The organism is Brevibacillus sp. MS2.2, from assembly GCF_013284345.1.
Classification (GTDB): domain Bacteria; phylum Bacillota; class Bacilli; order Brevibacillales; family Brevibacillaceae; genus Brevibacillus; species Brevibacillus brevis_C.
This window is the reverse complement of the sequence record NZ_JABSUZ010000034.1, coordinates 1-57671: the sequence shown is the minus strand read 5'-3', so window position 1 is coordinate 57671 and position 57671 is coordinate 1. Positions and strand designations below refer to the sequence as shown.

At 46.4% G+C, this 57671-nt stretch carries 59 protein-coding genes, 2 tRNA genes and 1 riboswitch (1 of these 62 running past the window's edge); of the genes, 42 read left to right on the top strand and 19 right to left on the bottom strand.

Going from position 1 to position 57671, the window contains the following annotated elements; all coding sequences use genetic code 11:
• A protein-coding gene (locus HP568_RS23975) for a hypothetical protein (protein WP_173630433.1) crosses the window boundary here: on the top strand, window positions 1-94 show its final stretch. Its footprint begins 602 nt before the window's first position; the window shows 94 of its 696 coding nt (coding positions 603-696); its start codon lies off the left edge, out of view; its stop codon occupies window positions 92-94.
• A 186-nt stretch (window positions 95-280) separates the two neighbouring features.
• On the top strand, window positions 281-520 hold the full coding sequence (locus tag HP568_RS23970) for a DUF7660 family protein (RefSeq protein ID WP_056493578.1): 240 nt from the start codon (window positions 281-283) through the stop codon (window positions 518-520).
• A 24-nt stretch (window positions 521-544) separates the two neighbouring features.
• Here the strand turns inward: HP568_RS23970 and HP568_RS23965 are convergent, their stop codons facing one another.
• Window positions 545-799, bottom strand: coding sequence for a hypothetical protein (locus tag HP568_RS23965; protein ID WP_048034233.1), 255 nt, complete (start codon window positions 797-799; stop codon window positions 545-547).
• Between the two features lie 358 nt (window positions 800-1157).
• On the opposite strand from HP568_RS23965, the gene HP568_RS23960 reads away from it, so the two are divergent.
• The 6 genes from HP568_RS23960 to HP568_RS23935 all read left to right on the top strand — a co-directional run bounded on the left by HP568_RS23960 (window position 1158) and on the right by HP568_RS23935 (window position 4215).
• A complete protein-coding gene (locus tag HP568_RS23960) occupies window positions 1158-1409 on the top strand; it encodes a pentapeptide repeat-containing protein (RefSeq protein WP_254551472.1) in 252 nt (83 codons plus the stop codon).
• 16 nt (window positions 1410-1425) lie between these two features.
• Complete coding sequence (locus HP568_RS23955) at window positions 1426-1716, top strand: hypothetical protein (RefSeq protein ID WP_173630432.1); 291 nt, start codon at window positions 1426-1428, stop codon at window positions 1714-1716.
• Between the two features lie 55 nt (window positions 1717-1771).
• Window positions 1772-2155: a hypothetical protein gene (locus HP568_RS23950; protein ID WP_254551470.1), complete on the top strand. Its 384-nt coding sequence runs from the start codon at window positions 1772-1774 to the stop codon at window positions 2153-2155.
• A gap of 39 nt (window positions 2156-2194) precedes the next feature.
• The gene (locus HP568_RS23945) at window positions 2195-2470 is read left to right on the top strand and encodes a hypothetical protein (protein ID WP_048034230.1); all 276 of its coding nucleotides are present in this window, start codon (window positions 2195-2197) and stop codon (window positions 2468-2470) included.
• A gap of 143 nt (window positions 2471-2613) precedes the next feature.
• Complete coding sequence (locus HP568_RS23940) at window positions 2614-3432, top strand: alpha/beta fold hydrolase (protein WP_254551468.1); 819 nt, start codon at window positions 2614-2616, stop codon at window positions 3430-3432.
• A gap of 144 nt (window positions 3433-3576) precedes the next feature.
• The gene (locus tag HP568_RS23935) at window positions 3577-4215 is read left to right on the top strand and encodes an immunity protein Imm33 domain-containing protein (protein ID WP_048034228.1); all 639 of its coding nucleotides are present in this window, start codon (window positions 3577-3579) and stop codon (window positions 4213-4215) included.
• Here HP568_RS23935 and nfi read toward each other — a convergent pair.
• Window positions 4212-4898: a deoxyribonuclease V gene (gene nfi, locus HP568_RS23930; protein ID WP_173630431.1), complete on the bottom strand. Its 687-nt coding sequence runs from the start codon at window positions 4896-4898 to the stop codon at window positions 4212-4214. The genes HP568_RS23935 and nfi overlap by 4 nt on opposite strands.
• Window positions 4899-5065: 167 nt before the next feature.
• Here nfi and rbsK point away from each other — a divergent pair, with 167 nt between their 5' ends.
• The 5 genes from rbsK (at window position 5066) to HP568_RS23905 (ending at window position 10560) form a co-directional block, all read left to right on the top strand.
• Window positions 5066-5968, top strand: a complete 903-nt coding sequence (rbsK, locus tag HP568_RS23925) for a ribokinase (RefSeq protein ID WP_048035927.1) — start codon at window positions 5066-5068, stop codon at window positions 5966-5968.
• 9 nt (window positions 5969-5977) lie between these two features.
• Complete coding sequence (locus tag HP568_RS23920; protein ID WP_217366743.1) at window positions 5978-6340, top strand: cupin domain-containing protein; 363 nt, start codon at window positions 5978-5980, stop codon at window positions 6338-6340.
• Window positions 6341-6488: 148 nt separating this feature from the next.
• Window positions 6489-7085 (top strand): TetR/AcrR family transcriptional regulator, encoded by a 597-nt coding sequence (locus HP568_RS23915; RefSeq protein ID WP_048034225.1) that lies wholly within the window; start codon window positions 6489-6491, stop codon window positions 7083-7085.
• A gap of 64 nt (window positions 7086-7149) precedes the next feature.
• Window positions 7150-8289: an MFS transporter gene (locus HP568_RS23910; RefSeq protein ID WP_173630429.1), complete on the top strand. Its 1140-nt coding sequence runs from the start codon at window positions 7150-7152 to the stop codon at window positions 8287-8289.
• Window positions 8290-8421: 132 nt separating this feature from the next.
• Window positions 8422-10560 carry an ATP-dependent Clp protease ATP-binding subunit gene (locus HP568_RS23905; RefSeq protein WP_173630428.1) on the top strand — a complete coding sequence of 713 codons (2139 nt, stop codon included), beginning with the start codon at window positions 8422-8424 and terminating at the stop codon, window positions 10558-10560.
• Window positions 10561-10615: 55 nt separating this feature from the next.
• Here HP568_RS23905 and HP568_RS23900 read toward each other — a convergent pair whose 3' ends face one another.
• Both HP568_RS23900 and HP568_RS23895 read right to left on the bottom strand, forming a co-directional pair.
• Window positions 10616-11239: a YqaA family protein gene (locus HP568_RS23900; RefSeq protein ID WP_048034222.1), complete on the bottom strand. Its 624-nt coding sequence runs from the start codon at window positions 11237-11239 to the stop codon at window positions 10616-10618.
• A 401-nt stretch (window positions 11240-11640) separates the two neighbouring features.
• Window positions 11641-12990, bottom strand: coding sequence for an aminotransferase-like domain-containing protein (locus HP568_RS23895; protein WP_173630436.1), 1350 nt, complete (start codon window positions 12988-12990; stop codon window positions 11641-11643).
• A gap of 135 nt (window positions 12991-13125) precedes the next feature.
• On the opposite strand from HP568_RS23895, the gene HP568_RS23890 reads away from it, so the two are divergent.
• The 19 genes from HP568_RS23890 to HP568_RS23800 all read left to right on the top strand — a co-directional run bounded on the left by HP568_RS23890 (window position 13126) and on the right by HP568_RS23800 (window position 33194).
• Complete coding sequence (locus HP568_RS23890) at window positions 13126-14076, top strand: DMT family transporter (protein ID WP_056489827.1); 951 nt, start codon at window positions 13126-13128, stop codon at window positions 14074-14076.
• A gap of 153 nt (window positions 14077-14229) precedes the next feature.
• Entirely contained in the window at window positions 14230-15216 is a 987-nt protein-coding gene (locus tag HP568_RS23885) for an ABC transporter ATP-binding protein (RefSeq protein ID WP_016743157.1), read from the top strand.
• 44 nt (window positions 15217-15260) lie between these two features.
• Window positions 15261-16064 carry an ABC transporter permease gene (locus HP568_RS23880; protein ID WP_048035925.1) on the top strand — a complete coding sequence of 268 codons (804 nt, stop codon included), beginning with the start codon at window positions 15261-15263 and terminating at the stop codon, window positions 16062-16064.
• A complete protein-coding gene (locus HP568_RS23875; RefSeq protein ID WP_048034220.1) occupies window positions 16061-16858 on the top strand; it encodes an ABC transporter permease in 798 nt (265 codons plus the stop codon). Before HP568_RS23880 ends, HP568_RS23875 begins: the two co-directional genes overlap by 4 nt.
• 61 nt (window positions 16859-16919) lie before the next feature.
• A complete protein-coding gene (locus tag HP568_RS23870) occupies window positions 16920-17975 on the top strand; it encodes an ABC transporter substrate-binding protein (RefSeq protein ID WP_048034219.1) in 1056 nt (351 codons plus the stop codon).
• A 149-nt stretch (window positions 17976-18124) separates the two neighbouring features.
• On the top strand, window positions 18125-19597 hold the full coding sequence (locus HP568_RS23865; RefSeq protein ID WP_173630427.1) for a spore germination protein: 1473 nt from the start codon (window positions 18125-18127) through the stop codon (window positions 19595-19597).
• Window positions 19598-19614: 17 nt separating this feature from the next.
• The gene (locus tag HP568_RS23860) at window positions 19615-20718 is read left to right on the top strand and encodes a GerAB/ArcD/ProY family transporter (RefSeq protein ID WP_053079615.1); all 1104 of its coding nucleotides are present in this window, start codon (window positions 19615-19617) and stop codon (window positions 20716-20718) included.
• On the top strand, window positions 20715-21818 hold the full coding sequence (locus HP568_RS23855) for a Ger(x)C family spore germination protein (RefSeq protein WP_048034217.1): 1104 nt from the start codon (window positions 20715-20717) through the stop codon (window positions 21816-21818). Before HP568_RS23860 ends, HP568_RS23855 begins: the two co-directional genes overlap by 4 nt.
• 66 nt (window positions 21819-21884) lie before the next feature.
• Window positions 21885-22718, top strand: coding sequence for an alpha/beta fold hydrolase (locus HP568_RS23850; protein ID WP_173630426.1), 834 nt, complete (start codon window positions 21885-21887; stop codon window positions 22716-22718).
• A gap of 152 nt (window positions 22719-22870) precedes the next feature.
• Window positions 22871-24157, top strand: a complete 1287-nt coding sequence (locus HP568_RS23845; RefSeq protein ID WP_173630425.1) for a copper resistance CopC/CopD family protein — start codon at window positions 22871-22873, stop codon at window positions 24155-24157.
• A gap of 15 nt (window positions 24158-24172) precedes the next feature.
• Window positions 24173-24796: a YcnI family copper-binding membrane protein gene (locus tag HP568_RS23840; RefSeq protein WP_047071547.1), complete on the top strand. Its 624-nt coding sequence runs from the start codon at window positions 24173-24175 to the stop codon at window positions 24794-24796.
• Between the two features lie 277 nt (window positions 24797-25073).
• Window positions 25074-26315, top strand: a complete 1242-nt coding sequence (locus HP568_RS23835) for an MFS transporter (RefSeq protein WP_173630435.1) — start codon at window positions 25074-25076, stop codon at window positions 26313-26315.
• Between the two features lie 140 nt (window positions 26316-26455).
• Complete coding sequence (locus tag HP568_RS23830) at window positions 26456-26935, top strand: DUF4265 domain-containing protein (protein WP_048035923.1); 480 nt, start codon at window positions 26456-26458, stop codon at window positions 26933-26935.
• A gap of 141 nt (window positions 26936-27076) precedes the next feature.
• Window positions 27077-27298, top strand: a complete 222-nt coding sequence (locus HP568_RS23825; protein ID WP_048034213.1) for a WYL domain-containing protein — start codon at window positions 27077-27079, stop codon at window positions 27296-27298.
• 99 nt (window positions 27299-27397) lie between these two features.
• Window positions 27398-27667, top strand: coding sequence for a hypothetical protein (locus HP568_RS23820; protein ID WP_048034212.1), 270 nt, complete (start codon window positions 27398-27400; stop codon window positions 27665-27667).
• Between the two features lie 243 nt (window positions 27668-27910).
• The gene (rsgA, locus tag HP568_RS23815; RefSeq protein WP_173630424.1) at window positions 27911-28996 is read left to right on the top strand and encodes a ribosome small subunit-dependent GTPase A; all 1086 of its coding nucleotides are present in this window, start codon (window positions 27911-27913) and stop codon (window positions 28994-28996) included.
• A gap of 132 nt (window positions 28997-29128) precedes the next feature.
• Window positions 29129-29230: riboswitch (purine riboswitch) on the top strand.
• Between the two features lie 233 nt (window positions 29231-29463).
• A complete protein-coding gene (locus HP568_RS23810) occupies window positions 29464-30054 on the top strand; it encodes a xanthine phosphoribosyltransferase (RefSeq protein ID WP_048034211.1) in 591 nt (196 codons plus the stop codon).
• A 32-nt stretch (window positions 30055-30086) separates the two neighbouring features.
• Window positions 30087-31397 carry a nucleobase:cation symporter-2 family protein gene (locus tag HP568_RS23805; protein WP_173630423.1) on the top strand — a complete coding sequence of 437 codons (1311 nt, stop codon included), beginning with the start codon at window positions 30087-30089 and terminating at the stop codon, window positions 31395-31397.
• Between the two features lie 687 nt (window positions 31398-32084).
• Window positions 32085-33194 carry a chymotrypsin family serine protease gene (locus tag HP568_RS23800; protein ID WP_173630422.1) on the top strand — a complete coding sequence of 370 codons (1110 nt, stop codon included), beginning with the start codon at window positions 32085-32087 and terminating at the stop codon, window positions 33192-33194.
• 5 nt (window positions 33195-33199) lie between these two features.
• Here HP568_RS23800 and HP568_RS23795 read toward each other — a convergent pair whose 3' ends face one another.
• The 3 genes from HP568_RS23795 to HP568_RS23785 form a co-directional block, all read right to left on the bottom strand.
• On the bottom strand, window positions 33200-34921 hold the full coding sequence (locus tag HP568_RS23795; RefSeq protein WP_173630421.1) for a protoglobin domain-containing protein: 1722 nt from the start codon (window positions 34919-34921) through the stop codon (window positions 33200-33202).
• Between the two features lie 154 nt (window positions 34922-35075).
• Window positions 35076-35501, bottom strand: coding sequence for a metallothiol transferase FosB (gene fosB / locus HP568_RS23790; RefSeq protein ID WP_173630420.1), 426 nt, complete (start codon window positions 35499-35501; stop codon window positions 35076-35078).
• 98 nt (window positions 35502-35599) lie between these two features.
• On the bottom strand, window positions 35600-35824 hold the full coding sequence (locus HP568_RS23785) for a hypothetical protein (protein ID WP_048034206.1): 225 nt from the start codon (window positions 35822-35824) through the stop codon (window positions 35600-35602).
• A gap of 134 nt (window positions 35825-35958) precedes the next feature.
• Between HP568_RS23785 and HP568_RS23780 the strand changes: the two genes are divergently transcribed.
• The 3 genes from HP568_RS23780 (at window position 35959) to HP568_RS23770 (ending at window position 36758) form a co-directional block, all read left to right on the top strand.
• Window positions 35959-36465 (top strand): hypothetical protein, encoded by a 507-nt coding sequence (locus tag HP568_RS23780; protein WP_048034205.1) that lies wholly within the window; start codon window positions 35959-35961, stop codon window positions 36463-36465.
• A gap of 116 nt (window positions 36466-36581) precedes the next feature.
• Window positions 36582-36658: transfer RNA gene (locus tag HP568_RS23775), tRNA-Pro, on the top strand.
• 17 nt (window positions 36659-36675) lie between these two features.
• Window positions 36676-36758: transfer RNA gene (locus HP568_RS23770), tRNA-Leu, on the top strand.
• A gap of 152 nt (window positions 36759-36910) precedes the next feature.
• Here the strand turns inward: HP568_RS23770 and HP568_RS23765 are convergent.
• Window positions 36911-37795: a carboxylesterase gene (locus HP568_RS23765; protein ID WP_173630419.1), complete on the bottom strand. Its 885-nt coding sequence runs from the start codon at window positions 37793-37795 to the stop codon at window positions 36911-36913.
• A 283-nt stretch (window positions 37796-38078) separates the two neighbouring features.
• Between HP568_RS23765 and HP568_RS23760 the strand changes: the two genes are divergently transcribed.
• Entirely contained in the window at window positions 38079-38603 is a 525-nt protein-coding gene (locus tag HP568_RS23760; RefSeq protein ID WP_173630418.1) for a type 1 glutamine amidotransferase domain-containing protein, read from the top strand.
• 85 nt (window positions 38604-38688) lie between these two features.
• Entirely contained in the window at window positions 38689-40656 is a 1968-nt protein-coding gene (locus HP568_RS23755) for a hypothetical protein (RefSeq protein WP_173630417.1), read from the top strand.
• 221 nt (window positions 40657-40877) lie between these two features.
• Here the strand turns inward: HP568_RS23755 and HP568_RS23750 are convergent, their stop codons facing one another.
• From HP568_RS23750 to HP568_RS23740, 3 genes are read right to left on the bottom strand one after another with little or no spacing between them, the layout of a single operon-like run.
• On the bottom strand, window positions 40878-42110 hold the full coding sequence (locus HP568_RS23750) for a Ger(x)C family spore germination protein (RefSeq protein WP_048034202.1): 1233 nt from the start codon (window positions 42108-42110) through the stop codon (window positions 40878-40880).
• Window positions 42103-43209: a GerAB/ArcD/ProY family transporter gene (locus HP568_RS23745; RefSeq protein WP_173630416.1), complete on the bottom strand. Its 1107-nt coding sequence runs from the start codon at window positions 43207-43209 to the stop codon at window positions 42103-42105. Before HP568_RS23745 ends, HP568_RS23750 begins: the two co-directional genes overlap by 8 nt.
• Window positions 43210-44784 carry a spore germination protein gene (locus tag HP568_RS23740; RefSeq protein WP_173630415.1) on the bottom strand — a complete coding sequence of 525 codons (1575 nt, stop codon included), beginning with the start codon at window positions 44782-44784 and terminating at the stop codon, window positions 43210-43212. It lies immediately after the preceding gene.
• A gap of 333 nt (window positions 44785-45117) precedes the next feature.
• Between HP568_RS23740 and HP568_RS23735 the strand changes: the two genes are divergently transcribed.
• A complete protein-coding gene (locus HP568_RS23735; RefSeq protein WP_254551464.1) occupies window positions 45118-46812 on the top strand; it encodes a dynamin family protein in 1695 nt (564 codons plus the stop codon).
• Window positions 46813-46817: 5 nt separating this feature from the next.
• Window positions 46818-48785, top strand: a complete 1968-nt coding sequence (locus HP568_RS23730) for a dynamin family protein (protein ID WP_173630414.1) — start codon at window positions 46818-46820, stop codon at window positions 48783-48785.
• Between the two features lie 106 nt (window positions 48786-48891).
• Here HP568_RS23730 and HP568_RS23725 read toward each other — a convergent pair whose 3' ends face one another.
• Together HP568_RS23725 and HP568_RS23720 are read right to left on the bottom strand one after the other, a co-directional pair.
• Window positions 48892-49755 (bottom strand): hypothetical protein, encoded by an 864-nt coding sequence (locus HP568_RS23725; RefSeq protein ID WP_173630413.1) that lies wholly within the window; start codon window positions 49753-49755, stop codon window positions 48892-48894.
• A gap of 89 nt (window positions 49756-49844) precedes the next feature.
• Window positions 49845-50909, bottom strand: a complete 1065-nt coding sequence (locus HP568_RS23720) for a hypothetical protein (RefSeq protein ID WP_173630412.1) — start codon at window positions 50907-50909, stop codon at window positions 49845-49847.
• A 155-nt stretch (window positions 50910-51064) separates the two neighbouring features.
• On the opposite strand from HP568_RS23720, the gene HP568_RS23715 reads away from it, so the two are divergent.
• Window positions 51065-51211, top strand: a complete 147-nt coding sequence (locus tag HP568_RS23715; protein WP_173630411.1) for a hypothetical protein — start codon at window positions 51065-51067, stop codon at window positions 51209-51211.
• 74 nt (window positions 51212-51285) lie between these two features.
• Here HP568_RS23715 and HP568_RS23710 read toward each other — a convergent pair whose 3' ends face one another.
• The gene (locus HP568_RS23710) at window positions 51286-51855 is read right to left on the bottom strand and encodes a GNAT family N-acetyltransferase (protein ID WP_173630410.1); all 570 of its coding nucleotides are present in this window, start codon (window positions 51853-51855) and stop codon (window positions 51286-51288) included.
• Between the two features lie 114 nt (window positions 51856-51969).
• Here HP568_RS23710 and pdxR point away from each other — a divergent pair, with 114 nt between their 5' ends.
• The gene (gene pdxR / locus HP568_RS23705; protein WP_173630409.1) at window positions 51970-53391 is read left to right on the top strand and encodes a MocR-like pyridoxine biosynthesis transcription factor PdxR; all 1422 of its coding nucleotides are present in this window, start codon (window positions 51970-51972) and stop codon (window positions 53389-53391) included.
• On the opposite strand, the gene HP568_RS23700 is transcribed toward pdxR, so the two are convergent.
• The 3 genes from HP568_RS23700 to HP568_RS23690 all read right to left on the bottom strand — a co-directional run bounded on the left by HP568_RS23700 (window position 53386) and on the right by HP568_RS23690 (window position 55903).
• Complete coding sequence (locus HP568_RS23700) at window positions 53386-53631, bottom strand: DUF3951 domain-containing protein (RefSeq protein ID WP_173630408.1); 246 nt, start codon at window positions 53629-53631, stop codon at window positions 53386-53388. The two genes, pdxR and HP568_RS23700, sit on opposite strands and share 6 nt — an antisense overlap.
• Window positions 53632-53772: 141 nt before the next feature.
• The gene (gene putP, locus HP568_RS23695) at window positions 53773-55236 is read right to left on the bottom strand and encodes a sodium/proline symporter PutP (protein WP_173630407.1); all 1464 of its coding nucleotides are present in this window, start codon (window positions 55234-55236) and stop codon (window positions 53773-53775) included.
• A gap of 187 nt (window positions 55237-55423) precedes the next feature.
• Entirely contained in the window at window positions 55424-55903 is a 480-nt protein-coding gene (locus HP568_RS23690) for an outer membrane protein assembly factor BamD (protein WP_048034193.1), read from the bottom strand.
• A 124-nt stretch (window positions 55904-56027) separates the two neighbouring features.
• On the opposite strand from HP568_RS23690, the gene HP568_RS23685 reads away from it, so the two are divergent.
• Window positions 56028-56234, top strand: coding sequence for a cold-shock protein (locus HP568_RS23685; RefSeq protein ID WP_048034192.1), 207 nt, complete (start codon window positions 56028-56030; stop codon window positions 56232-56234).
• 116 nt (window positions 56235-56350) lie between these two features.
• On the opposite strand, the gene HP568_RS23680 is transcribed toward HP568_RS23685, so the two are convergent.
• On the bottom strand, window positions 56351-56551 hold the full coding sequence (locus HP568_RS23680; RefSeq protein ID WP_007728714.1) for a hypothetical protein: 201 nt from the start codon (window positions 56549-56551) through the stop codon (window positions 56351-56353).
• Window positions 56552-56668: 117 nt separating this feature from the next.
• A partial coding sequence (locus tag HP568_RS23675; RefSeq protein WP_173630406.1) for an aminotransferase-like domain-containing protein occupies window positions 56669-57671 on the bottom strand: 1003 nt, incomplete at its 5' end.

Below are 57671 nucleotides of genomic sequence, written 5' to 3'. Positions count from 1 at the left end.
CTTGCAAGAGGCTGCTGATCTGTTGAAAGAACTGATCGAGGTACAAAGCGAGATTTTGGAGCAAAAGCAAGCGATTTCCGAGATTATTCAATAAGGAACGTCTACGAGAATAGTGACAGCCCGAATCCTGTTATTTACTAGACAGATGTTCCCTCTCACATAAGAGACAGAAAGTCCGTTGCACGCTAGCGGGCTTTTTTCATTCCCCAATTCGTCAAATTCCTTTGGAACAACTATATTAAAATAGAAGATAAAGACATAGGGGGAGGATGAGTTTCGCATGGATATTCTAGAGAGAGCGGGTACAGTTGAGAGTAGGGAGGATATGGTTCAATTCATTTCTCATTTGATTAAGGATTATCAGCAAAATAAAAAAGAGTGGGCGAATATGTCCCTGGAAGAGTTCCTGAGTGGGATGGAGTCATGGATTGAAGATTGTGATAATATGTTAGCTGATCTTGAAGATGTAGACTGGAATTTGTTTGCTACCATTTTAATTGCAGGAAGCCGTTATGAGTAAATAGGAAAGGCCCTTGAACCAAATTCAAGGGCCTTTGACGATATAAGGGTTATCAATTTCTTCCCCGAGATTATCCAAATCTCGCGTAATATTGATGGTAATTAAGTATCTCGACTTGCCTTTATGCTTTCCCAGATCGACAACTTGATGTACCTCGATTACATCGTTTTCATACTCTTTATGAGAGTAGCACATTTCATCTAGCGTGGATGTAAGGTCTGTGTTGTCCCAATTCGCTATTTCCAATTCTACATATAATTGATTTTTCTTTATGTTCACCTAGCTTCTCTCCCTTGTTTGATTTCTATTAATTCCTTTATCATCTTATAAATGGTAACCGAAGTGCAAATAGCAGGAATAGTCGAGGCGAAAAAGCCCCTCTCCTTGCCTCAAAATCATATCATCCAGGACTAACGACCCATTCACAAAATCCCAAATAATACCGATTGTAAGATTGTGTATAAAATAATGGTCTTATTTGGAAAGGTGAATCCATTCACAAGGACAATGCGCGGGCCAAGCTGGACATGGATGATCAGCAGGATCAGAGCACGGCATATAGGTTCTCTTACTCCTATTTCAACGCACTGATTTCAGCCATTCGCTTCTTTGTGATGCCGATTTTCGTCATGCTGACTTGAGCGGAGCTATCTTCTCTTATGCCGAGGGACAAGGAGTTAGTGCGGACGAGCTGCATCGTGTACCGGGCTTACTCGGTGTCCAATTTGCATATGCTGATTTGGAAGGAGCGGATTTTCGCCATTCTCGTCTGTATCATGCGAATTTTCATGGAGCGAATATGCGAAATGCCGTTTTTTTCGAGAAGGACGGTGAACGCTTTGCATTGAGTGTAGTACAGAGGCAGCAGATTGAGTGGAAAACGGAATAAAGGAGGCGGGATTGACATGCGCGATTATTATTTGTTAGCAGATGATTGTCGAAATGCTCAAAAGGTCGTACCATCGGGTCTGGGGCTGCAAAAGGAAAACGCCTTCGAGCAACTCCCGCCGATATCCGTTCTCGAGGTTCATTTGAATGGAACGGTAAAGAGACTTGTATTAGATACCGATAAGATAAAGGCACATCAATTCTTTAAAGTTCAAGGTATCTTGGAGCCGTATATCGTGGGGAGTCTGGAAGGATGCAGAGTTGCTTGCAGCGAATTTATCATCCCGATCGAGGACAAAACCTACTAGCAAATCTTGTTCGCGACCTCGGTAAACGGGCGGACACTACTCGGGAGCTTTCATTTTGAGTCTGAGGAATGCTCGTGTGGCAGCCTTTGGCCCAAGCGTTGATTCGCACGCTGCGGGTAGAGAAGATTTGATCATGACAGAACAAGGAGGTTTCCAATTGGAACAGCAGCAACATCAACAGCAATGGCAAGTGAACGTGCCTGAAAACGAGCGGGTTATGTCGGTCAAGGAATGGATGATTACTTTTTTAATTATGATGGTGCCCGTGGTCAATCTCGTGATGTATTTTGTTTGGGCATTTGGCAGTGAAGGCAATCTAAACAGAAAGAACTGGGCCAAAGCGAACTTGCTGATCATAGGTGTTTGCATCGGTTTGTACTTGAGTGTCTTCTTTTTGATTCTGATCTTGGCATTCATTGGAGCAGCGGTTGAACAATAGCGAGAACGGTGGATTGGCAAAAAACATGGAGGGTGTAGAATGGATCACCAAACGTATGTGGAAGGAAGCGTAGCGGAAAACGAAAAGGTCATGACGATGAAAGATTGGATACTCGTCTCGTTGTTCATGATGATTCCGATCGCGAATATTGTTTTGTTATTTGTCTGGGCTTTTGGTTCAGACGGGAATCTGAATCGTAAAAACTGGTCAAAAGCTACCTTGTTGTTAATGGCCATTCTTTTGGGTTTATACTTCGTCTTTGGTACGATAATCGCCATTATCACGTTTATTTTACTCGCCATGGAAGGGCAATAAGGGACGATGCTAGTACGTCGATCAGGCATATTCCAACTCGAATTACCGAGGAGGAATATGCCTTGTTTTTTATACCAGCTTTGCTTTTTTGACGTGCTTTTTCCTCCGTACAAGAATCATTCCCAAAAAATAGAAACCCTCATTTGTTCATCACGTATTACTACAGTGAAATCCAGACCTTACAAGTGAGGTGTCGTACATTGGCAATAGAGATATCGAAAGTAAGTACTTCAAGAGGGAAGATCCAATATCATTGGAGCGGAAACGGCCAACCCAATATCGTTCTCATTAACGGTGGCTCAGGACCGATAGAAGGCTGGATGAAAATACAACCGGATCTTTCAGAGACGTCATCTGTCTTTTCCTATAATCGTCTTGGTGTTTCGGGTAGTGATAAGCCGCAAGAACCCCAAGACGGACTCACGATTGTAGAAACGTTACGGGAGGCATTAACGTTAGTAGGTTTTGAACCCCCATTTTTGCTAGTCGGACATTCATTAGGGGGATTATATGCAAATTTATATGCCCGGTGTTACCCCGACGAAGTAGCTGGCGTTGTCTTTTTAGAATCCAGCCATCCGAAAGATATCGGCCTTGAGAAATATCAAGGTAAGGTAGTCAAAACCATTAACAAAATACTCTCCATGTTTGATTCCTGGTCTCCCCATAAACCATTCAATGAAGTTCATTTTGTCAAAAAAACAGTGGAACAAATCCATGCTATCGATTCTTTTCCCGACATCCCTGTTTATGTGATTACAGGTGGAAAAGAAAATCGTATGATGCCAGAAGAAGTACGCAAAAAACGAATCGAGCATCAGTTGGAACTGCTTTCATTATCAAGCACCAGCAAACATATCCTCGCTAAAAACAGTGGACATTTTCCTCAATTTACCGAGCCCGGAGTCGTCATTGATACGATCAAAGACTGTGTCGAACAAATCCAACAAAAAACGTTGTAGCCCACCTGCCAAGCCGAGCTTTGCTACTCATTCATCAGCCAGTTATTACCTATTCCTTGTAGTAAAAGTGTAACGGAGCTTTTCCTCTATTCGTGATATCCTGAAGATAGCAGCAATTCCAATCACACAGAAAGGAAGAGGTCCATGTCAGATGAGAAAGAGTCCCGACTCTGCCAACGCTCCAAACAGATTCATAACCGCACGTTTGTCGTGACCTGCAAAGAGTTTTTGGTGAAGCAAGCAGACTTTCTGTTGGACGTATTCTCCGATGTTGAAGGCGAGATTGGTCCTATCAAGAACGGTGCGAAAATTCAGGTAGGCTGGACCATTCTTATGGTTTTCGAACGGGATGGGTATATGGAGATCGTCGCACCCAACTACGACACGAATCCTTTTTCCGAAACAACTTCTGACCTGTCTGTGTCCTTGGTCGTGCAAATGGCGCAAAACAACTGTTTAAAAACAGTGCGAGCAGAAGGGGAAGCTGCTTTGTTCCAAGATAAAATTGTGGTGGCCAAAGGTGCATTTGAACAAGACCATGTCTATTTGCAGCGTGCAGAAGATGTTCGAAAAGGTGACTCCGGGTGGTATCTTGGGCCTGTGGAGGGTGAAGTAGATAGTGACCAGCTAGAGTCATACTACGTTTACCAACTGCTAAAGCTACGTCCGTCTCTCTTGCAAGCATTGGCTTTGCCACGAGGCTACATTGTCGTTTTCCAAGGAGAGCAGATCGAAGCAGTCTTGGACGAGCACGATGAAAATGTATGGCCGACACTTCATTAGCGGCCGCTATTTAACTCCGCCAATACTTTATTCACGAGCTGATCCGCTTGCCGCGTCGTTTCGGGCAAACGATATTTGGGAGAGAGCTTGGTGATCCATGCGCATGCAGTTGGCAAAGAAATTCCGTGTCCGATCGAGACGAATATCGGTTTGATATTCGGTTGTGTGCGCAAGACTCCACCGATGATTTCAGCCTGATCGATCAAAGGGGAATACGCACCTCTTTCCTGTGCGGGTTCTTCGTGTTCACCGAGCAGTCTCGTTTTTCCACAGCCAATGGTGGGAATGTCAAACAGGACGCCCAAATGACTGGCTAGTCCGAATCTTCGCGGGTGAGCGATTCCTTGCCCATCGCAGACGACGAGCTGCGGGGTTGTTTTTAGCTCCTTGAATGCACTCACCAACGGCGGCAGCTCTCGAAAAGAAAACAATCCGGGAATATACGGGAATTCGACGGTGTCTTGAATGACGACAGACTCGACGACTTGCAGGGAAGTGGCGTCGAGGATGACGACACCAGCGACTAACAAATCGGACTCGGCATGATAGGCGACATCGACTCCGGCGATAAAGCGTACGTCCGCTAGTTGATCTTCTTTTTTTACTTGCTGGGCTAGTTGTCGCTGCAAGTTGATGGCGTCTTGCTCATCAATGTTCCAAGGATGGTGGATAATCGGCTCCATCTGTTTACCTCCGGATGATAGAAGATTTGTTCATTATAACCAATGGAAGCATTGCGATCCAAGTCTTAGGAACAATCTTGAGAAAATACGTTGACTTCTCGGATGAAAAGCACTATTTTGTAACCGACCGAATGATCATGTTCGGGAAGGAACGAGGAGGGTTCGTCGTGAAAATCGCAGTAGTAGGAAGCATCAATATGGATCTTGTAACCCATGTACATCATTTGCCCAAAGCAGGAGAAACGATCGCAAGCCATCACTTCGAGCTGATCCCGGGAGGAAAGGGAGCGAATCAGGCAGTAGCCGCGTCTCGCCTGGGTGCACATGTCTCCATGATTGGAATGGTAGGAGAAGATGAGAATGGCCGGGTCATGCTGGGAGGGCTAACGGATGCGCACGTTCACATAGAGGGGATCAAATGCTCGGGTACGACAGGCATGGCTTTTATCAATGTAAGTGATGATGGGGAAAATAACATCGTGCTCGTTCCGGGTGCGAATGGGCTCGTCAGCACCGAGCATCTTGCAGACAATCTGTCTATTTTAAAGGAAAGCGACGTCGTATTACTCCAACTGGAAATCCCGATGCACGTCGTGGAATATACAGTCAAAGAGGCTGCCCGACTCGGTAAACTGGTCATTTTAAATCCGGCACCGGCACGTGAGCTATCCAGTGAGCTATTAACCCATGTACATACCTTAACCCCAAATGAAACAGAGCTTTCTATTCTCACAGGAATGCCTGTATCTACGATAGACGAAGTACATACAGCAGCCAAAAAGCTATTGTCTGCTGGACCAAAGCGCGTCATCGTGACATTGGGGGAAAAGGGGGCTCTGTTAGTAACCGCCGATGAGGCGACCCATATCCCGGCTTTCCGCGTAGAGCCAGTGGATACAACTGCGGCAGGCGATTCCTTTACAGCAGCTTTTGCCGTTGGAATCACACAAGGAATGACAGAAACAGAAGCGGCCACTTTTGCCAGCAAAGTAGCAGCGATTGTCGTTACAAGGAACGGTGCTCAACCATCCCTGCCTACTTTCGATGAAGTACAAGCATACTCTTTTTAATGGGGGAGAATGATGGAGAAGGTCAATGTAGCTGAAAAGTTTGCGTTATTCCATGAGTATTGGAATCCCAAAATTGCAGGCGAAATCAATGACTCCTATGTAAAGCTGGCGAAATTGAAAGGTGAGTTTGTCTGGCATCAGCATGAAAATGAGGATGAGATGTTTTACGTTGTGAAAGGGAAGCTGCTTATTAAATTTCGCGATAAAGATGTTTGGGTAAACGAAGGCGAATTTCTCATTGTTCCAAAAGGTGTAGAGCATATGCCAGTTGCAGAGGAAGAGGTTCATGTATTATTGCTTGAACCAAAGACGACGCTCAATACTGGAGATCAAGTAAACGAAAAAACAGTAACAGATTTAGAGAGGATATAATCAAAGATCAAGCCTGTTTTGAGAGATGATTTTCAAAATGGGCTTTTTCTATAGGCATGGTTTACAGTTGCAGATATTTCATTTGTTGACCGAACGGTACATAATATGTAAGATTTCCATAACAGTTGGAAACGAAAGGAGGATTCCGTTGAGTAAACGTGGCAGACCTCGTGATTTTGATTACACGTCCATCGTAGATGTGGCCATGAAAACGTTTTGGTCAAAAGGCTACAATGGTTGTTCTACGCATGATTTATGCAGTGATACTGGACTAGGGAAAGGTAGCTTGTACAATACGTTTGGCAGCAAACAGGACCTTTATCTAGCGGTGGTGGAACACTATCACGATACTGGGATTCAAGAACAGCGGGCATTATTGGAAAGCCCGGGTTCCGTGAAAGAACGGTTGCAAAACTTTTTAGCTTGGGCATTGGTGGAAGACTTTGAATCAACGAATCCAAAGGGATGTTTGCTGATCAATGCGGGATTGGAACGGGCAAAAGACGATCCCAAGATTGAAGAAATCGTCTCCAGACATGTTGAACTTTTGAAGCAAACGATGGAACAAGTGATGGAAGAAGGCTTGCGAACGGGCGAAATCGCCAAAAAACGATCTGCTGTGGATTTGGCTAGCCTATTTTTAAGTAGTTACTATGGCTTCCGTGTGTTGAATACATCCACACAAAATCGGGCATTGGCTGAACAAATCATGAATGGCACCATGGAATCTATCTTCGGCGCGTAAAGCGCTCTTTTTTTGAGTGATTTTTGTACCGAGTGTTACAATAATAAGTGAGGAGTGTTTCTTCATGCCGTCGATGATTTATTTGTTAGCGGTAGCGATTTTTGCGATGACGACTTCTGAATTTATGGTGGCTGGGATGATGAATGAGCTTGCCGATGATTTCGATGTGACGATCCCCTCCATCGGGTATTTCATTACAGCGTATGCAGGAGCAATGGTGATAGGGGGGCCCATCCTAACAGCAACTCTCTTGCACATTCGCCGAAAACAAGCGCTGCTTTCTTTGGTTGCCGTCTTCTTCCTTGGCCAATCGTTGGGAGCATTGGCTTGGGATTACGAGTCAATGATGCTTGCGCGAATCCTAACGGGTATTGCTTCATCCGCAGCGTTTGGCATCTCCGTCAGTATTTCAGCCAGCCTGGTTCCCTCTCATTCACGGGGAAAGGCCGCTTCGATTGTTTTGGCTGGCCTAATGATAGCTACTGTCATCGGACTTCCTCTGACAACCGTGATTGCACAATTTTTCGGCTGGAGAATGAGCTTTTGGGCTGTTGCCGTTGTCGTATTGCTATCAGGGATCTTGATTCAATGGTTGCTCCCTTCCTCTGCACAAAAAGACCAGATAAACGTAGCGGATGAGCTTGGCAGTTTTCATAATCCGCATCTTTGGGCCGCGTATGCAACGAGTATGCTGATCATTGGCGGTACCTTCGCAGCGTTTAGTTATTTTACTCCGATTCTTACGGATGTAACGGCATTTTCGGATGCGAGTATCCCGTATTTGCTTGCCTTTTATGGGATCGCGACGGTGATCGGAAATATTGTGATTGGCAGACTTGCTGATCGTTTTACCATGCGAATCCTTGTAACGGGATTAAGCATACTCTTAGCGGCATTGGTTCTGTTTGCCGTAGGAGCCGAAAATAAATGGATCGCTGTGCTTTCCATTGTTCTGATTGGATTGACGGGTGTAGCGATGAATCCGGCCATGATCGCACGAGTTATGAATACAGCAGGCAGTGGGACGATGGTAAACACTGTTCATACTTCCTTTATTACATTGGGTGTTGCGATTGGGTCTTCCTTAGGTGGGATCGGGATCAGCAGTGGCTACGGGCTTGTATCACCATTGTGGGTAGGTGCTTGTTTAGCTGGTATAGGGTTACTTTCGATCGTTCCCTATCTGCGAAAGGGCAAAGTGTAAAAAACCATACAATCCCTCTTGAAAGTCAAAGAAGGTCAAACTATAATAAAGTCATCGAAGGTCAGGAAAGGTCAAAGATCAAAAATCGAAGACCTTCTGAATTCCAAAACAACGCTTTTGGGGGGATTGAATATGCATTGTGAAATCTGCAAACAACGAGAAGCAACTGTGACTGTTCATATACGCTTACAAAATCAGCAACAGAAATACGATCTGTGCAAAGACTGCCAGACAAAGCTGACCAACAAAATGGGAGTGGGCATGGGCTTTAGTCCTTTCTCCTCCTTCTCTGGACTGGATGAGTTCCTGCAAGGCTTTGCTCAAGGCTCGATGAACCCGGGCAAATCTTCCAGCCAACCGCAGCCACAAGCACCAGAGCGTGGTGGAGGCATCCTCGATGACCTGGGTCGTAATCTAAACGATGCGGCACGTGCCGGACTGATTGACCCTGTGATTGGACGCGAACAGGAAATTGAGCGTGTCATTGAGATTTTGAACCGACGCAACAAAAACAATCCAGTTCTGATCGGAGAGCCAGGAGTCGGGAAGACGGCGATTGCGGAAGGCCTCGCCCTGCGTATTACGGAAGGGCAAGTACCGACCAAGCTGAAAAACAAGCAGGTGTATATTTTAGATGTCGCCTCTCTGGTTGCAGGGACGGGAATTCGCGGACAGTTCGAGGAAAAAATGAAGCAAGTGATTGCCGAGCTGCAAAAACGCAAAAATGTCATCCTGTTTGTGGATGAGATTCATCTCTTGGTGGGAGCAGGCTCTGCGGAGGGATCCATGGATGCAGGGAACATTCTGAAGCCTGCGCTAGCTCGCGGTGAGTTGCAACTGGTTGGGGCAACAACGTTAAAAGAGTATCGCGTGATTGAAAAAGACGCTGCTCTGGAGCGCCGCCTGCAGCCAGTTATGGTCAAGGAACCAACCGTAGAACAAGCCATCGAGATTTTAAAAGGATTGCGTCCGAAATACGAAGCATTCCATCAAGTTGCTTACTCGGATGATGTCATTCGTGCCTCCGTGGAATACTCCCATCGTTACATCCAGGATCGATTCTTGCCTGACAAGGCGATTGATCTCATGGATGAAGTGGGCTCTCGCTTGAACCTGAGATCCTCCGCGGTTGATACGGCAGAGCTGCATGAGCGGCTGGCACAAATCAATCAGGAGAAAAAGGAAGCGACGGAGCAAGAAGCATACGAACGAGCTGCCCGTCTGAGAGACGAGGAAGCGGGTATTTTAGAGAAGCTGGATCAAATCGAGGGCAAGGAGCAACGCGTTCAGGTTGACGTCACGGACATCCAAGCCTTGATCGAGCAAAAGACTGGGATTCCGGTTACCAAGCTGCAAAGTGATGAGCAGATGAAAATGAAAAACCTGGCCGCTCATTTGGAAGCAAAAGTCATTGGTCAATCCGAGGCAGTCACTCAAGTAGCGAAGGCGATTCGACGCAGTCGGGCAGGTCTGAAACCGAAAAACAGACCGATCGCTTCCTTCCTGTTCGTCGGTCCAACTGGCGTAGGGAAGACAGAGCTGTCCAAAGCATTGGCAGAGGAGCTGTTTGGGACCCGTGATTCCATGATCCGCCTCGATATGAGCGAGTACATGGAGAAGCACTCGGTATCCAAATTGATCGGTTCTCCTCCTGGCTACGTCGGTCATGAAGAAGCAGGTCAGCTAACAGAGCGCGTACGCCGCAACCCGTACAGCATTATCCTGCTGGATGAGATCGAAAAAGCACACCCGGACGTGATGCACATGTTCCTGCAAATTCTGGAGGATGGTCGTCTGACAGACAGTCAGGGTCGTACGGTGAATTTTAAAGAGACGGTCATCATTGCTACGAGCAATTCAGGTGTGAGCGAGCGAAAAATCTCTGTCGGCTTTGGAGCAAAAGCGCCCGAGCCTGCTACCGTGCTGGATTCTCTCGGGGCGTACTTCAAGCCGGAGTTCCTGAACCGCTTCGACTCGATCATTTCCTTTGCCCATCTGGAAAAACAGGATTTGGTCAAAATCGTCGATCTGCTGCTGCAAGATGTGAGGGGCAATCTGTTTGAGCAAGGAATGGAGATCACCGTGACAGATGCCGCAAAAGAAAAGCTGGCTGAGCTGGGCTACAACCCTTCCTTTGGGGCACGTCCATTGCGACGCGTGATTCAGCAATATGTCGAGGATGGCATTGCAGATTTGGTGATGGAAGAAGACGATGTGACAGCTATGGTCATTGATGTCGAGGATGATGTCATTCGAGTGAAAAAAGGATAACCGTCGTAAAAAAAGAAACCCCGATCTGGGGTTTCTTTGCTTTTTATGATCGTCTTTATTTATTCATGACTTTCTCATTGACGCCGTTGCTGACTCCAGCGCTTTCCATTTTCACTTGGCGGCGCTTGGCGATGATTTTCTTCACCCATAGCCCGACCAAGATGAGCGGCACAACGGTGAGAAAGATATAGAGAGAAACGTTATGGACCATATTTTCCGCCATTTTGCCGTAAAAATAAAACAAAAATCCGACTGCGTAAAATTTGACTGCCCGTCCAATTGCCGCGTACCCAATCAATTTCCACAACGGGAATTTCAAGCAACCCGACATGATTGTAAACACTTTAAACGGAATGGGGGTAAACGAACCGATGAAGATCGCGACTTCGCCTTTCTTTTGGAACATCGCTGTGGCAGAATCAATCCATTCCTTCTTGAGGATTTTGTACAGAACGGATTTGCCTAGTACTTTACCAATAAAATAACCGACGGGTGTCCCTAACAGACAAGCGATGTAGCCTACCGTTGCAATCCACAAGGCCTGCGAAGGATCAACGAGGCTGAGTGGTACTTGAAGAAAGAAGGCAGGAACGGGAAAGATGACTGCGTCTGCAAAAGAATGGATGAACATTCCCAAATAGCCGTATTCCATTAAGAAATCTAAAATGTTCTGAAACATCTATTTCTCCTTTGTCATTCTATCGTTAACTGCCAGTCATCAACTTAATCGAGTCGGATCGTACCAGGTTTTTACGCTTTATTGGAATGTTCAGCATCACACCGAGTAAGCCCAACAAATTATATGTGTATAGATGCGATTCTACTTCAAACTGGCCGACTATGGAACGAATTTTTTTGGATTGGGATTCACTTACTATATAACGATATACCGCAATCGATGCATTTTGAAACAATACCAACGAAGCCTCGGGGGAAATCATGTTTCTGTATCTGATAATACGATGTAGATCGTTTTCTGGTTACTCAACATTTTGGAACCAATACGTCCATTATCGAGATTTCGTTGTTGTCCAAAAACGCACTCTCGCCGGATTTTATCTACGACGTAAGGCGGATAGGTTATCGGTGCATGCGGCGTAACACATCCATCAACACCTCAATCCCTTGCTCAATCACTGCTTCCTTGGCATAGGACACATTCAGCTTCAACATATTTTCTTGCGGAAAGCCCATCAAGTAATTTTTGTCAGTAGCATCCACAAGGATCGAGCGTTTTTTGAGCTGGCTGATAACAGCAGAGACCGGGGTGGAATCGTTCAAAACAATGTGCGTATGAATCCCCGGATACGCAAAGGGCTGAAAGCTGAACAGATTCTCTTCATTCGCCGCAAAATGGTTCAAGGACGCCATTAGCAGGTTGGATCGCCGTTGATAGGAACTGCGTATTTTTTGCTTGTGACGCTCGAACATTCCGCTTTTTAGGTAAATTTCCAACGCAGCTTGAGAGAGCATGGAGCTGTCGATATCCATGAGTCGCTTGTGCTGGTTGAAGGAATCCTTAAGCGCGTCAGGTATAACGGCTACACCCAAACGCAGCCCGGGAAAAATAATTTTGGAATAGCTTTTTAAATAGATGGTGCGAGAAAAGCGATCATAGGTAAAGAGGGGATCAGCTTTGCTGTCATGCTCAAGGTCTGCCATGTAATCGTCTTCTACGATATAGACGTCATACTGTTGGGCAAGCTCCACAATACGCTGTTTATCCTTTCGACTGTACGTCGTACCGAGCGGACTATGATAGCGAGGCATCGTATAGAAAAACTTGATCTCTCCCTTTCGGAAAATAGACTCCAGCTCTTCTAAATCGATTCCTTGGGCAGTGCGTTTGACCCCGACGACAGGGTGCTTGCGTACTTGCAAACTTTCAATGAAAAGGTGGTAGCTGGGCTGCTCAATCAGAATCGTTTCCTTGCCATTTGGAAAAGGAAGACTGCACAGCAAGGATAGAGCTTGTTGGACACCGGAGGTAATGAAAATATTACCCGGGTCCGTAAAAACCTGATGGTTCCCAAGCAGCTTGGCGATGACGGCAATGAGCGATGGCAAGCCTTGTGTAGTTCCATATATGAAAAGATCGTTTTTATAGGTTTCAATCGCTTTATTGATGCAGTGTTGAAAGTCGACATAAGGAAAAAGGTCAGGATCGGGAGCAGAGGTCGCAAAATCGATCATGGACGTATCTGCGGGTTGTATCTTCTTTTGTTTTTTCACGACGTAGTAACCGCTTCGATCGACTGAGTAGATGAGGTGACGCTTTTCGAGCTCATCCAAAGTGCGGATGACAGTGCTCTTGCTGCATTGGTAGCGAGATGCGAGCTCCCGAATGGAGGGAAGCCGGTCTCCGTCTCGATAGGAGAGGCTTTCAATCAATGTTTCGAGTTCATTTTGAAGCTGCAAATATTTGTGCATCCAAAACATTCCCTTACTACCGGATTTGTATCGGTACAGTTACTCCTTTTTTGCATTGTAGCACGATTACTCCCCTATTACTATTAACCTAAGACGGCCGTCTGTAAAAAGTCCCCAGTAGGAGAGATACATACGATGAAAGACCAACAAAAAGCGATTCTTGCGGCATTACTGAATGCAGGGATTACCGGCTTGTCGTTTTTGTTTCTGAAAATGGCACTCGCTGTAACCAACCCGGTTGATACTTTGGCACACCGTTTTACCGTGGCATTTATCGCTGCATCCATTCCGATCGTGTTTGGGTGGATCAAGCTGTCCATCAAGCCAAAAGACATGCTCACGATTATACCGCTCGCCATGCTGTACCCCGTGCTGTTCTTTACTCTTCAGGCGTTTGGACTGGTGTATACCACTTCCTCTGAAGCAGGGATTATTCAAGCAACCGTTCCGATTTTTACTATGATCATGGCGGCATTCTTTTTGGGAGAGTCTTCTACGTGGCTGCAAAAGCTGTCCACGCTTTTATCCGTAGGAGGCGTCGTGTACATTTTTGCAATGAAGGGGCTGGGTGTAAGCGCAGGCTCAGGGAGTAGTATCGGTACCATTCTCATCCTGTTATCCGCGTTTTCTTTAGCGGGGTATAGTGTTCTGGCGAGGAAAATGACAAAGTCCTTTCATTATATAGACATGACGTATATGGTGGCGTTGCTCGGATTTTTGTTTTTTAATGGCTGGTCAGTCATTCGCCATAGTGCAGAGGGAACCTTGTCGACGTATTTTGCCCCTTTCGCCAGCTCGGCGTTTATCATCTCGATTGTATTTTTGGGGATACTGTCCTCGCTCATGACGTCTTTTATGACCAACTTTGCCTTGTCCAAGATGGAAGCATCCAAACTCAGCGTGTTTAACAATTTGTCTACATTGGTGACCATCGTGGCAGGCGTCATCTTTTTGCAGGAACAACTGGCATACTACCATCTTATTGGCGCGGTGATGATTATTATCGGGGTGATTGGGACGAATTTCCTAGGGGCAAGATCCAAAAACCAGAATCGCACGCCTCAACCGAAATCCACTTCTGTATGAGAAAATAAAAGGGATACGCAACAGAGCGAATGTTTATTCATTGGCTCTGTTTGTTTTTGTGGAGGAATCGTTCGTGAAACTGTTTACAAATCGTATCATACACGATATAGTTACCTAGATTGTGAGTATAATGACATATGGTGAGATGACGGAATGAAAAAAATTATACATCTGGATTCGATTGAAAAGAGATTTGCAGATACTGTCGTCGTCCCCTCTTTTTCTCTCTCCATTGAAGAAGGGGAGTTTTTGACGTTACTCGGCCCCAGTGGCTGTGGGAAAACGACACTGCTGCGAATGATTGCTGGCTTTGAGCAGCCAACGACTGGGGAAATTTTCCTTGACGAAAAACCACTCAGCCATGTGCCACCGTATCAGCGCGATATGAACATGGTGTTCCAGCAATATGCTTTGTTTCCACACATGACCGTGGAGCAAAACATCCTGTTTGGTTTGAAAATGAAAAAAGTGAACGCAGCTGAACAACAAAAGCGTTTGGAGGAAGTACTTCAGTACGTCCAACTGACAGAATTGCGGAAGCGCACGCCTAAGCAGCTGTCTGGCGGACAACAGCAACGCGTAGCAATCGCACGGGCGATTATTAACAACCCACGCGTTCTGCTTCTGGACGAGCCTCTAGGTGCTTTGGACTATCAATTGCGAAAAAGCTTGCAGCTCGAACTGAAAAACTTGCAGAAAAACTTAGGGATAACGTTCATTTACGTCACCCATGACCAAGAAGAAGCGATGGCGATGTCCGATCGCATCGCGGTTATGAACAAGGGACGAATTGAACAGATTGCTTCTCCAGCAGAGATTTACAACTCCCCGCAAACCCTGTTTGTGGCTACCTTTATTGGGGAAAACAACATTTTCCGGGAAAACGGAACGAATGCAGCCGTGCGTCCAGAAAAGATCAAGTTGTACCCGGTTGACTCCGACAAGGACAAGCACAAGAAGCTGGGCACTATTGCTGACGCGGTGTTCCTCGGCAATTTGCGCAAGGTATTTATCCGCCTCGAGGGGCAGGATATGACCGTAATGGCACACCAGTACGCAGGTGACGGTCTGGACTGGCAGGTGGGAGATCAAGTGGCCATTGGCTGGGCACAGACGGACGAGGTGATTCTTCCTTGTTAAACAAGAAGCCGGTAAAACTGCTCGCGCTTCCCGCCCTTTTGTGGATGGGTGCGCTTTTCGTCCTGCCTATGCTTATGATCGCCATATTGTCTTTCCTCAAAAGAGGCACGTACGGGCAAGTTGTCTATGAGTTTACGCTGAACAATTACATCCGTATTTTCGATCCGCTGTATGGTCAAATTTTTGGGGATACGCTGGTCGTGGCGGTTCTAACAACGGTATTTTCGATCTTGTGCGGCTATCCGTTAGCGTATTACATTTCACGGCTGGAAAAATCGACGCAGCAAATATGGCTTTTGCTCGTGATGATTCCGTTTTGGATCAACTTCTTGGTCCGATCCTATGCGTGGGTAATCATCCTGCGTTCGCAAGGTGTAATCAATACGTTCCTGCAATCGCTGGGCATTATTTCGGAGCCGCTGCCGCTTTTGTACAATTCGGGTTCTGTCCTGCTCGGGATGGTGTACACACTCTTGCCGTTTATGGTACTGCCGATTTATGTGTCGCTGGAGCAGATGGATCGTCGTAAGCTGGAAGCAGCGTATGACCTGGGTGCAACGCCTTGGAAAGCTTTTTGGCATGTGACTCTGCCGATGACCAAGACAGGTGTCGTCACTGGCTCGATCCTCGTATTTGTTTCATCTATCGGGATGTTCGTCGTTCCGGATGTCATGGGAGGAGCGAAATCGGCTCTGATCGGAAACGTCATTCAAAATCAATTTTTGTCTGCGCGTGACTGGCCGTTTGGTTCTGCCTTGTCCATCGTGCTGATGCTATTGTCCATGCTGTTGATTCTTCTTTATTTCCGCGCTACCAAAGCGAGCGAGACAAAGGAGGGATCAGCATGAAAACATTACGTCGAAACGCACTATCTGGATACTCGTGGCTGATGCTGGTCTTTTTGTATCTGCCAATCTTGATCCTTGTCCTTTATTCGTTCAATGATTCACGGATCAACGCTACGTGGACTGGTTTTACGTGGAAGTGGTACGTTTCTTTGTTTGAAAACAGGCAGGTCATGCAAGCGCTGATGAACAGCTTGACGATTGGGGTTATCAGCAGCGTTATTGCAACGGTTTTGGGTACGGCTGCCGCATTGGCGGTCAAGCATTATTCGATTCGTTGGAGCAACATCTTCAACGGGCTGATGTACTTGCCGATCGTCATCCCGGAGATCATGATGGGGTTGGCTTTGCTCGTGCTGTTTAGCCAGGTACAGATGGAGCTGGGGAAAGTGACCCTGATCCTGGCTCACGTTACGTTTAGCATGCCGTATGTGATGGTCATTATCTCTGGCCGTTTGGCTGATATGGGCAAAGAACTGGAAGAAGCATCTCAAGATTTGGGAGCAACTCCATGGGAGACATTGCGCTATGTGACGCTGCCTCTGATCATGCCAGGGATTATCGCAGGCTTCCTGATGGCGTTTACTCTGTCGCTGGACGATTTCATTATTTCGTTCTTCGTGGCTGGTCCGAATTCGACCACATTACCACTCTATATTTACGGGTTGGTCAAACGAGGCGTCTCGCCAGAAGTGAATGCACTCTCGACACTTTTGATCGTGAGTACAGTCCTTTTGGTTGTGGTAGCCGAGATTTTCCGCCGAAAAGACTCGAAAAATAATCAATCCATCCTTTAGATACATCATGGAGATTTCATAAAAGCAATCCTATAACTGATTTGGAGGTTGAGAGGAAAAAATGAAACGTTTCAAGTCCTTGATGATCGGCGCTTTGACCGCCGTGCTTGCGGTGACTGCTGTAGGCTGCTCATCGTCATCTGAGCAAGAGCAACAAGTATTGAATATTTATAGCTGGGCAGACAACTTTGACCCAGACGTCATCAAAGATTTTGAGCAAAAATTCAACGTCAAGGTTAACTATGATGTATACGGCAGCAACGAAGAAATGCTGGCAAAAATTCAAGCGGGTGCATCCGGCTACGACCTGATTCAACCTTCCGACTACATGGTAGGCACTATGATTCAGTTGGGCCTCCTGGAAGAGTTGAACAAAGCCAATATCCCGAACATGGGCAATATCGTGTCTACGTTCAAGACACCTCCTTTTGACAAAGAAAACAAGTATTCACTCGTATATACATGGGGAATTACCGGGATCGCTTACAACAAGAAATATGTAAAAGAAACCCCGACAAGCTGGAACGATCTGTGGAATGAAGCTTATAAGGGCCGTGTCATCATGCTGAACGACCCGCGCGAGGTTATGGGAATGGCACTGATCAAGAACGGCTTCTCCAATAGCACGACGAACACAGAGGAACTGGAAAAGTCCTTTGCTGATTTGAAAAAGGTAGTACCGAATGTTGTTGCCTTTGATACGGACAACATCAAGCAAAAGATGATTGCTGAGGAAGCATGGATTGGAACGGTATGGTCCGGTGACGCCGCTTTCATTCACGCACAAAATCCAGATGTGGAGTACGTCATTCCGAAAGAGGGCGCAACGATCTGGGCAGACACGCTGGCAATTCCAAAAGGAGCTAAAAACAAGGAAATGGCTGAGAAGTTCATCAACTACCTGATGGACCCAGAGGTCAGTGTGAAAAACTACGAGTCTATCGGCTACAGCAACCCGAACGAAAAAGCGTACCCACTGCACAGTGAAGAATATCGTTCCAACAAGATGGTCTTCCTGGATACAGCAGACATTGCCCGTGCGGAGTGGCTGGTGGATGTAGGAGAAACCTTGCAGCAATACGACCGCTACTGGACTGAAATGAAGAGCGGCAGATAAATAGTGGTAAACGAACCGAGATGGAGTATTTCCGTCTCGGTTTTTTTGTTTTCATTTTGTCTGGGAGCTTACTCTTCGGCTGGAAAGGGAATAGAGCGAGGACATTGGAAAAATAATAAGGGGACACCATATATTGGGGTAAACATAAGATGACAACCAACATGATTTCTGAATCCGTTAGCGAGACGCGAGAAATATTATGGGATCACATGCGAAATCCGCGATTGGTGTTTCGTAACCTTTCTTGTGGGACCAATAGCTTGTTGCTAGCCTACCTACCCTATCTAGTTGATAAGGTAATTCTCCAACAGGCGTTGCTTCCCTATTTGGAAAGGTTACCTGAGGAAAAGCTCGTTCCTGATACGATTTTGGAGAATGTTCCTATTGCTCATGTCACCAAAACTATGGAGTACAGACAAGTCAGCGAGTATCTCGTGAGGGGATGGATTTACCTTCAAATGGAAGGAGTGGCGTGGGGGCTTCTTCTCTACGTAGCAAAAATACCGAGTCGTTCTTTGGGAGAGGCTCAGGTCGAAACCCAAATTTTCGGTCCCCAGGTTGCTTTTAGCGAATCATTGGAAACCAACTTAGGGGTTCTACAGGGATATCTGTCGACTGATTTGCTTACCAACGTATCCATTACGATTGGGAAACGTAGCATGACGAATGTGGAAATATGTTATATGGAGGAACTGGCTGCTCCTGAAAATGTTCAAACCGTCATTCAGCGTATAAGCGATCTAGATATAGACGGCGTGATTGACAGTGGAAAATTGGTTCAACTGATTGATGACAATACGTTCTCTATTTTTCCGCAGTTAATCCTAACAGAACGACCTGATCATGTGAGTGAAGCCCTGTTGGAAGGAAAGATTGTCGTGTTTGTGGAGGGGAGCCCATTTGCTATTGTCGGTCCCAGTTCCTTCGTGGACTTTTTCAAGGCCAATGAAGATCTCTATATCCGGTGGCAAATGGCTTCCTTCATTCGAATGTTACGTTTCTCGGCCCTTTTTGTCTCTTTGTTTTTTACAGCTACTTATGTGGCAGCACTTACGTTCCATTATGAAATGATTCCATCTGCTCTCCTTGTATCGCTCGTAAAGTCTCGTTCCAAGGTACCTTTTCCCCCATTATTTGAAGCTTTGCTGCTTGAGATGATTATTGAATTCTTGCGGGAGGCTGGAGCAAGACTTCCTTTCAAAGTTGGGCAAACGATAGGGATCGTCGGCGGTATCGTAATTGGACAGGCAGCCGTTGCAGCGGGTTTTACCAGTAACATCTTGATCATGATTGTGGCACTCAGTGCATTAGCTTCATTTACTTTTCCTTCCTACATGATGAGTACGGCAGTACGTATCCTCCGCTTTCCGATTATCCTGTTAGCTGGGATTTGGGGAGGTTTTGGTATTATGCTTGGCGCGTCTTTTCTATTGATACACATCTTACGTCAATCAAGTCTGGGACGTCCGTTTTTTCTACCCTTCTTTCCTTTTCGCTTGCAGGATTTTAAAAACAGTCTGATCCGGTTTCCTTTTTCCTCTCTCAGCAAGCGTCCGGTTTTGACACGTTCTCCTGACAATACCCGTATGCCTGATGAAGTCGAAAAAAGGCCAGTTCAGTAGTTAGGTGTTGAATGTGAATGTCACAGTCCACTTTTCGTCGAAATAGTCATATGGCTATCAGCGTATCGCTCGCGCTATTTATGGTTCATAGCAATCAGGTGGGAATCGGCATAGCGGGGGTACAACGCTTTATTTATGATAGGGTGCAACAAGACGCCTGGATTGCGGTCATACTAGCAGGCATTATGACCCATATAGCTGCGTGGTTCATGCTAAAAATATTAGCGAAATACAAAGACATGGATTTGTATGACATTCATCAATGTGTATTTGGAAAATGGCCAGCACGCGTTCTTAATTTCATCTTTATCGTATATATCATGGGCTCTGCCTTAACGATCTTGAGAGGGTACATCGAGATTATTCAGTCATGGATGTTTCCGGAAGTGCCTTCCTGGTTATTAAATGCCTCCTTGCTTTGCCTGGCCGTTTATGGAGTGACGGGTGGCATTCGGGTGTTGGCTGGCATTAGCTTTTTTTCTGTCGGGTTGACGGTTTGGCAGCTACTGCTCATGGTTTATCCCATGCAATACGCCGATTTTCATTTATTGCAGCCAGTATTTCACCATGACATTGGACAGCTTTTTGACGGTGCGAAGAAGATGTCTTTTTCCATCATCGGATTTGAGATTATTTTGTTCATCTATCCGTTTGTGAAGGAAAAGGAATTGCTATCGCGTTATGTACATGGTGGGTTGTTTATGACCACCTGCTTGTATGTGGTAGTCATGCTAGTTACACTCTTGTACTTTCAAGGGGAACAGCTTAAGCAACTTATCTGGGCAACGCTAATGATGATGAAAATTGTAGAGTTTCCGTTTTTGGAGCGTTTTGAGTTTGTGTCCATCTCACTGTGGATGCTTATCATGCTAGATAATTTGCTGATGAACCTATGGGTAGCCATGCGGGGGCTTCACCATATTAGTGGGCTCAAGGAGAGAATGGCACTTATCGGGATTGTTGGTGTCATGTTTTTTGCTAGCAATTTTTTGGAAACACGTCAGTCGATTAATCTCATCACGGATATTTTCGGTGGTGTCGGCTTCTATATCATTTTTGTTTATCCCATCGTGCTTTATGTAGTAATTCGGCTGTTTCGGAGGGGAGCGGTCCGGACATGAAAAGGTTACGATTGCTTGTTTCCTACTTAGTAGTGGTCGTGTTATTGAACGGCTGTGGGGAGCAGCACGTATTAGAAAAATTGGGACTGGCGGTTGCCGTAGGGTACGATCTTAGTAAAGATGGAAAGCTGCTAGGTACCACGGTATTTTATCAAATTGACCCGGAGGCACGTGAGTTGGTCACTGTGATTTCTGGCACAGCGCATACAAGTAAAGGACTTACCGTTTCACAGAACAGGGAGTCTTCCAAAAAAATTGTAGCCGGTCAAATACGCGTCGTGGTCTATCACGATGAATTAGCACGTAGAGGAATCCTTTCTCTTGTAGAAAACTTAACGCGTGATGCCTCCATTGGTAGCAATGTCTATTTAACGGTAGCCAAAGGACGAGCATATGATATTTTGACACATCGCTATCCCGAGAACAGCAACATTGGAATTTACCTGTATCAAGCCATACGGCAAAACGTCGAAGGAGAGAATATGATCTCCTCGAAACTTCATGAGTACATGAAAGATTATTATGCCGTCGGGAAAGATCCCGTGATGCCTTATATCGAAAGAGTAAAGAATGAATTGCATATTAATCAAATTGGATTATTTCGCGATGAAAAACTGGTGGCAGAGATTACATCAAGGGAGGGGTTTTTCCTCAAGATATTACGGGAGCGTTACAATAAGGGGGAATTGGAAATAAACATTGCCCTCGATAAAAAGCGTCTTTTTACTGTAATTGAACATATCTCAAGCAAAAAGCAAATAAAAGTTCTGGATTTGGAGAAACCAAGATTTTCTGTGAAGGTTAAAATGGCAGCGCAGATTCAGGAAATGGCTGAAAAAATCGATTTATCAAAGCCTGAGCAGTTGAATAAGGTACAAAAAGCAATCGAACTGGCGGTTAAAAAAGAGACGGAACATTTACTGGAGAAGTTCAGAAAGCACGATGTAGACCCGGTAGGATTTGGGGAAATCTACAATATAGCCAGTCAAAAGAGCGGGAAGAAGAAATTGAGTAAAGATGAATGTCGGGAAATCATGAAAAGGGCGAAATTTGATCTAGATGTCGAGATCAAGATTTTACGTACAGGCGTCATTGGATAAAAGGAACAAAAAATACATAGACAAGCGACAATCCGGGGTGAGATAGTGAGGGGGAGGTGAGAAAAAATGGAAAACAGGCAGGCTGTACAAACTGGCTTTCTCGAAGCCAATGGCGCACGTATTTACTATGAAGTAGCAGGGGAAGGCGAACCGCTCTTATTGATCCACGGCTTCAATCTGGATACAAGGCTATGGGATGACCAGCTACAAGCATTCGCACAGACGTATAAGGTTGTTCGCTTTGATATCCGCGGGTTCGGTAAAACACTGGCGACTGACGTTCCTTTTACCTTGTATGACGACGTGAAAGCAGTTCTGCTGGGGCTTGGTATTGAAAAAGCGCATGTGGCTGGGCTTTCGTTTGGGGGAATGGTCGCGCAGGAGTTCGCCCTTGCTTATCCGCAGATGGTGAGCAGCTTGATTCTCGTCGCATCCGGCTTGTTTGGTCACCCAAGAAGTGAACAAAGGCTACATGATGTGGAACGGTTCAATCAAGTATGTCAGCGCGGCACGACAGAGGAAGCGTTGGAAATGACGACACAAATGTGGTTTGACGGACCTGGTCAGCCGGTAAATGAGCAAGCACTCGAAGCAAGAAACCGCTTTAAAGAAATCAACAGACACGCCTTTTCGTTGCCGGAGTTTGGCGTTGGATTGGAAACGTTATCTCCCTCACCAATCGAGCGTTTGGAAAACATCAAAGCCCCAACACTCGTTCTTGCAGGAGCACGGGATTATCCCGATTTTCTACAGATCGCCGATGTGTTGACTGAACGAATTACAGGCGCACAAAAAGTCATCCTGCCTGACTCAGCCCATATCCCACCGATGGATCAACCAGAGGTATTCAACCAACTCGTCCTGGAATTTCTCGCACAAAGCACGGTAAGATCATCCTAATACAGTTTGAAAAGGCGTGGATCGGAGAGAATTACCGCTCATGCCTTTTTTTGTTTTCAACACTTTGCCACATCAGATAGCCCGATGGAGCCATATAGATTCTCGTACTATTTTGATAGGATTAAGGACGAAATAAGGAAGCAGGTGATAGGGTGACATACAACATTAGACATTATGCGGTTGTGTTTTTGCTCGCCTTCTTACTTGTCCTGACAACGGGTATGACAACTGCTTACGCCCATGCTGGCTTGATGAGCAGCTCACCGCAAGATGGTGAGGTACTGAAGGCGAATCCAGGACAAATATCTGCGCGGTTTACCGAAACATTGGAGCCCGATCTTGTTAACGTGCGTCTATTTGACTGGGATGGCAAGGAAATAAAACTAGAGCGGCCGACATTGCAGCCAGGTGATGCCTCGCAGTTGAATGCGAAACTGCCAAGCGATTTGGCTGAAGGGACGTATTCGGTTATCGTATCTGTCGTTTCCGAGGACGGACATCCGATCGAAGAGAAGCTCACGTTTTCCATCGGACAAAAAAGTGCGGTCGTGGTTCCGCCAAATGAGCAAAAAGCAGATTCAAGCTACTTGATCATGTACCGCTATTTGGCACAAGGAATTATCCTCATAGGTGGGGGCTTGTATCTGGTAGCGTGGGCAGCACAGCGTCATGGCTTGCCTTCCCTTGCCCAGCTCATCGGGATTGGCAGACAAATCGGATGGAGTTTGGCGATCATCGGACTTATATTTTTGTGGTTCTTGTATGACGAATCGTTAACCGCTGTATCACTTACGCAAGCACTATGGCAGATGGACGGGAACTTGCTCAGTCAGTCTCCGTTTGCGACCATGCTGCTGGTGTCCTTTGTACTACTGTTATTGATCGCGATCCCCAATATGGTGTCCGGATGGTATGTGGGAATCTGGGTGATCGTGATTAGCGCACAAGCTTTTGGTGGTCATGCATGGGGCATTGCTCCTGTCTGGCTGTCCATTTTGCTGAGACTGTTGCATGTGTTGACGGTCGCCGTGTGGATGGGGGCACTTGTGTACTTGCTTCTTACAGTCAAAGCGGCTGAACGAGGACAGGAGTCGTTCAAGAGGTTCTTCTTGCAGACAGTTGCTGTGGCGGCGGTGCTTGCCGTCGTGACGGGTGTTGTCATGCTCATCGTGCAGACAGATGTCATGAATATTATCCAGAGTGCAACGGCATGGAGCTATCTGTTATATGGAAAAATAGCAAGTGTTTGCCTCATGCTACTTCTAGCCTTTAGGCAAACCAGACGTTGGCGGACGAAAAATTCCTTGCAGCCCGCTTACTTGCGTTGGGAGATTGTATTCGGGATTATCGCTATTCTGGCTGGACTTTGGATGAGCCAGATCAACTACCCGACAGCTACGACAAATAATCAGGCAGTGATTCAAACAGATTCAAACTAGGGAGGATTTCATATGATGAAAATGAAAAAATGGATGAGCAGTGTCCTGGTAGCAGGTGCAGTTTTGACGTTGGCGACAGCAGCACAAGCACATGTGAACGTGTATCCGAAAGAGGCTACTACAGGCTCCTATGAAAAATACACGGTGCGTGTCCCAGTAGAAAAAGACGTTAACACAACAAAAGTGAAGCTGGAATTCCCAGCAGGTGTGAAGGTAAATTCCGTACAACCGATTCCGGGCTGGACCTACGAGTTCGAAAAAGATAAAGACGGTGTGAACACAGCGCTTGTGTGGACCGCAACAGAAGGCGGAATTAAGGCACATGAATTCCAAGAGTTTACGTTTGTCGGGGCAAACCCGAAAGAAGAGGGCCAAGTGGCTTGGAAGGCTTATCAGACCTATGCAAATGGCGAGGTTGTGGAATGGACAGGGGACAAGGATTCCAAAACGCCAGCGTCTGTCACTACCATTAAGGCTGGTGTAGGCGAAGCGGGGCATGAGCATGGACAAGAACAAAAGCCGGCAACCGCTCCTGCCGGGGAAGCAGCGAGTGCAGGCAGCAACAATACCTTGCCATTGGTACTTTCTGGTTTGGCGTTGTTGATCTCCATCGTTGGTCTGTTTAGAAAAAAAGCGTAAGTGCTTCATAAAAAAGCTGTGCAGTGTATCCAATCATGCTGCACAGCTTTTTTCCATTGTGTGGGAATTGAAATGATTTTATAATAGCTATAATTACTTTCGGAGGTGTATATCACATGTTAAAAACACTATGCAGAGCAAGCAAGTACACAGGAAGGAAAAATAAGAGTGGCAGCATGACGCGTACGCATTTTACACAGTAGAGGATTGTAGAGTAACGATCAGTATGTGAAAACGGAACGCGTCATCTGCCTAAAAAAAGGTGGATACTGCTTCCATGTTCATGAATGCGACAAAAGTATATACGATCAAAAGTTTTTTGACTTCCCTGGCCAATACGACCATGTTCACGACCTATGCGCTTTACTATATTGTGACACTTGGTTTTAACCCGTTTGAATTGCTATTGATTGGGACGGTATTGGAGTTATCCGTGTTGGTGTTTGAAGGGATAACAGGTGTAGTGGCGGATACGTACAGTCGCCGTCGCTCCGTCATTATCGGGATGTTTTTGCTGGGAATCGGATTTGCGATGCAGGGGATCGTTCCCGCGCTTGATGCTTGGGTACCATTGATTTCTGTCTTCGGCTTGGTGTTGTTTTCGCAAGTCATCAGTGGTCTCGGGTATACGTTTATCAGTGGAGCGGATACTGCATGGATTGTGGATGAGGTCGGAGAAGAGAAGATCGGTACGATTTTCATGAAGGCCAAGCGCTACTCCTTGATGGGAAATCTGCTCGGGATTGTACTTAGTGTGGCATTGGCAACACTCGCTCCTCATTTGCCTTACCTCATAGGAGGCCTCATGTATCTGGGGCTTGGTGTCTTTCTGATTCTGTTCATGAAGGAGACCGGTTTTGTTCCACGTGAGCGTGAGCGAGGTGCTTCCCACGTGCAGGAAATGATTCAGACATGGGCTTCTGGGGCCAAAGTGATTCGCAGTCAGCCGATTCTGATGCTGATCTTGTTCGTGACGCTATTTACGGGTGCAGCTTCTGAAGGGTATGACCGTTTGTGGGAAGCGCATTTGATCGCTGAAATTGGCTTTCCAGAGCTCGCTGCTATTTCGATGCCAATGTGGTTCGGGATCATTGCCGCACTCGCAAGCTTACTCGGCCTTATCGTTGTAAGTATTGTGGAAAAAAGGCTGGATGTGAACAATGAACGGATTGTCCTTGTGGGCATGTTCACGTTGACGGGGCTCAAAATTGCAGCGATGATTGCGTTTGCCTTTTCCCCTAGCTTTAGCTGGGCGTTAGTAGCATTGCTGTTGATCGGTGTGATCCAGTCATTAAGCAGTCCGCTGTATGATACATGGCTGAATCTGAACATTGAGAGCAGTGTGCGAGCGACGGTTCTGTCGATGATGGGCCAGTCCAATGCGTTGGGACAAACGGCAGGTGGTCCGGCTGTCGGATGGATCGGGACCCGTTTTTCGATTCGCGCTTCGTTGGTTGCGGCGGCCATCTTGTTGGCCCCGATTCTCATTGTGTTCGGACGTGCGCTTAGAAGGCGCTGAGTTGTAACAATCATAGGCATGTGTCCATTTTTAGGGTACATGCCTTTTTTGGCGGATTGGGTTACTCGTTCATTAGTCGGAAAGCTGAGGTAGCAGCTACTGATGTATGTCACAAAAAAGAGATAGGTGTGGAGCATCATATGGAAGATCAATTAACATTGATTAAGGTTTTTGCTGGCACAAGTTCACAGGGAACAGTTTTAGAAGAGCTTCCTGCAGAATACCTAAGCGATCAAAAATTCAAATTATGTGCATCTCCTGGGCTAGCTCTAGGTCTTGCGAAAGGAGATACAATAAAACTCCATCCCAACGGAGATTTTGAATTAATAAAGCATGGTGGAAATTTCTGTATTCAAATTTACAAAGAGCAGCCTATCAAAGAAAAGATAGAAGCAGTTGAAACTATCGTCAAAAAAGAACTTTCAGGCTCTCTAGATGGATTTCATAATGGTTCACTCGCATTTACTGCTCCAATCAGTAATGGATTTAATGCAACCAATCATACGTTCAATAAAATTAGAGACGTACTAGAAGCAGAGTACTATTACTCTAATATTTACAAGAATCCATACGATCTTGAAGATGAAGAGCTAGTTAGTTGGGCTAGCGATCTGGATTAATCGGTTGAAAACGCCAGTTCTTCGGCACTACGTACCATCTCTGGACAGGGGCCTCGAAAAGGAAAACTTGCGAACGCGTGTTCTCTTTTGGTATGATGATCTCAACAACAAGAAGACACATTTTGTGGTGGTGACAGCCTGATGATTCTGGAGTTGAGAAGGTACGCAGCGCGGCAGCAAGCAGTGGAGATCATCTATTTGAAGAAGGATGGAGAGACCAGCAGGCGTACGATCCGTGTGGTGCAAATCGATGTGAACAAAGGGAGTTTGAAAGCATACTGTTATATGAGGAAGGCGTATCGCGTGTTTATGTTGGATAACATTTTGGCGATCGCACCTGTGTCTGGACATTTTGCCGGTTGAAAAGGAATCACTCTCTACGCCCCCAGCCGATTCCAGCCATACTATGTTATACTAAATTAGGTAAACAACTTCAAAAAAGCGGAAGGGCGGGGACAAACAATGGAGTTCTTCATTGTCATCGTCATCATGTTTTTGATCGTAGTATTTGTCTTGGCGTCCAAAGCTGCAAAAGGCGGAAGTGGGCGCTCTCATTCCTCTTCAGACAGTGGGGGCGGAGCCTTCTATGTAGACAGCAACCACAATCACCATCATCGAAATCACGACTCAGGCGATCGCTGGGACAGCTATGACAGCGGAAGCGATAGCGGAAGTGGTGGAGACAGTGGTGGTGGCGGAGATAGCGGAGGAGGCGGCGGCGGGGGAGATTGACGCTGTTGCATTTTGTTTCATTATGGTACAATAACTGGGAAATATGATTCCAAACCTGAATGGTAGGTTTGCTAAAGGAGAGATGTTTTATGGTAGCCATCAAATTTGTTCAGAGTGTCGTAGTCGGGGTCACAGGAATCCTCCTTTCAAGCGAACAGTAATACCGTTCACCAAATGAGGATTCGACTGTGACTGGTTCTGGCTGATAGCCATATATTTAACCAATTGCAGGGGGAATCCGCAGTGAATCAACTAACCAATCAACAAGTATTGCAATCTATGGGCTGGAATGAGTATTTTGCTAACCATTTTGCCCCTTATGCCGAGCAAGGCTACAGTGTGGGACGTATCACACTCGAACATAAACGTATTTATCGTCTGTGGAGTGAGCATGGCGAACTCTTGGGCGAAGTAACGGGTAAGCTTCGCTATGAAGCTATCGGACGAGAAGATTTTCCGGCTGTCGGGGACTGGGTAGTGATCAGTGCTCGTCCAGAGGAAAAGAAAGCCTCCATCCACGGCCTCCTTCCACGTAAAAGCAAGTTCTCCCGCAAAGTAGCCGGGGATACTGTGGAAGAGCAGATTGTGGCCGCTAACGTGGATACCGTTTTTCTCGTGAACTCCTTAAATAATGATTTAAATCTGCGCAGAATAGAACGCTATCTCATTCTTGCGTGGGAAAGTGGAGCCAATCCGGTGATTGTGCTTTCCAAAGCGGATTTGTGTGACGATCTGGATGCATGCATGGCAGAGATAGAATCAGTCGCAATCGGAGTACCTGTTCACGTAGTCAGTGCTGAGCAGGGAGAAGGACTGGATCAACTCGCGCCTTATCTGGGCGAGGGCCAGACGATTGCTTTGATGGGTTCCTCTGGTGTTGGCAAATCCACGTTGATCAATAAATTGAGCGGAGCGGAGATGCAAAAAGTCAGTGGCGTGCGTGAAGGTGATGACCGTGGCCGCCATACGACGACACACCGCGAACTCTTCCGATTGCCAAGTGGTGCTCTGATGATCGATACACCGGGCATGAGGGAGTTGCAGCTCTGGGAGGCAGATGAAGGTTTCCGCGGTGCTTTTGACGATATCGAGTCCATTGCGGAAACATGCCGTTTCAATGATTGCAAGCATATGCGCGAGCCTGGCTGTGCTGTTCAAGCTGCCATCCAAGCTGGATCATTGGAAAAGGCACGCTTTGACAGTTATCTAAAGCTTCAGCGCGAATTGGCTCATTTGGCACGTAAAGAAGATGCAAGGCTTGCAGCCGCTGAAAGGGATAAATGGAAGAAGATCAACGTTCAGATGCGGCAGAAAAAACCGAAGAGATAAGTACGAGAGCCCTTGAGAAATCAGGGCTCTTTCCTTTATTTGGACAAGTAAGCGCTTCCTTTTACTTTCAAAAATTAACGCTTGCTCACAACACGGGAGTTATGATAGATTTGGTCAATACTCGTTATTACTCTTCGAAATAAATAGGTAGCTCGTATAATTTTGGGAATAAGGCCCAACCGTTTCTACCAGGTGACCGTAAATCACCTGACTACGAGTGAAAGTGCGTCTAGGGTTCCGTCTCTTTCTTTCCTATTCCAAGAATAGGGTTGGAAGAAAGCTGGTCCGAGCGACGCAGGCACCATGGATGTGTCACACCTAAGGGATAAAAGCCCAGAGGGACAGTTTCACTTGGCGTTGGTTTGTTACGTAGCCCGCTTGTGACACTGTCCGCTCTGGGCTTTCTATATTTCAGCAGGCCACAGGTATAAAAAGTGGCCGGAACCATATCCGAGGAGGAAGAATTGATGAAAGAATTACAAGAGCGCATCGTACAGGACGGCAAGGTACTGTCGGCATCCGTTTTGAAGGTGGATGCGTTTTTGAACCACCAGGTAGATCCACAATTGACGATGAAGATCGGACAGCGCTTTGCCGAGCTGTTCGCTGGTGAAAAAATCACAAAAGTCGTGACGATTGAGGCAAGTGGAATTCATTTCGCTATGGCGACTTCTTTTGCGTTGGGTGTTCCCTTTATTTACGCGAAAAAGAAAAAAGCTGTCACGCTGACAGAGGAAGTATACTCTGCTCCTGTTCATTCCTTTACCCGTCAGGAAACGTATCAAATCAGTGTATCCCGTCAGTATTTGTCCAAAGAAGACCGCGTATTGATTGTCGATGACTTCTTGGCTACGGGAGCTGCTCTGGTGGGGCTTACGAATATTGTCAAAGATGCTGGTGCTCATCTCGTCGGAGTTGGCGCTGTTATTGAAAAAAGCTTCCAGGAAGGCCGCGGTCTTTTGGAGCAAGCTGGCGTGCGAATCGAATCATTGGCACGTATTGAATCAATGTCACCAGAAGGCATTCACTTTATGGAAGAAGAGCCTGCACGCGTATAATCAAAAAATGAATAGGAGGTAAGGGTTCACTCATGCTAGCCAAACATAAGATTGTTACTTTGGGCTTACAGCACATTCTTGCCATGTATGCAGGAGCCGTCGTCGTACCGTTGATTATCGGTGGTGCTTTGAATCTGACTCCTACGCAAATCGCTTATTTGATTGCTGCCGACCTTTTTACATGCGGAATCGCGACGCTCTTGCAAGTCCTTGGCACACGTTATACAGGGATACGCCTTCCTGTTGTGCTAGGCTGTACGTTTACAGCAGTAGGGCCCATTATCGCGATTGCGTCTACGAGTAATCTAGCGACCGCCTATGGTGCCATCATCATATCGGGTATATTCGTTGTCTTGGCAGCTCCACTGTTTGGTAAGCTGCTGCGCTTTTTCCCAACCGTTGTTCAAGGTTCGGTCGTTACGATCATTGGACTGTCGCTCATTCCCGTTGCGATGAACAACGCGGCTGGCGGACAAGGCATGCCGGACTTTGGACAACCGCACAATTTGCTTTTGGCTTTAGGAACGCTGGTTATTATTTTGCTTATTAATCGTTTCTTTACCGGATTTATTCGTGCGATTTCGGTATTGCTCGGCTTGATTGTCGGTACGGCTGTTGCTTACATGATGGGGATGGTCAGCTTTGCGAATGTTGTGGAAGCATCTTGGTTTAGTGTGGTTGAACCGTTTTACTTCGGTACACCACAGTTCAGTATTGTGGCCATTGTTACCATGATTCTCGTCAACATCATCAGCATGGCTGAGTCCACAGGCGTTTACTTTGCGCTTGGTAAAGTGACGGATACAAAAGTAACAGATCAAGATGTAGTCAAAGGATTGCGCGGGGAAGGGGTCGCAATTGTACTTGGCGGCCTTTTCAACGCATTCCCTTACACAGCTTTTTCGCAAAACGTTGGTCTGGTTTCCTTGACTGGCATTAAATCGCGTGATGTGATGATTGGTGCCGGTGGAATCCTCGTTGTTCTCGGTTTACTGCCGAAGCTGGCTGCTTTGACAACGGTTATTCCTAACGCGGTATTGGGTGGAGCGATGATTGCCATGTTTGGGATGGTTGTTGCATCTGGTATCAATATTCTCTCGCAGGTTGATCTGAACAAAAACGAAAATCTGCTGATCGCTGCTTGCAGTATCGCTGTTGGACTAGGCTCTGCTGCGGTTCCTACGATGTTTGATCAACTGCCTACGTTGGCAAAAATGATGCTGCAAAATGGTATCGTGACAGGTTCTTTGACCGCTGTCATTTTGAATATCTTGCTTGTTCATACGAATAAAAAAGCATCTCAGACTGCTCCAGCAAATGTAACTGTTTCGGAAGCGTCTTAATATCATCAGATAATGATACCGCCATATCCTGGTTAGACAGGGAGTGGCGGTTTTTTCTATTATGTGGCTGCGGTGGGGAGAAGAATATTTCCAGTCTAAGCTCCAGGCTCCGTCCTGCTGGGGGTAAGGCTGCCCGCTCCGAAGGGATTCGCGGGGAAACGCAAAAGTGGTAGCCGCTTCGTAGCGCGAGCACGGTTGCGTTTCTTTTGCCCGCGAATCCCTTCTTCGCTCGGTAGGACTTCACAAGTCGCTACGTCTGGAAATATTCTTCTCTGGCGTAACAGATGAGATTCTTCAATCTTTTAGGGGATTTAAAAATCGGATCAAACGGAAAGCTCGTAGAGGAAACATGAGAAATAAGCGAAGATCTTTGGGACACCGACCGAGGCGCAATGAAAAAAAGAGAAACAAGCTCTTAGCGTCCACCTCTGAGATGCCTCCTGAATGGACGACTTTGGACGCGGGTTTCGCTTTTTTTCATGGAGCCGTGCAGTCAATCCCACAGCGGGAGGCCCAAGAAGCTGGAGCGTTTTCTCCTGTTTCCTCCCACCACTATAGCTCGAACAAGAGGTTTTTTCCCATCCGTAAAAAAGGCTTCCCCGCAATGACAAGCGTCCAACAGTGCTGGCCAAGTTTTACATACGATGACCATGTAAAACTAACTACCTCCAGAAAGGAAGGGGTGCTATGGCAACCTTTCAGGAAGCGCTCCTGGCCAAGAAGCATTTGGTCAAAAGGTGGAAGCGGATGCCGGGCGTAATTGGCATCGGGATTGGCTACGCAAACGGAAAAAACAAAAAAGGCGGCGCCTGCATTGTGATGTATACGGTCAATGCAAGTGCCGCCGTGAAGAAGAGCTGCCCGAGCTGCGTCCTTGTCAAAAGGAAGGTGGCGACAACTCCAACTCATGTATCCGTTCCTGTTCGAACTGTCACCTCTGGACGATGCCATTGTCATCCTGCTGTACGTCCCTCTGCAACGAATTATCGCAGCAGAATCAGACCTGTGATTGCGGGATATAGCATCGGCTACCCAGGAGCGTCCGGAACGGCTGGGTTAATCGTTGCCCGAGGAGGCCAACGGTTCGTGTTGAGCAACAATCACGTCCTGAATCGTAACAATACGAGTGGCTATACCGAGACCATCCAGCCTGGTGGAGCAGACGGCGGCCGTTCAGGAAGAGACCGAATCGGGCGCTTGTATCGCTTTGTTCGGCTTCGGAGAAATGTAGCTAATCGAATGGATGCAGCGATTAGTATCCCTACTTCGAATCGACTCCTTGCCCCTCGTTATGCAACAGTGGGCAGAGTACCAGGAGTGATTCGTTCGTATGGCATCGGGCGCAGATTGAAAAAAGTGGGCCGTTCATCGGGGCTGGCATGGGGAACGGTTGAATCGATCCACACCGATATTGATGTCAGTTACGGGAACTACGGAGGACTTGGGACCATCCGTTTTCAGAATCAGACGGTCATCAGAAGTACAGTTCCCGTCTCCTTGCCTGGAGATTCTGGCTCTGTTTGGCTGACTGCGGGCAACTATGCTGCAGCAGTGAATTTTGCTGGTTCATCCAATGGCAGACTCTCGATTTCGTATCCTGTGATCTGGGCATTGCAAGCGTTTGGCGTCGGAGTAGCAAGATCAGCAGGGAGAACTGGCAAGTCAGTTGCCAAAGCCAAAAGAGTCAGGCGAAACAACGCTCGTACTAGACCATTGTCCGCCACTGAGTTAAACCGTGTCCAAACAAAAAAAGCTGCCTCCAAAAGGCAGCCGGGCAAGAAAAAGACGAATAGATAATAGCATTAGGAAACTTCGTTGGCTAACTGATCCAATACGTGGAGAATGCGTTGTGAGATTTCTTCTAACGTATCAAACGCAGCTTCTGCTTCCTCTAGTTTTCCTTGCTTGACGAGGTGGTAAATTCGCCGAACCGTTTCATGGAACTGTCGATGAGGCGCATCCAATTGCTTGAAAGAGGGCAAGGTGCTCACGGAAGGATTGTTCAGGGCCTCGTCATACCAGATCCCCAAGCGGCATTGATGATGGTCGACGAGTTCTTTTTCATCAATGTGGTGATAGCCAAGCATGAAGTTGTACAGCCACCATCTCCATAAGAGATGGTCGGTTTTGACGATTCGCAAGTAATGCTTAGTCTTTAAGTGGCTCGTTTGCGTGATGCTCAACTTGTGCAGGCTGTTAATGCCGGCGCCAACATCATAGACGTTTTTACCTACATTCGAGACGTGCGAAGAGACCTGCTCCATATTCGTCTGGACTTGCGATATGCGCATCGAAATATCATCGGTGGCAGCAGACTGTTCTTGTGCCAATGCTGCGATATGTCCGGTAGCATGCCCGACAGTCTCAATATTTTGCACAATATCTCCTAATATCCCAATCGCATCACGTGTCTGAATCACTTTATCGTTAAAATGGTCGCTCATGAGAGTGGCCGTTTCTTTTACCTGGACAGCTTCATTCTGGACATTGTTGATTGTGGCTGTAATGCTTTGCACGGATTGCTTGGTCTGTTCGGCGAGCTTCCGTACTTCATCTGCCACGATAGCAAAGCCGCGGCCGTGTTCGTTGGCTCGCGCTGCCTCAATTGACGCATTCAATGCAAGAAGATTGGTTTGATCCGCAATATTGCGTATGACTTGGACGACCTGGGAAACTTCTGCAATGGATGTCATTAGCTGTGAAATTTTTGTTTGCATCTCTTGGAATTCATCTGCCATGGAAAGAAAGCTGGTCAATGACTCTTGGATAATGTCCTTGCCCATCGTCGCTTGCTCGATGGTAGTGGAAGCACTCTCTGCGACAGAGACGGCTGATTGAGCCACTTTTTGCACAGATTCGCTTAGTTGCTCGGCAGCAGAGCCCACATTGCCGGCTTCCTCAGTCGTATCCTCAATCGTATCCAGCACATGCTTGAATTTATCGATCTGAATCACTAACTCCAGAACTTCGCCCAGACGATCAATGACTTTGAAATCATTGTCCTCCTGATATGATTGGAGGACGATTTGCGAATCAAGCGTGATGATCTTCATGAGTGCCAACAGGACGGAAGAAAGTTCTTGAGGACGTTTCGAATAGGTGTTGACGATTGCGGGAATCAAATACTCATAGACCCGCAAGTAAGAGCCCGTATACCATTCTGGCGCAAGTCCAATCTTGCTGTGGACCTCTCCGATTTTCTTACGTCCGGCTACATAGGCGTCGTCTAGCTTGGCATGTGGAAGCGATTGCAAATAGTGACGAAAGGATACGGCCAATCGATCAACCGTCGTATGCGTTTCGATGATCTGCATAAGATGGGAGTATTGGCGAAGCATGTGGTAATGACGCTCTGTAATAGCCTCTAGGTGTTCTGTTAAGAGTGGTTCAATTTGTTTCAACCGATCAAGGTCTGTCTGATTCATTTGCAAAAAATGCACTTTTCCTTGTAGCTGATCGGGCATTTGGACATCGCTTTTTTGAATTGAGGCGGTAACAGGTTGAGCGCCACGCTTACCAAACATAAAATCCCTCCAAATTTTTACGAAAAACGGGCCTATTCATTAAAGGAATAGGCCATAAGTGCTTTATAGATTATAGCATTTACGAATGGAGTTGAATCTTTGGAACTATTGTGATTTTGTGAAAAGTATATTAAGAAATGGGCAACATCATCGATTATTCAAAAAAGGTCATGTGATGCTTTTCGTCCCGGTAATAGGCGAGACGGTCCTGGAGAGTGCCTGTATGTAATTCGAACTTATGTCCATCAGGGTCGGTGAAATAAATGGAGCGTTTATCCCGCTCCGAACGATCCCGTCCATGCAAAATGGTAACGCCATGCTTTTCCAAATGAGCACACCACTCATCAAATGACTCTTCTGTGATAGTGAAGGCCATGTGTGTATAGGAGTGAGCAATTTCATTGCGAGGGATGTCTGGTTCCTCATTCAGCGCTAACCAATAGCCATTCAGGTCAAAGTAAGCCAGCTTGCGACCTCGTACAAGTGGTTTGGCATGCAGTACATCCCGGTAAAAACAAAAAGATTTCTCCAGATCAGAGACAGAGAAAAGCAAATGATTCAATCCTTGAAGTTGCGGCAATACGTCCCCCACCTTTTTAGCAATAATCTTCAACTATTGCTATTGTATGGGGAAAACAGGCAAACCACCAGTATAGTGCGGGTCTGCCTGCATTTCGTTTAGGATTTGCTTTGTTGAGCTTGCGCTTGGGATTGCAGCGTGGATTGGACTTGGGATACCATCGTTTGGGCTTGGGCAATTTCCTGAGACGCTTGCTTCAGGGCTTCTTCGGCGAGCTGTGGATTCGCTGCAGATTGCTCGATCGCTTGCGTAATCATATTTTTTGCCAGCGTAGTGGCTACCTCTGCTTTTTTAAGCGAGTCGGTGTTAATTTGGCTCGGCATGATATACCTCCTGCGGGTTTTGATAATGGGAACACCGTATTAATTTGCCCCGCACGCTACGGTTTATGTATGCGGATACGCGTCCAACCGTTTTTCTCCCGCGATGCATAGTCTGACAGGGGGAGGGACGTTATATGAAAAAGCAATGGGTGCAAGTCATTCGATTGGCAGAGCAAGCGTTCTTTACGATTATCTTTTCGGCCCATAAGCGGGTGGGGGATCGCGGAATCCTTTTGCCAAAGCGGTTTCATTCCAAATTGAAAATTCGCCGTTTCTTGCAAAAATTCATGACTCCTTGTCTGGCAAATCGAGTGATCGGCAATCTTGATTTGCGGCGAATAAACGGACGACTCGCGATTCCTGTAGGTGATACGATAGGGGCACCGCCAATTGTAAAATCAAAGGTCCTGTCTTCGGGTAGCAGATGTGCGACGCTTGTGGTATGGTTTGCCTTCGATCCAAGTGATCGATTTTTCCGTGTGTACCAGTTGAAAAAGCTTCCGAATGGGCGTTGGATCGTTGTCGGACGTCATCCGCTGGACTATCCGTTTAACCTTCCGCAGGATTTCCTGAAACGACAAATACCCTGTGGAAAAATCTGTACACCATGTAGAGAGAAGTTAAAAACTAGGAAAAAATGACTATATTCCAAAAAAATCCGGTATTGCTATTGGTTCAATTTGCCTGTATAGTATGTAAGTGTTGCAATACTTATCGGAAATTGTCGAATGAGAGAAGCTCCGATATGGCTGGCAATCGGGAAGTAGCTCAGCTTGGTAGAGTACTTGGCTTGGGACCAAGGGGTCGCAGGTTCGAATCCTGTCTTCCCGACCATGTTTTCATTTGAATAGGCCGGTATGGCGGAATTGGCAGACGCGCGCGACTCAAAATCGTGAGGGAAACCGTGGGGGTTCAAGTCCCTCTACCGGCACCAGCAATCTATACATATGGTTTTCGTTATAAGGTGGGGAACAGTGAGTAGGCCTGTTTCTCACTTTTTTTTATTCGGTTTACGAAGTATCGACTGGATGGAGATACTCTCACTTATGTGTATACGGGTCCTTCATACACCTATGAATTCAATTTTCATTTATCTAAAAAACTCAATACACGTCCATTAACGTATTCTGGCTGTTCCATCGACAAAACGTGGCCAGCATTATTTACGATTTCCGCTTCGATACCGGGAACAAAAGACAAAGCACGATGTAAGGCAGATTGCGGGTCATAAATGACTTCGTACTCGCTCAGTAATAAGAGAATCGGAACTTTTACTGATTTTAATTCGTCGTCAGTAAAAACATATGGGAATCCATCAGCTTTAGGTTTTTGATTTCTTAATTCATCCTGCCACATAATGCCTGCATGAAACTGCTTTGCAAAATTTGGATGTAATACGTAACGATCCCCCATCATCCATTTTAAAAAATTCTCAACTCCGTTAGGTACAAAAAGGCCAAGTGCGTATTTGTAGAAATTTGGATGAAATGATACGAAAGTTTCCGCAGGACTAAGTAAAACTGCCTTTTCTACTCTCTCGGCCGCACGCAAAACAAAATTCATAACATGAAGCCCACCAAGCGAAAGTCCAAGCAAGTAAGCTTTTTTGATACCCAGATTATCAAACACTTCAAGAAGCCAATCGGCGTAACCCGTTCTCGTACCGTTTAAATCCACAGGGATACTTTTGTTCTTATCACCCATGATATCAATTGCATATGTTCGGTATTTGCTGCTCCAATCAGCAATGTTTGGATACCACATGGTGGAACTAAACATTGCTCCGTGCAGCAATACGAGTGGTGGTGCATTCTTTGGTCCACTTGCAATAATATGCGTTTGACCGAAACGGGTAGATACATAAAATGTTTCGTAATGAACTGGCCAAAGAGCAAGGCTTTCTTCATAGGTTTGATAATAGTGATTGCCGCTATCACTTAGTGATGGAATGATCGGTGCATGGTTAGACATACAAATCTTCCTTCCGATTCTGTTTATATGGATGGGGAAATACGTGAGGGAAATCTGACTTGCGTTTGAAACAGACTACACGAATAATATAGTACAGTATTTTTATAACGTCAATTATTCTATGTTTGACAATGGAATTGTTGAATTGTAACAGGTCTTGAAAAATAATATAACAGCATATGCTTCCTTAGCACACAAAGATTTTTTACGATTCCTATCTGCTGTCTTTTCCTTTTGTACCTGCTACAATAACGTAGTATAGAAGGAAAAGGAGGCGAGAACGTTGAGACTTGCAGGAAAACAAGTGGTTTGTTTCGTTGAAAGTGAATTTGAGGATCTCGAGCTCTGGTATCCGGTGATGAGATTGCGAGAGGAAGGTGCTACCGTCCATTTCGTCGGCCCTAAGGCGAATCACGTCTACATAGGGAAGTACGGTGTACCGTGTGAGGCTGACAAAGCGATGGCAGAGGTCAATCCTGCCGACTATGCAGGCGTACTCGTTCCAGGAGGATGGGCACCTGACAAGCTGCGCCGCTATCCAGAAGTGCTGTCGTTTGTGGTTGCGATGCACGAGGCGAAAAAAACGATTGGACATATTTGCCATGCGGGGTGGGTGCTTGCTTCTGCAAAAATTCTACGCGGGGTAACCACGACATCGACGCCAGGCATTAAAGATGATATGGAGAATGCAGGCGCGATTTGGGTCGATGAAGAGGTTGTGGTAGACGGTCACATTGTTGGGTCCCGTAGACCGCCTGATCTACCTGCGTACGCCAAAGCGTTTGCTGATTTGCTGGCACAACAATAGGGAAAATAATAGTGGGCTTGCTCGGGTAAACGGGCAAGTCCTATCATAAAAGAAAGAATTTTCATTCTAGTAGGAGGATGATCAGGTGTTCAAAAATCGGGATCAAGTCCCACCAGGAAATGAAATCATGGCTAGCAACGCACATCTACCTGAAAATAAGCTTTTCCCACCCAATTCCCACCGAAATATGCCACCCGTTTTACAACTCGCCAAAAAAGTAGGAAACAAGGCAATGACGAAGCTTCTGCAAAATCAAAGGCAACCTTCCATGCCTGTCATCCAAAGGAAACTCGATCCAGACAGTCTCAATAAAATGAAAGCGGACAAGCCAGATAGATACGGAAAAAAGGATTTCGAAAATGCCGTTGGAGATGACGGGAAATTTACGGATGTGAAAGCGGATAAAGGGCTCCCTACCTTTTGGGGACTGCTAAAGGAAGTGTACGGGGAAGAAAATTTGAATTCATCCATTTTCCATTTTACAAAAGAATTGGGAGATACATGCGATCGACCCCATTCTGTTACCGCTGATATCACAAAAAACGGCTGGAATTCTGAACGTGACCCGTCTGGGCTAGTACCGGCTATCGGGAATCTTGGTTATGAAGAATCGCTCATACGTGATGGGAATGATAAGCACCGAGTGGCCAGTTATAATGGGGGCCATTTGGTAGGCTATCAGATTCTGCGGGGAGAACAAGCAGACCAGCAATGGAATGTTGCTCCACAAGATAAGAAAAATAATCAGGAATCTTATAATAATACCATCGAGGTTATGCTGCGTGGGGCAAGGGTTGGAACAAAGTATGAGTACACCGTTGAATTGCAATACGATCAATATAACTTTTCCGTGGATCAGGATCAATTGAAGAAACGGGGCATATTGAAAGAAATCGACTCGGATAAACCTTGGGAAATTCAGCTTCCTGTAAGAATTCCGTTTAAATGGGATGCGAAAGCGTTGATGATCAATGATGGGCAATTTGGTTCTCCAACAAACGGGACAGCTTCTTATGATCAATATTCGCAAACCATGGACGAAACGAATTTGGATTCTGCAAAAGCAGAGACCACTGCTAGATACAATCTATGGCTAGCAGATGAGAAAGACGACAAGTCCCTTTTTGACAAAGATTCCGAAGAGTTTAATGATCTTCACTGGGTGAAAAATATTCACTTTTCCATGCATCAAGCACTGCCGACTGATCGAAAAAAGAATAAGAATCCGATCGATTGGAAGGGAGAGGAAGGCAAGAAAACAGCCTTCTATGGTGATGTTCGAAAAGGACGGGCTGCAAACTCTGCGAGCAGTTTAGAAAAGGCAGAAAAAATGCTGGAGCAAAACAAACACCTGATCCATGATATTGAAGCCATTGAAGACGTAAAACAACCAGAAGAATTTGAGCTGCTTCCTAAAAGAGAAATTAATAGGCAGATTGGGGATACAAAAAAAGGATTCTTTATCACCCGATTACATAATTGTCAGATCAAAAACGAATATCAGAAGCTGCGTGATGCGAATGAAGAATGGTTAGAGTTGTTTTCCGTTCAACGTGAAGAATTGAAAATCTTAGAGTTGGGAAAGGAAACATGGAACGAACTAACCACGAAAATCAATAAAGAGGCAAGTCCGGTACAGATTGAAGAGTATATCCTATCGCTAATGGAACTGAAACGGACCCTCTTAAAAATAAAAGATCACCGAGAAAGTAGACGGTTATACAAGCAAGTCGTAGATACAAACTATCCTGTATATAAAGAGAAATTTGAAGATTGCATGAGTAAATCGATAATAGAATATCAGAGATTGGTAGGTCTGAAAGCGAGGGTTGACGAGCTTAGAGTTGAAGAGGAGAGTTTGGATAAACAAATAAAAGGCCCCAAAAAGAAATTGAAAAGAGATGATCAAGAAAATAAAAAGATACAAGCAAAAGAACGCATGGAAGTACTCTTGAAAGAATTAGAAATTCTAGAAAATGAAATCCAAGGACTCGAAAATCTGCAAAATAGTTATAGTCGTGTAACGTATGAAGTTTTTTTAAATGGCAAGTGAAATAAGCAAGGGCTGGCTCGTTATGCTGAGTAGGCCCTTGCTTTTTATGTTGAGAAAGCTTTTGCTACGAATTGGAGTTATTCCGTTTCTTCCACGGCGGATCGCCTAACTCATGAATTTTGTTATTGATTTTAAAAAAAAGATAGGGAATCAAAAACGCCAAGATCGTCCCTGTGAGGGTCAAATAAGGAGGGACTACACCTAAAAATTTGAACATGGGATCACCTGTTATTTTGGCGTTCGGTACGGTTGATCGCGCCGATATTGCGTAAATAGACCTTTGCTTGAACGGTTATTTCACTTTTTTCATACAGATGCTGCCCTGTTTCCCAATCCTGCCGAATCTTTTTCCACAGCGAAAAATGATGCTGCTTCAGATAGCTGCCAAGCTTGATGACATCCACTTTCATCTGCTTATGGACCTTCTTGACGGTATCATTACTCATTCGCTCGATTTCTTCGGCAAACACTTGTTCAAGCTTCCCCATTGCCGTGTTATTCAAGGAATCGATTGTGGCGTAAGACTCCGCTAATGTGCCTTCACATTCGATATTTATCGTGAATTTCATGTGCTGCTGATCGCGTAAATCTGCTTTAATGCCATGCTTGATCCCTTGAATGTTCATCGAGACAAGATTGTTTTTAAACTTGCCTTTTACCATACCTCCCTTAACTTTTCCGGTGAGAAAATTCAGTCCCTCCGTCTCTTCTTCCCCGAGAAAACCAATCAACTGATTGTCGTGGGTAAAAACAGCGGAGCCTGCTAATTTTACCTCCTGCTTTTCTGCTCTAATGCGCGGGACCACAAAACTGTATGAACTGAGAAGCTCCTCGTGGACATCACCCAATCGAACTTCTGGAAGCATGCGGGAATTTTTATTGACGTTTTCTCCAATCGAGTTAACGTAAATAGCGGGTAGCTTTTCTGTTTTCGGTTTGACTTCCAGTACTTCTTTGGCGAGGCCATTTGAGATAAATACTTTGCTGCTTCGTCTGGAATCTGGATCTCGCAAATAGAAATCGAGTGCTCTGGCAAAACCGTTTTTCGTACGGGAGATGTCTTCGGAGACGATCAGGATCTTCATGTGTTGATAAAACGGAGTTCTGCTGGTCCGGGTAGCTAATTCGCGGGAAATCTCGAAAAGAGAATCTCCCTCGGATATGAGGTTGAGGTAAGCCTCATTCGCTGTGTTTTGACCACCGCCGCTTCCTTGGCCGCCGGAGATCAATCCACCGGGGACGACGAATTGATGTGTGACGAGAAAGCGTTCTTTTACTTGAGGTTTGTCTGGAGCCTCTTGTTTGGCTTGCTGCTCGGCTTCATTCGTACGAGGTTTATCAATCGCTACGCCCACGACAAATCCTCGCTCCTCAATTTGAACCTGATCCCAGCATCCAGCCAGCAAAGTCGAAAGAAGCAGGAAGATGCAGAAAGCAGTGAGTTGTCTATTCATGACCCTTTACACCTCGTATGAAAGCGATGAGGAGCAGCAAAATCGGACATAAATAGACGACGATCATTCCGAAATAAGTGATGTTATCTGCAAACGTGAAGAAATCAACCAGGTTTTGCGGGAGCATCGCGACAAAATAAATCATGGGAGAAAGAATGAGCACCCAAATCGTTTTGTGTACCTTGTGGAACATGGACGACAAGTTGAGCACGGTAATATCGAGCCACATTGCACATGTGTTGAAGATCGTCATGATCCAAATGGTAAAGAAAATGGACTCCACCCGTTCAAAAAATCCGCCGGGGATTTCGACTTCTTTTGCCAGCTCGATGGTTGGATAGGTCAAGTTCGTCGCAACCTCCGCAGAGAATACACCGATGGCGAACATGTAGATGGTCATGTAGAGCAGAATGGGGATCGAGAGACCTAACGCCACGGCCTTTGCCCCTTCCTGAGGCTTTTTCATTAGCATGGTGTAAAAAAGGATAATCTCAAAGCCAGAGTAAGACAGTCCGACCACTCTGGAGCCTTCCAAGAGAGAACGCCAGTCAGAAGAAAAGAAGGGGCGAATATTTTCGATCTCAAACAGCTGGGTAGTAAACAGCAGGACGATGAACATGACGACAAGCACCACAGGTAAAAACAGCAAGTTAAGCCGAAGCATGGCAATACGTGATCCAACCACAGAATACTGAACAATCAAGAGAAAGGAGAGCGTGATCATTTCCACCGGGGTATTGTAGAACAGGTACTGCTTGGCGATGTTTCCGATTGCCCTGATTTCAAACGAGACAAACAGCATCGTGTAAATACAGACGAGTAAGGTCAGGATGTAGGCGATCGGTTTGCTCACGATGATCGAGCTGTATTCAAAGAAGGTTTGTCTCGGAAACCGGGCTGCCAGCTTGGCAAGCAGCCAGCCAACCAGGCACGCACAAAGACCGCTGATCACGACGGAAATCCATCCATCGAATGCTCCGGTTGCCTTGGCTAAGGAGCGGGGAAAAGTCAGGATGCCGACGCCGATTGTGACTGAGGCAATGTTAATCCCCATATGATTTTTGCTGATCATTTTCTCCGCCAAGGTTTGTGCACTCACTTACGACCCTCCTGTACTCATTCTGTTTGCATCTTTCGTGTGAAGGGCATCTGGTCGGGTTTTCAAGAAGGTAACAGGTGCGCGTAAAATCATATCCTTCCAATCCCTCGGCATCTGTGGGGCAAGAGGAGCCAAATAAGGGTACCCGATGCTAGTCAGATTGGATAAATGAATCATAATGGCAATAAAGCTCAACACCACGCCATAAATACCAAAAATGGCTGCCATAAACATGGCGAAAAAACGGATCATTCGAAAGGCAATGGCAAGGTGATAAGAAGGGATGGCAAAAGAAGCGATGGCAGTGAGGGCGACGACAATAACCATGACAGGACTGACGATGCCCGCAGAAACCGCTGCGTCACCGATGACGAGACCACCGACGATTCCGATGGTCTGGCCGATCGGTTTCGGTAAGCGTAACCCGGCTTCCTGCAACAGCTCCATCGTCGTCACCATCATGATCGCTTCTACGAATGCTGGAAATGGAACTCCATCACGTGTGGCGGCAATCGAAAAGGCGAGATCAGACGGAATCAAGCCAGGGTGAAAGGTGACGAGGGCGATATAGAAAGCGGGCGAATAGACGGCCAGAAATGCAGCCAAATAGCGTAACAGCCTCGCTAATGAACCGACAATCCACCGCTCGTAGTAATCCTCTGGTGAATGCAGGAGCAGGCCAATCGTCACAGGCAAAATGAGCACCATGGGAGTCCCGTCCACCAATATCGCGATGCGGCCTTGAAACAATGCTGCACTCACTTTATCGGGACGCTCCGTGTTATGGATTTGCGGAAAAGGCGACAGAAAATCATCTTCAATCCATTGCTCGATAAAACCGGACTCTTCTAGCTCGTCGACATCGATTGTGGAGATTCGCCGTCTCACCTCATTCAGTAGTTCCGGATCAGCGATGTTTTCAATGTAAGCGATGATCACATCTGTTCGGCTGCGTCTACCTATGACAGACCCTTCAAAGCGCAGGTTCGGGTCTTTGATACGTCTGCGTATGTGAACGGTGTTATCCCGGATACTCTCCGTAAAGCCATCGCGCGGACCTCGCACCAAGCCTTCGGAGACCGGCTCCTCAATGGCCCGAGTTTTCCATCCCTTGCTGTCGATAATAATGACTTCGGTCGATTCATCTACCAGAAGCGCTGTATCCCCGGAAAGAATGCCTTCGAGTATTTTTGTCAAATCCGTTGCTTTCGATATTTCAACGACAGCAAGGACTTCCTCATAGAGCATCCGGACAATCTCATCTGGTTCAGTCGGTACTACTTTGGAAGCAGTCGAGATCATCAACTGGATTTGCCCGAGGACTTGCGTATCCAGCATATCGCAGTTCGCCAACCCATCAATCGCAATAACGGCACAGGAATGATTGGTGTTGCCGATCGTAAAGGAACGAATTAACAAATCGTGCGGGCTGCCCAGCACGGTCTTGAACGTCTCCATGTTTTGCTGCAAACTGGTCGATAGCGTAAGCGCAGGATCATTTCGCTGTTGCATACGTTGCGCAATAAGAGAGGGAGTTTTCTTTTGGCGACGCTGGGACAAAAATCTGCGCATCATTTGAAGTTCCTCCCGTTCAGAAAGCGAATATCATGTTAGTGCGATTTTTTCCAGATGGGAGGAAAATTATGCGGAAGAACAGGCGAATGCTAAATCTTTCATAGTTTTGAATTGAACTCATCTGTGACCTATGTTACATTCGGCATGGTAGAATAGAGTGTAGGAATAAGGTAGTTCAAAAAATCGTCTTTTGATCATGAAGTAGTCATGAAAGCTTATTCGACATCGAAACTGGCGTTCACCATCGAAGTCCGGTGCTCATGTAGGTCCCCTACACTCCGCTCCTCCTTCTTCAGGTTCTCGCCACTTTCTCGATGCTGAAAAGACGACTTTTTGAACTGGGTATTAGTAGAGAGAGTAGGAATGATGGAGAAGGGTGGAATAGAAGTGCTTGACAGTCAAGTATTGATCCGGGAAACGGACTTTTCCCGACTGGCACATACATGGGAAGAACTCGCGGAAGAAATGAAATCGCAGGGAGACGAAACCACGCCACACAAGCTCATTCAACTGGCCGCGAAAACCAAGCGCGCTGAGTTGAATATTGCGTTTTGCGGACATTTTTCCGCTGGAAAATCAACGATGATTAACACGCTTCTGGGTGTCAATTTGCTGCCGTCCAATCCGATTCCGACTAGTGCGAATGTCGTCAAGATTCGGGGCGGAGAAAAAGCGGCTCGCGTCTTCACCATGAACAACGGTGTCCTTACTTTTGATCCAGATACGGAGATGGAGAAGCTCAAGCAGTTTGCTGTTGACGGAGATACGGTTGAATCCGTAGAGGTTTCCTACCCGGGAACATTCCTTGACGAATACGCCAGCTTGCTCGATACACCGGGCATTGACTCCACGGATGCGGCACACAAAATCGCTACGGAATCTGCGCTGCATTTGGCGGACGTCGTCATTTATATGATGGATTATAACCATGTTCAAGCCGAAGAGAACTTCAACTTTACAAAGACGTTGAAGGACCGTGGCAAGCCAGTCTATCTGGTTGTGAACATGATCGATAAACATATTGATTTCGAATTGGATTTCGATAGCTATAAGGAAAGTGTCGAGGAAGCATTCGCGACCTGGAACATTCATCCGGATGGTATTTTTTACACGTCGCTTGCAGAACCCGATCATCCTGAGAACATGTATGAGGAATTTAAGGGCATGCTTGCGCAGTTGATCGCTGATCGTGAAAAGCTGGTTGGCACGAGCGTTCGCAGTGCTGCCGAGCATTTGATCGACGAACACATCCAAGTAGTAAGAACAAGCCAGGCAGATCAACGCCAGCAGTGGGAAGCCCAGCTGGATGGTCTCGAAGTGGAAGGCATCGACAGTCGTAATGCAGCAGTTGTTCAGGAAGCGCTTGAGCAGGAGGAAGCGGCAGCAGCGACTCTAGAGCAGCGTGCAGAGGATGCCCGAATGCAGATGGAAAAAGAGCTGAGTGTACTTTTGGACAATGCTCGTTTGACTTATTTCAGCACGAACGAAGCAGCACGAAGCTACTTGGAGAGCCGCAAGCCGGGCTTCAAGGTGGGGTTGTTGTTTGCAGGCAAGAAGACAGAGGAAGAACGCGCACGTCGCGAAGAAGCCCTTCTCGTTGAGTTCCGCGAAAAAGTGGCGGGAAATCTCGACTTCCATTTCAAAGAATGGCTCGGCAAGCAGCCGCAAGTATTTGATTTGCGGAGCGAAGAATATCACGCCAGCGTTCACGCTACCAAGATCGAGATTACGGGCGAGTTCCTGAGCAAGCACATCAAAGAGGGTGCTGCTTCAAGTGAGTACGTCCTGAACTACTGTGCGGATATTTCCAACGGGATGAAGCTGGAGTACAGACGCGTGGGCCTGTCCTTCATTGCACAAGTGGTTGAGATGATCAAAGAGCAGGTGCGTGTAGACAGTGCGGCTCAAGGTGAGCGCCTTGGCGTATTGCGTGAAATGGCAGCACTGCATCAAAAGCTGGCAGGACTGGCAGCGAGAGAAGAAGAAACCAAGGGTCGTCTGTTGGCGATTATGCGTGGAGGAGAATAAGTAGCATGAATCAACTACGAGACAAACTAATTACGGCAGCAGAGCGTCTGCGACGCGCAAGTGAAGAAGTCGTTTCCGTACCGGGGATGCAAGCACAGGCACAGGCGATGCTGGATCGAGCAGATCGCCTGACCGCCAATCGTTTTACTGTTGCATTGTTTGGTGCTTTTAGCGCAGGAAAATCCTCGTTTGCCAACGCCTTGATGGGCGATCTCGTACTGCCTGTATCGCCGAATCCGACGACTGCGGCAATCAACAAAATTATGCCGCCTACAGATGAGCGCCCGCATGGAACTGTGCGTGTCGTTTTGAAGGAGCGCGAAGCAATCGAGCAGGATGTTATCCGTTCACTCGCTGTGTTTGGGCTGATTGCATCTGATCTGGATGGCGCATTGGCTGAGCTGGGCAAGATCGACGTGGCCCAAATCCCGCCTACGGCAAAACCTCACTACACCTTTTTGAAAGCTGTTACAAAAGGCTTGTCAGAAATGGCTGCTCATCTGGGTGGAGAACTGCTCGTGGATATGCAGGCATTCAAAGGCTTTGTAGCCAAGGAAGAAAAAGCTTGTTTTGCGGAATATATCGAGCTGTTCTATTCCTGCCCGCTGACCGACCAGGGCATCGTTCTCGTCGATACGCCTGGTGCGGATTCCATCAATGCACGTCATACAGGTGTGGCGTTTGAATACATGAAAAACGCGGATGCCGTGCTGTTTGTGACCTATTACAACCACGCGTTTTCACAGGCAGACCGTGAGTTTTTGCTGCAAATGGGACGGGTAAAGGATACGTTTGAAATGGACAAAATGTTCTTTATCGTCAATGCTTGTGACCTCGCAGCAAACGATGAGGAATTGCAGGGCGTGATTACCCACGTAGAGAAAAACCTCCTCTCGTGCGGAATTCGCCTCCCACGTATTTATCCGGTGTCCAGCCAGACTGCTCTGTTGGCACGGATGCATGAAAAAGGCAAACTGGCAGCTTCTGCGGAGAAAGTATACCGCCAGCGCACGAATACGGCTGAAGGCGAGCCGCTGATGCCGGCAGATGAAGCATTCAAGTTCTCTGGAATGGCGTCGTTCGAAGCAGAGTTCCTCCGCTTTACGATTGAAGAACTGACGCAAATTGCTGTGAATGCTGCAATCGGTGAAATCCGTCGCGCCCATGATACCATGACAGAATTCATGCGTATGGCACAGTCCGGGGAAGACGAGCGTCTGTTGCGCAAAGAAGCAGCAAGCAACGCTAAGACACAGGCTCTGTCAGCGGTTGAAGCACTATCTACCGCTTCGTTCGAGCGTGACTTGGCAAAAGAGCGCGAGGAGCTGCTCTACTACGTTCGCCAGCGCCTGTTCTTCCGTTTCAATGAGCTGTTCAATTTTGCTTTTAACCCGGCTGTCATCAAGGACGATGGACGCAACATGAAGCAAGCACTGCAAGGGTGCTTGACTGATCTTCTGCGTTCGATCAGCTACGACTTGGCGCAGGAGCTGAGAGCGACTACCCTTCGTTTGGAGAAATTCACGAACAAGCAGGGGACAACACTTGTTGCGGCGTGGCAAAAGGATGCACAAGGCTATGCAGCAGGTTTGACCTTGGCGCCTTATCAGCAGCGGCAGGTGGAAACACTGTCCTTTGCTGATGAACTGCCTGTAGCCGAATCTGCATTTGCATCAGCGATTTCCTTGTTCAAAAACACCAAAGACTTTTTCGAGCAGGATGGCAAAGCGAAAATGCGTGAAGAACTGGAGAAGCGCATGCAAGATCCAGTGAGCGCGTATGTAGAAATCGGAAACAAGCAGTTGGATGAGCAGTTTTCTGCGCTATTCCAAGAGCTGGTGGTGAGTGAGCGCAATCGTGTCATTGACCAGATCAACGAATATTTCACAGGTCTGTTTGCGGCTCTTGAGATGAACATCGATCTCGACGAGCTGGCTGCAAAAGTGAGCCGTGTGGCGGCTGAGTTGGAGTAATCAATTTTTCTACAAGTAAAAAGGGCAGTCCCTACGTCTTGTTTAGACCAGGGATTGCCCTTTTTCGGTAGAAGTGTGAGGAGTGCATAGAGAGTCAGCGCACTCATCACTCTACCCGTAGCAAAATATGCTTGAATCCATCTTCGTCTCGTTCTTGCTGAAAAATAACTGTCCACGTCAATGACTCATCAAAAATGTACATATCCAAGGTGAATCGCGTGTAGTTTTCTAGCAGGTGCTTTGCGTCCATCTTCATTACTTTGTCACGAATCATCTCTTTACCAAACGTGCTGTACCCTTCCCAAAATACGAGTACCTCACTTTTCTCGAGTAAAAATGATACAGCTTCATCTTTGGACATACCTTTTCTGGTGATACCTTGATCATTGTTGTTGAATCTGGCTAAATCCCAGAGGCAGCCTTGGTACTGTGAAACATATCGTTTATATAAAAATCGGCGAAAGCTACAACTTTCCGTATCAAAAAAGATGGAAACATAGCGTTCTTTTAACGACGTAGAACGTTCTTTCTCTAAACATGGAATCGTACGTGTATTCACAACATCAGGACGATACTGAACTGGCCGATAGAAAAATTCTTGTTTATCGCCATTTTTTTTCGTCACTTTGGTAGAGAATCCATAGCTCATTTCTTCGATATAATTTGTCCTAGCAAACATATCTAGTTCGTACTGCAATTGACTCTTATGAATCTTGGCAAATTCTCCTGCTGGTATCGTTTTCACAAAGCACCCATCTGGAATGTGTTCAATATGACTCACTCTTTTCCCGATGATCGTGCCATCTGAATCCCATACCTCAAATATTTTTTCTGGCTCAAGTACATGCTGGATCCCAGTGAGCCGAGGATTGTAAAATTGTGCGTAATCATCGTCGTGAGTATCAAAATCCCAATCCTCTGGGACGCCAATGATTATCACCTCGTCGAGTTTGCATATTTCCAGCCTCATGGTTCCTCCTATGGTGTGCACGTTTCGATTTTAATATCCAGTATAAGAAAGAGATGACGTAACTGTATATACAGTTACGTCAAAAAGGTTCAACCCATGGATTTCCAAGGGTAGAAATGATGTCCATCCATTTGTTCCCAATTATCGTTTCTTTTTTTTAGCAGGTGATAGTGAGGGAGATTAGCTGGGCGAGTTCCCCGGCTAGAAACATAATGTGCTTGATGGTGAATATTCTTATACCCAGTTTGCGTTACCACGTCTTCTGCTCGGCTCTTCCTAACACTAAATGTTTCTTCTTCATCTTTTGCCGCCAGTCTAGCTGCTGTAAGGGATAGCGGTGTGGTAACGAGGACTCCACCAGAACTATTCAACCGTGCTCGAAAGTGTTTAACATTATTCTTTTTAATCTCATCTGCAATTTCACTAGTCATTGTTACACTGTCTGTGATAACTCGGGCATAAGAACGTCCTTCATTCTCTCTAATATTTCTCTCCAAGGCTGCTTGGTTTTCTATATAGTTATCTAAATACTCACTCACAATAATGGCACCTGTAACCAACGCTACGAAGTCTCCCACAGGCAGAGGGCCATCGATTGCTGCCAGAGCTCCTAATGTAACCAATCGAGCTGCTAATTGTCGTTCCGTCATTTTAAGTCCAGCGTTGCCTAGAGCCTTTATTGCAGCACTTTCTGACATAGAACTTCGCAAAGTCATACTTTCCTCTGGGAAGCTTTGATGGATTTGATAGTATTCGTAGTATTCTTGTGCAAGCGCATCTATTCTTGCAAAGTCTTCCTGCAAGTCGTTATAGTTAATGTCCACTGATTGTTTTGCTTTCATGCTAGAGATTCGTTTAGGCTGATGTTTATCAATTATTGATGCAACATCTTCGAAATAGTATACATCCTGTTCATTCATATAATCTTTTATTTCTTCTACCATCTGGATTCTTTGCGGTTTTTCTTCAAAATCTTCTTCAGAGATGCCAGCAATGAATGCCTCGATGTCACTTCGCTGAATTTGCTGTTTCTCTACTATTTCCTCATTGGCAAACGCACTGTTAGAGTTGGAAAAAAATAACCCAAAAATCAGTAGTAATTTAACCCAAAGTATTTTTTTAATCACGTATTTCGTTTGTACTACTGGTGCCAAGTAGTTACAAACTTCACTCCTCTCAAATGAATTAATTTCTAGTACCTTAAGGTTATGAAAAGGTATATTTTGTAAATATTTACAATTTTAAACTTATCATAACATTGAATTTATGTAAATTATTGTTTTTTAATAAATGATAAGGCAATAAAATCATGTCGTTAATCAATGAACGCCTGCATGGAGCTGTGAGTGTCTTCTTGAAGGAGCGTGAAACCATCAAGCATGATCTCATCTGTAGACTCGATGTCTTTGGACGGTTTGCGGCTCTTGAGATGAACGGTAAGCCGTGTGGCGGCTGAGTTGGAGTAATCAATTTTTCTACAAGTAAAAAGGGCAGTCCCTACGTCTTGTTTAGACCAGGGATTGCCCTTTATTATTTCCGATTCTCCCATTCCTCTCGCAAAATCCCCATCTTAATCGCGTCGTAATATTCACCGCGAACAATCCTAGCTTTGCGTACCCGCGCTTCTTCGACCATTCCCATGTGAGCAGCCAGCTTGATCATCCGGTCGTTGCCTGACCACGTACCAATGCCTAAACGGACCGTATCCATGTGGGTAAACAAGTAGTCGATCCACATCCGAAACGCTTCCCGACCATAACCATTCTGCCAGTATCGGGAGTCGTAAATGACGATTCCGATTTCGCACCAGTTCGTCTCCTCGGATATCCAGTAGCGACCGACACTACCTTTTAGCTCGCCGTCAATCTCAATCATCAGCTCAGTTCTTGGTGCATCTGTCCCAACGAGAGCGAGAGACTCCTGGTAGCGTGGGAGGGCACGATACTCTTCTTTTGTGTACGGATCAAGCGGTTTGTAGGGGCCATTCCAATTGAGATGTTCCCGATCCATTGCTTCATACTTCCAATAGTAGATCGTATCTATATCTTCTGCTCGAATATCTCGCAGAACGACCTTTTCTCCTTGCAAATGAATACGCATGACTTGTTCTCCTTTCGCGTGGGTGAATCTGGTACAATCATTGTAAAAGAGAACTGCTCCTATATGTAGTGACAGTTTGGGAGAGTTGGATGGGGACAGATTGGAGGGCCGCTGATGGAGTACATGCCGATTATGGATGCACAGAGCAAAGAACCTCTGTATCAGCAGCTATACAAGCAATTGAGCAAACGGATTGCATCAGGAGAGATACCATCCGGAACAAAGATGCCGTCGATCCGTCAGTTGATGAAAGCAAGTGGCGTCGGAAAAAATACGATTGAGGCAGCCTATCAGCAACTGCTCGCAGAAGGCTACATTGTGAGTCGGGAGCGGAGCGGCTTTTACGCTGCCGAGATCGAGAGATGGTCAGAGCCAGTGGATCAGGATGAGGAGATTGCCTTGTGTTCGTCGATCTTGAAAAAGAAAAAAGGGGATCATCTCACTTGTCGTTACAACTTTCATGGTTCTGTCATTGATACGAAGTCGTTTCCTTACGGAGCTTGGCGCTCGTGTATGCTGGAAGCGCTGTCTGTCTATCCGGAGGATTTTTCTTTTTACGGGGATGATCAAGGAGAGTGGGAGCTGAGAGCGGAGCTCAGTAAATATTTGCGCAGAGCACGTACGCTCATTTGTCGGCCTGAGCAAATCATCATCGGCACCGGATTACAGCAGGCTCTCAGCTTTTTATGTCTGCTCTTGGCCGATCGGCATCGTGTGGTTGCGATCGAGGAGCCTGGCTATGCAGATGCACGAATCGTCTTTTCCCATCACGGCTATGAGGTCGTGTCAATCCCGCTTGGGGAAGATGGGTTGTCCATTGAAGCCTTGGAAAAAAGCAAAGCAACGGTCGTGTACACGACGCCTGCCCATCAATTTCCGTATGGGATGGTCACGCCAGTCGGTCAGCGTCAGCAATTGCTGCAATGGGCAAAGAGAAGGAACGGAATCATCATCGAAAATGATTACGATGGCGAATTTCGCTACAATGTACACCCTACGCCATCTTTGCAAGGGATGGATCGGGACGGATGTGTTGTTTATATCGGCAATTTTTCCAAAGCATTTTCTCCAGCACTTCGCTTGGATTACACGGTGCTCCCGAAGCAATTGCTCGAGCGATATTGGGAAGCATTCCAGGCGTATCCTTCGCCGGTTTCCCGTCATTTGCAACGGACCATGCAGTTGTTCATGCAAAAGGGGTACTGGGAAAAGCATGTCCGAAAAATGCGCACCGTCTATCACCGCAAGCACGATGCATTGCTTCGGGCGATACAGACCTTCATGCCCCCGGAAGTACGAGTATTGGGACAGTCAGCAGGGCTGCATATTTTGCTGGAGGTGGATACTTCCCGAACGGAGAGGGAGCTGATCGAGCTGGCGCGTGCGGCCGATGTTCGCGTTTATCCGAGCGGCCATAACTGGGCCAATGATCCGACGAATACACGGCCGCGCATCATCGTTGGATTTGGTGGAGTGGAGGAACAAGACATTGCGGTAGGAATCAGTCGTTTGGCAGAAGCTTGGTTTTCATTATGATCTACGCTTTTGCCGGATCTTCTCGTTCTTATCCTTGTCATCACCTTCTTCTTCCTCTGCTTCTTTCTTTTCTAGCTTTTGCTCATGGAATTCAACTGACGTTTGCCCGAACACGCGATCTAGCGGGGTGTAGTAATGCTCGGCGGGTTTCTTTTGGATAAAAAAGCGGTAGCAAGCCATTCCGAGCATGCCAATAATCAAAAGGGATACCCCAATAATCAAGCCAGACATCATCATCATTTGTTTTTTGTCCTTCCTTTTTCGATTGTTATGATCATTTACGATGAGAGGGCCAAATCGTTTCAACAGAAAAAAGCAGCCTATGGCATGGGACAGGGAAGTTGTCCAGCGCATAGGCTGCTTGGCTTTTATTAGCAAGAATTATTTCATGCTTTTCTGGTACTCATCAAACTGAGCGGTTACCTCATTCGAAGGTTTGCTGGTCAAATGGCTCACAATCACGATGGCGAGCAGGCTAATGGCAAAGCCAGGAACCATTTCGTAGAGGAAGTCCTTCAGCACATCAAAGCGAGTCCAGATGATAACGGTAAATGCGCCAGCGACCATACCCGCGAGAGCACCCCATTTGTTCATGCGCTTCCAATAGAGGGAGAGCAGAATGACAGGACCAAACGAAGCGCCGAATCCGGCCCACGCATATCCGACAAGATCCAGGATCGTGTCATTTTTGTTCAAGGCGAGCAAAAAGGCGACGACAGAGACAAGCAAGACGGACATGCGGCCAAAGGTGACCAGTTCTTTGTCGGTTGCAGAACGCTTGAAAAAGGTTTTGTATATATCCTCAGTCAAGGAGCTGGACGTGACGAGCAACTGAGAGGAAATCGTACTCATAATCGCTGCCAAAATCGCCGCCAGCAAAAAGCCAGTAATCAGTGGATGGAACAGGATCGTACCCAGCTGGATAAAGATCGTCTCAGGATCGCTCAACGTCCAGCCTTGCTTGGAGTACAGGGCGATACCGACCAGTCCTGTCAGCATGGCGCCAACGACGGAGAAAATCATCCAGCCCATACCGATGCTGCGTGCTTTTTTAATCTCGCTCGTGGACGTGATCGCCATAAAGCGAACGATAATATGCGGTTGTCCGAAATAGCCGAGACCCCACGCAAACAAGGAAATGATGCCGAGCAGGCTCGTCCCTTTAAAAATATCTAGCAAAGAGGGATCGACAGCGTGAATTTCCGTAAATGTTTCTCCCAATCCGCCAGTTGTAAGAACGGTCACGAGCGGGACGAGAATAAGCGCGATGACCATAATGAGTCCTTGGACAGCGTCCGTCCAGCTTACAGCGAGGAAGCCGCCAAACAATGTATAGGCGATGGTGACCACTCCGACAATCCATAGTCCCGTTTGATAACTCAGGTGGAAGGTGTTTTCAAACAACACGCCTCCAGAAACGAGACCAGATGACACGTAAAAGGTAAAGAAGATCATAATAACAAGTGCCGAGACAAGACGAAGCATCCGAGACCCGTCCCCGAAACGATTTTCCAAAAAGGCAGGAATCGTAATCGAGTTGTTGGCAACCTCCGTGTACGAACGAAGGCGGGGAGCGACATAAAGCCAGTTGGCATAAGCCCCGAGAGTCAGACCGATGGCAATCCAGGATGCACTAAGACCTTGAGCATACATGGCACCTGGCAGACCCATCATCAACCAGCCACTCATGTCAGATGCACCCGCACTGAGAGCGGTTACAGTTGGACCGAGCGACCGACCGCCGAGCATGTAGTCTGTCAGATTGGAGGTGCGTTTGTAGGCATAATAGCCGATTAACAGCATACCTGCCATGTACACAATAATAGATGTGAGCAGCATATTCATGGGCATCACCTCGTTGTGTTTAGTATTTATGAATTTTATATGAACATCTTACACGTTATCATGCCCGATTATAAAAATCTATAAGGAAACACAGAAAATTTTGTAGAGCCTCAATAAAAAGTTTTTTAATAACACGAAAAAGCCCGCGATGATTGATCGCAGGCTTTTCTTGAAATGTTTTCCAAAATTACTGAACTTGAACCTGACCGCTTCCGTCGAGTGTTACTTTGAATTCCTTTACGACAGTAGGTTCTGCGCTTTGATTGTTCAAATCGTGTTTGAGTACTTTGAAAGTACCATCGGCAGAGAGCGTGCCTGTATATTCAACACCAAACATGTCAGATTTGTAAAAGCTGAAGTTCGCTAGCTCGGTCTTTTGCAATTCTTCTACGAGCAACTGCCCATCTCCACTGAACATGGCATTACGCAATGCTTCAGAGGATTCGTATTTTTGTTGGAGGTATGTTTGGAGCTGTTTGGCGACTTCAGACTCAGCCATTTGCTTGCCGGCTTCGAGAACTTGTTGGCCCGCTTCGACAGCCTGTTTACCTGTCTCAATCGCTTGTTGACCTGTTTCTACTGCTTGCTGAGCGGTTTGGACCCCTTCGGATATTTCGGAGCAGGCAGTGAGCAGCAACGCGCATGCAATTATCCATACTTTTCTCATGTGATTCACTCCTTTCTGGCGTGACGATTCATACTTTATTTATTTTACCGTATATCCACTGACTTCGCATCCGCATATGATGAGGTAAGCGTAAGAGCTGCACTGATTACAGGGAGGAAACACAATGATTCAAGGGAAAGTAAAATGGTTCAGCAAGGAAAAGGGCTATGGGTTTATTGAGCGCGATGGAGGACCTGATGTATTCGTACACTATTCTGCGATTACGGGGTCAGGTTACCGGAATTTGGAGGAAGGCGAGCAGGTGGTTTTTGAGATTGTGAATGGACAGCGGGGGCTGCAAGCCGCCAACGTAGCGAAGAAAATCGTGTAAAAGAGGTATCATCTTCTAAAAACACATGACGAAGGACTTCCTTCGATTCAAAAACGCCGTCATACCTATACAAGGCAGACGGCGTCTTATTTATGTCACGTAGCGTTCGGGAGTGATCAAAGGTTGTTGTAGAGAAAGACTGACAGCGCAATGACCAGAGCGATCGTAATGATGCCGTAGATGATCAACAGATTGCGGGAACGTTGTTTAAAGCCCCGCACTTTGGATTCGGATGGGTTAATTCCGATTTTTATCGTAACGACAAGACCTATAAGAACAAGTACGATAATAGCAATAATGAAAGGCAAAATACTCATAACAGCCAGTCCTTTCTGTATGGCACAGTCATCCTGCTAGATATACGCAAGGATGCATACGGTAGCTTACTTCGATCATATAACGACCGCACAAAAATGTTGCCATCCACTTGGGGATTATTTTGCCCATCCACTTGCCGTGAATGCATCCGCTAAGCGCGAAACTGCCTCAGGGATCTGATCTGTGGTAGCTCTGCCAAAAGTGAAGCGGACATATCCTTGCTCTGCCCCGAAAAGATGTCCCGGAACGAAGACAACTCCCCGTTTGACTGATTCTGTGAGAAGAGTTTCGCCGCTCCATTCCCCTTTGAATTTACACCACAGGTGAATGCCTCCTTCTGAACCGACCATTTCTACTTGATCACCGAACTTGTCTTGAAGCGATGAGACTAACTGATCGTGCCGAAAGGACAGCTCTGTTCGCAAAAGATCGATGTGGCTCGCAAACTGAGGCGATCCGAGAAAGCGATTCGCTAGCCATTGCGGAAAAATGCTGTGTCCAAAATCAAACTGCTGTTTCGCATCTGCTAGTCTTTCCATGACAGTAGGGGGCCCGACGATCCAGCCGATGCGCAGACCTGAGGCGACGATTTTGGTCAAAGAGCTGATGTAGAGTACGGTTCCGTGTTGATCCAGCGATTTTAAGGTTGGGACGGGCTCTCTCGAAAAACTGATCAAGCTATATGGATCATCCTCGATAATCGGAATCCCCTTTTCATAGGAGAACGCGAGCAATGCCTGGCGCCGCTCCAATGAAAGCAGTGTCCCTGTCGGGTTTTGATAATTCGGATTGAGAAAAACCATTTTGATGCGGTGCTGGCGGTGCAACTGGGCCAAGTGCTTTGGGTCGATTCCGTCCCGGTCAACAGGCAGCGAGAACGTACGCAAGCCAGCGGAATGAAAAAGCGGCAAGGAATAACAGTAAGAGGGCTCCTCAATGGCTACCGCATCCCCTGGCTTTAATAAGCATTGAACGACGAGATGAAGGGCCTGCTGCGCTCCTGAAGTGATCATGATCGAGGTAGCAGGTGCTACGATGCTTCGCCATGCTTTCATATGAAGACTCAATGTCTCTCGCAAAGCCCAATTGCCCTGCGGATGCTCATAGCCGAGATGAGCC

What these genes read in the sequence shown, in the direction of transcription:
- HP568_RS23970 (WP_056493578.1), top strand. Translation starts at nt 281, where the DNA reads ATGGATATTCTAGAGAGAGCGGGTACAGTTGAGAGTAGGGAGGATATG.
- HP568_RS23955 (WP_173630432.1), top strand. Translation starts at nt 1,426, where the DNA reads ATGCGCGATTATTATTTGTTAGCAGATGATTGTCGAAATGCTCAAAAG.
- HP568_RS23945 (WP_048034230.1), top strand. Translation starts at nt 2,195, where the DNA reads ATGGATCACCAAACGTATGTGGAAGGAAGCGTAGCGGAAAACGAAAAG.
- HP568_RS23935 (WP_048034228.1), top strand. Translation starts at nt 3,577, where the DNA reads ATGTCAGATGAGAAAGAGTCCCGACTCTGCCAACGCTCCAAACAGATT.
- nfi (WP_173630431.1), bottom strand. Translation starts at nt 4,898, where the DNA reads ATGGAGCCGATTATCCACCATCCTTGGAACATTGATGAGCAAGACGCC.
- HP568_RS23920 (WP_217366743.1), top strand. Translation starts at nt 5,978, where the DNA reads ATGATGGAGAAGGTCAATGTAGCTGAAAAGTTTGCGTTATTCCATGAG.
- HP568_RS23910 (WP_173630429.1), top strand. Translation starts at nt 7,150, where the DNA reads ATGCCGTCGATGATTTATTTGTTAGCGGTAGCGATTTTTGCGATGACG.
- HP568_RS23905 (WP_173630428.1), top strand. Translation starts at nt 8,422, where the DNA reads ATGCATTGTGAAATCTGCAAACAACGAGAAGCAACTGTGACTGTTCAT.
- HP568_RS23900 (WP_048034222.1), bottom strand. Translation starts at nt 11,239, where the DNA reads ATGTTTCAGAACATTTTAGATTTCTTAATGGAATACGGCTATTTGGGA.
- HP568_RS23895 (WP_173630436.1), bottom strand. Translation starts at nt 12,990, where the DNA reads ATGCACAAATATTTGCAGCTTCAAAATGAACTCGAAACATTGATTGAA.
- HP568_RS23890 (WP_056489827.1), top strand. Translation starts at nt 13,126, where the DNA reads ATGAAAGACCAACAAAAAGCGATTCTTGCGGCATTACTGAATGCAGGG.
- HP568_RS23885 (WP_016743157.1), top strand. Translation starts at nt 14,230, where the DNA reads ATGAAAAAAATTATACATCTGGATTCGATTGAAAAGAGATTTGCAGAT.
- HP568_RS23880 (WP_048035925.1), top strand. Translation starts at nt 15,261, where the DNA reads ATGGGTGCGCTTTTCGTCCTGCCTATGCTTATGATCGCCATATTGTCT.
- HP568_RS23875 (WP_048034220.1), top strand. Translation starts at nt 16,061, where the DNA reads ATGAAAACATTACGTCGAAACGCACTATCTGGATACTCGTGGCTGATG.
- HP568_RS23870 (WP_048034219.1), top strand. Translation starts at nt 16,920, where the DNA reads ATGAAACGTTTCAAGTCCTTGATGATCGGCGCTTTGACCGCCGTGCTT.
- HP568_RS23865 (WP_173630427.1), top strand. Translation starts at nt 18,125, where the DNA reads ATGACAACCAACATGATTTCTGAATCCGTTAGCGAGACGCGAGAAATA.
- HP568_RS23860 (WP_053079615.1), top strand. Translation starts at nt 19,615, where the DNA reads ATGTCACAGTCCACTTTTCGTCGAAATAGTCATATGGCTATCAGCGTA.
- HP568_RS23855 (WP_048034217.1), top strand. Translation starts at nt 20,715, where the DNA reads ATGAAAAGGTTACGATTGCTTGTTTCCTACTTAGTAGTGGTCGTGTTA.
- HP568_RS23850 (WP_173630426.1), top strand. Translation starts at nt 21,885, where the DNA reads ATGGAAAACAGGCAGGCTGTACAAACTGGCTTTCTCGAAGCCAATGGC.
- HP568_RS23840 (WP_047071547.1), top strand. Translation starts at nt 24,173, where the DNA reads ATGAAAATGAAAAAATGGATGAGCAGTGTCCTGGTAGCAGGTGCAGTT.
- HP568_RS23835 (WP_173630435.1), top strand. Translation starts at nt 25,074, where the DNA reads ATGTTCATGAATGCGACAAAAGTATATACGATCAAAAGTTTTTTGACT.
- HP568_RS23830 (WP_048035923.1), top strand. Translation starts at nt 26,456, where the DNA reads ATGGAAGATCAATTAACATTGATTAAGGTTTTTGCTGGCACAAGTTCA.
- HP568_RS23825 (WP_048034213.1), top strand. Translation starts at nt 27,077, where the DNA reads ATGATTCTGGAGTTGAGAAGGTACGCAGCGCGGCAGCAAGCAGTGGAG.
- HP568_RS23820 (WP_048034212.1), top strand. Translation starts at nt 27,398, where the DNA reads ATGGAGTTCTTCATTGTCATCGTCATCATGTTTTTGATCGTAGTATTT.
- HP568_RS23810 (WP_048034211.1), top strand. Translation starts at nt 29,464, where the DNA reads ATGAAAGAATTACAAGAGCGCATCGTACAGGACGGCAAGGTACTGTCG.
- HP568_RS23805 (WP_173630423.1), top strand. Translation starts at nt 30,087, where the DNA reads ATGCTAGCCAAACATAAGATTGTTACTTTGGGCTTACAGCACATTCTT.
- HP568_RS23800 (WP_173630422.1), top strand. Translation starts at nt 32,085, where the DNA reads ATGGCAACCTTTCAGGAAGCGCTCCTGGCCAAGAAGCATTTGGTCAAA.
- HP568_RS23795 (WP_173630421.1), bottom strand. Translation starts at nt 34,921, where the DNA reads ATGTTTGGTAAGCGTGGCGCTCAACCTGTTACCGCCTCAATTCAAAAA.
- HP568_RS23785 (WP_048034206.1), bottom strand. Translation starts at nt 35,824, where the DNA reads ATGCCGAGCCAAATTAACACCGACTCGCTTAAAAAAGCAGAGGTAGCC.
- HP568_RS23780 (WP_048034205.1), top strand. Translation starts at nt 35,959, where the DNA reads ATGAAAAAGCAATGGGTGCAAGTCATTCGATTGGCAGAGCAAGCGTTC.
- HP568_RS23765 (WP_173630419.1), bottom strand. Translation starts at nt 37,795, where the DNA reads ATGTCTAACCATGCACCGATCATTCCATCACTAAGTGATAGCGGCAAT.
- HP568_RS23750 (WP_048034202.1), bottom strand. Translation starts at nt 42,110, where the DNA reads ATGAATAGACAACTCACTGCTTTCTGCATCTTCCTGCTTCTTTCGACT.
- HP568_RS23740 (WP_173630415.1), bottom strand. Translation starts at nt 44,784, where the DNA reads ATGATGCGCAGATTTTTGTCCCAGCGTCGCCAAAAGAAAACTCCCTCT.
- HP568_RS23730 (WP_173630414.1), top strand. Translation starts at nt 46,818, where the DNA reads ATGAATCAACTACGAGACAAACTAATTACGGCAGCAGAGCGTCTGCGA.
- HP568_RS23725 (WP_173630413.1), bottom strand. Translation starts at nt 49,755, where the DNA reads ATGAGGCTGGAAATATGCAAACTCGACGAGGTGATAATCATTGGCGTC.
- HP568_RS23715 (WP_173630411.1), top strand. Translation starts at nt 51,065, where the DNA reads ATGTCGTTAATCAATGAACGCCTGCATGGAGCTGTGAGTGTCTTCTTG.
- HP568_RS23710 (WP_173630410.1), bottom strand. Translation starts at nt 51,855, where the DNA reads ATGCGTATTCATTTGCAAGGAGAAAAGGTCGTTCTGCGAGATATTCGA.
- pdxR (WP_173630409.1), top strand. Translation starts at nt 51,970, where the DNA reads ATGGAGTACATGCCGATTATGGATGCACAGAGCAAAGAACCTCTGTAT.
- HP568_RS23700 (WP_173630408.1), bottom strand. Translation starts at nt 53,631, where the DNA reads ATGATGATGATGTCTGGCTTGATTATTGGGGTATCCCTTTTGATTATT.
- putP (WP_173630407.1), bottom strand. Translation starts at nt 55,236, where the DNA reads ATGAATATGCTGCTCACATCTATTATTGTGTACATGGCAGGTATGCTG.
- HP568_RS23690 (WP_048034193.1), bottom strand. Translation starts at nt 55,903, where the DNA reads ATGAGAAAAGTATGGATAATTGCATGCGCGTTGCTGCTCACTGCCTGC.
- HP568_RS23685 (WP_048034192.1), top strand. Translation starts at nt 56,028, where the DNA reads ATGATTCAAGGGAAAGTAAAATGGTTCAGCAAGGAAAAGGGCTATGGG.
- HP568_RS23680 (WP_007728714.1), bottom strand. Translation starts at nt 56,551, where the DNA reads ATGAGTATTTTGCCTTTCATTATTGCTATTATCGTACTTGTTCTTATA.